This is a genomic window from Prosthecobacter sp., assembly GCF_044226605.1.
GTDB lineage: Bacteria > Verrucomicrobiota > Verrucomicrobiia > Verrucomicrobiales > Verrucomicrobiaceae > Prosthecobacter.
Genome location: NZ_JBGAGS010000008.1, coordinates 1 through 57,099 on the forward strand (window position 1 = coordinate 1; position 57,099 = coordinate 57,099).

The window sequence follows — 57,099 nt, forward strand, 5'->3', positions numbered from 1 at the left end:
GTGCCGCGAAGCAGAAGGCCCACGTTGTCGCCAGCACGACCTTCGTCGAGCAGCTTGCGGAACATTTCAATGTCGGTGACGGTGGTCTTGACGGTCGGACGGATGCCGACGATTTCCACTTCGGACATCTTCTTGATGATGCCACGCTCGACACGGCCGGTGCAGACGGTACCGCGACCTTCGATGGCGAACACGTCTTCCACGGGCATGAGGAAGTCCTTGTCGATCGGGCGCTCTGGCAGCGGGATGTAGCTGTCCACGGCGTCCATGAGCTTGTGGATGTTGGCTTCGTGGGTCGGGTCGCCTTCGGCGGCCTTCAGAGCGGAACCCTTCACGATCGGGATTTCGTCACCTGGGAAGTCATACTTGGAAAGGAGGTCGCGAACTTCCATCTCCACGAGGTCGAGGAGTTCTGGATCGTCCACCATGTCCACCTTGTTCATGAACACCACGAGGGCGGGCACGCCGACCTGACGGGCAAGCAGGATGTGCTCACGGGTCTGGGGCATCGGGCCGTCAGCGGCGGAGACCACGAGGATCGCTCCGTCCATCTGGGCGGCGCCGGTGATCATGTTCTTCACATAGTCAGCATGGCCGGGGCAGTCCACGTGTGCGTAGTGGCGCTTGTCGGTTTCATATTCCACGTGGGCGGTGTTGATCGTGATGCCGCGTTCCTTTTCTTCAGGAGCTGCGTCGATTTGATCGTAAGCCTTGGCCTGAGCGAAGCCTTTCTTGGAAAGGACAGTCGTGATGGCGGCGGTCAGGGTGGTCTTGCCGTGGTCAACGTGGCCAATCGTGCCGATGTTGACGTGCGGCTTGTTGCGTTGGAATGCTTCTTTAGCCATGTGGGTGGATTAGTTGAGGGGGTGCGCTTGGGACTAAGTTCGTTTGTCGTGTTTCGAAGATCCCCACGTACTGCCGCTGGAGCTGTTAGAGGGACTTGAACCCTCGACCTCGTCCTTACCAAGGACGTGCTCTACCACTGAGCTATAACAGCGTAACCGGCGGCGGCTTCGTGAGAAACCTCCTCCTCTTTCGACAAGAAAACCGGGATATGCAAATCTCCAAATGACTGGCGTCAGGAGACAGTACACCCCGGCTTTTTCCGAAAAAGTGGTCCGAGCTTAGGACAGTGCGCCTTTCTGTCAAAGACTATTTGGGTTGTTTTCGAAAGATTTGGAATTTTTACGCCGTCCGCACCTTCTTGCCACCGCATTTTAGGCTTGGCGGAGTGCCCGGTCGGCACATACTGCCTTGTCCGGATGTCTATCCCATCCTTATCCCTATGAAAACCTGGCTGCTCTCCGCATTCTCCCTCTTCATGGTCGCCACTTCCCTCTCCGCCAAAACCGGCTGGGATGACGATTATGAAAAATCTCTCGCCAAGGCCAAGGAATCCAAAAAAATGGTGCTGCTGGACTTCACCGGCTCCGACTGGTGCGGCTACTGCATGAAGCTGGACGCCGAAGTCTTTTCCAAGCCCGCCTTCAAGAAGTTCGCCAAGGCCAATCTCATCCTGGTGGAGCTGGATTTCCCCCACAACACGCCCCTTCCCAAGAAAACCGAGGCGCAAAACAAGGAACTGGGGAGAAAATACAACGTCAATGGCTATCCCACCATCGTCCTGCTGGACAGCGAGGGCAAGGAGGCCGCCCGCTTCGTGGGCTATGATCCTGAGCTGCTGAGCAAGCTGGAAGCGAAGGTGGGCAAGCCAAAAACGGACGCCAAGTAGATCGTCACCCACGCCTGGGACATGCGCACACTCGTTTCATGCTGCATAGCGGTCGCCCTGGCGGCCCCGTGCCTGCATGCAGCGGAAGACCCGGGCACAGCGCTGAAGGGCATCGTTAAAAACGCCCGCAATGGCGTTCAGGAGGCCCTGACGCCGTTGAAAGATCTGTACGCGCACAAACAGGCCGGAGAAGCCGTGCTTTCGCTGATCAGCGACAAGCGCACCGGCATCGGCATCAAGCTGCGCCTGGCAGAAATTGTGGCCGCCTGGCCCGCCGGAGACGGACGCAAGGCGCTGATGGACTGGCTGGTCAAACATCAGGCCTGCGATGACGACGAACTGATGTTCTTTTCAGGGATTCGCCTGAGGGAGGCCCGGACCTACTTCTGGAACATGCTGAGCCAGGCCAAGGCCCCGCTTTCGACTGTGAAAGATCCCGCCCGCATCGCCCTGGCCGCCCGCGCGCTGGGGGGCTTTCAGGACAATCCGGACATCGTCGTGGCCCGGGTGGCGGAACTGCTGGACCCAGCCCTCCCACACGTCATGCGCGCCTGCGCCGCCGAAGCCATGGGCGGCATGCGCAGCCCCGTGGCCCTGCAGTCTCTCGTGCCCTTTCTGAACGACGAAACCATCGGCGAAGCCGTGCATTGCTCGCTGTATCAGCTTACCGGCCAGGATTTCGGCGATGACCCGGACAAGTGGAAGGAATGGATCACCGCCCAGGGCGCCAACATTCCGTGGAAAATGCTGGCCCGCAGCGACTACGCCGAATTTCTCAAGACGCAGAAGCTGCTCAAGCCCCTGGACGACGCCGTCGTCATCAACAACATGGGCTCTTTCTACGGCCTGGAAATCCGCAGCAAAGGCGCGCTCTTCATCCTGGACGTGAGCGGCAGCATGAACCGGGACGACCGCATCGGCAAGCTCAAGGCGCAGATGGGCAACCTCCTCACCGCGCTGCAAAACAAATCCGCCCGGCTGCGCTACGGCATCGTCACCTTCGGCTCACAGGTGGACTCCTGCTTCCCCGCCAAGGGCATGGCGCTGAACGATGACAAAAACCACCGCCAGGCCGAGCAGTTTGTGGAACGCATCCAGGCCGGCGGCGGCACGCCCATGTGCGAAGTCTTCAATCTCGCCCTCACCCGCATGGTCCCGGATGGTGCCATCGACTCCATCTACTTTCTCAGCGACGGCCAGCCCAGCGATGGCACCCCGCTCCAGGTGCTCGACTACGCCCAGCGCATCCACGCGCAGTACAAGGTGCGCATCCACACCATCAGCATCGGGGAGGAAACCGTCCCCGGCAGCGACACCCCTTCCCTGCTCAACCAGATCGCCACCACCTGCGGCGGCTCGTTTACGGTGCCACCGTGAGGAAGCTCTGTTCGTCCTCGATTATGGCGCGCCGCATGCCCCAGAAGGTTTGCAATCGTTGGCGATCGTTTGCGAGGGTTTGATGCAGGCTGGTCCTTCCCGCGCTGCAGACCGCTCCCCCTCCCTCAATTCAGCGCCGCGGTGGAGCATCCCCCCTCCCCTCTGACCGAAGTTGCCGAGTTTCCACACCTAAGCACGGCAACTCGGCAACTTGCATCCCCTGACGCTCAGTATCCTGCGCAACGAAGGGCACCACGTGGCATTTCATGGCAATAAGCAGCAATAAATAACATCTTTTCACCCTCGATCAGCTCCTCTCCGCGGCAACTCTTCCTCGTCCGCAAGTTGCCGTGGTTTCCGACTCACACCCACTCTGTGAGCATTTCGAGGCGAAGCTCGAACGACCGCACCGGGGCGGCATCCGCGCGGTCTGCCCGTTCAGGAGAGACATCAGTAACATCAAGAATATCATATTCCTCACCTGCCACAGCCACCCAACTTTCCCCGCTTTTCCATTGGCATCCCCTTCCATCTCCGGCTTCCCTGCCCCATGCACACAGAGATCCAGTCCCTCGACGCCCTGCGGGATGAATGGCAGGCCCTCCAGCCGCTGACGGCGGAGAATGAGGCACGCCTTTGGAAGAAGCTGCGCCTGGAGTGGAACTACCACTCCAACCATATCGAAGGCAACACCCTGACCTATGGCGAGACCGAGTTGCTCCTGCTGCATGACCGCACCACCGGCAACCACAGTCACCGTGAGTATCTGGAGATGAAAGCCCATGATGTGGGCATTGAGCACGTGCGCACAATCGCCGCAGATCATGGCCGCGTGATCACCGAGGGCGACATCCGCGACCTGAACAAGATCATCCTCAAAGAGTCCTTCTGGAAGGCTGCCGAGACACCCGATGGCCAGAGCACGCGCAAAGAAATCATACCCGGTCAGTACAAAACGACACCCAACAACGTGCGACTGCCAGGTGGTGGCACCTTCCTGTTTGCCAGCGTGGAGGACACGCCGCCGCGCATGAGCGCCCTGGTGGCATGGCTTCAGCAGGAGCTGGCATCCCCCACCCTCCCCATCGCCGCCTGCGTTGCCAAACTGCACCACGACTTCGTTCTCATCCATCCCTTTGACGACGGCAACGGACGCGTGGCCCGCCTGCTGGTGAACTATGTGCTCATGCGCAGGGGTTATCTGCCGCTCATCGTTCCCACCGGAGAAAAAGAAGACTACCTCACCGCCCTTCGCCTGGCCGATGCTGGCGAACTCTCCTCCCTCATGTCCTACCTCCAGCGCCGCCTGGAGTGGTCCATGCAACTCGGCATCAAGGCCGCCAGAGGTGAGAGCATTGAGGAGCCAAGTGATCTGGAAAAGGAGATCGCGATCTTTGTGAGGAATCAGACCGGTTCTCTCGACAAGGTGAAAAAACGTTCGGAGCAGGTGCTACGCGAGCTGATTGACTTGGGACTCGGCAAGTTCGTTGACAACTTGGGGGAAAAATTCGGCAAGCTAGCGCCACTTTTCGCAGATTATTCGGTGCAGGTTCAACCAAGAGTTTCTGCCGCGGGGAGCAATCCCCTGAGCACTTTGAAATTCATGGTTCAAAATGCCGACAGAGATTTCATCTTTATCGCACAGCATTCTTTCCACTCATTTCGCGGCCAAGCACTAGATCATTTCGACTTTAACATAGAGGCAAGAATAACGTTTTCTGAATTTCGCTACACGATCAAAGTTGGCAATATGCTGTTGATCGACAGACTCTACACCGAACCCGTCCTCCCAGACGAAGCCGAAGCCCTTGCCAACAAAGCCCTGGCCCATGCATTCGCCGAGATCAAGAAACGCAGCGGCAGCGAGGGATAACTCCGGTATACTGACGCATACCGCGTGAGCGAGGAAGCTGAGTCCGTAGCGCATCCTATACCCGGCGAAAGCGGTAGCTCCGATGCAGGGCTGCGCCTTGCATCTTCGCGACCGCACTCCAAGAGGCTCACTCGTACCCGCCTGCCCCGTGCCCGCCGAGTTGCCAAGTTGCCGTGCTTAGGTGTGGAAACTCGGCAACTTTCACTGTATCGCCGCCAAACAGCCATGCTCACGGTGGAAACAGAAGGAAAGCAGAGGCAGCAGATGGCACGCAGGCGCAGTTTTCTGGGCGTGAGATGCACACCTCATGGCAACTTCTCGAGGTGCTCAAGTTGCCATGGTTTACAGCCCAGCAGGCCGCCGCGCGGCCCCTTAGGAGGGGGATCATCCTGATCCCCCAGCACTCCGCTTTCACGCACAACCCCGCATGGCCAAGTACGACGGGTGCCACACAGCTTGAGAAACTGAATCGACGAAAAATGTGCCGGGGATCAGGATGATCCCTCTCCTCTCCCAGCGCAGCAGACGTGAGTTTCCGCGCCAGCAGGGTGTGCGAGGAATTGGGGTGCCGTTGATAGGGTTGATGTTGCTGACGTTCCTCCACACCGCCAGACCAGCAGGCCTGCAGGCGGTTGTTTTGAAAAAAGGTGACCCAGGCCCTCGCTCTTACGGCATGGTGTCTTCAAGAAAACCTCCTTCTACATGAGCACTCCCTCCGAACTTACCGCCTACAAAGCTTTCATCGACGGCCTGATTTCCCGCCGCGGAACTCTGACCTACCGGCTCCAGGCTTTCAGCTCCGGAGAATGGCCGCGCGAGCATGCCGGAAAGCTCGACGCCTTGCCGGAGGACATTCGCGATGCCATCCGCGCCATCATGATCTCCACGGCCGAGGCCGCCACGCATGATGTGCTGGCCTACCTGGACGAGCAGGACGTTCGTCTGGAAGCAGGCGGCACCCGGCTCCCTCATGCGCCCTACGGCTCTCCTTTGCACGAAGACTGGGCGCTGCGCGTGCAGAACCTGCCGTGGTACGATGAGGAGTGAGCGAAATCTCTCCACCCAGCGCGCTGCGTCGCCATTCCGCTCTTCTCGTTCCACAGCACCCGCGTTTGCCGCTGTTGCGCGGCGCTATTGCGGACGGGAAAGTCGACCCCACCCCTTCTGCTTTTCCCATCCTCCCCACTTGAGCCGCGGCTCCCCCTGCACTACCCTCCGCCTGTCATGAAAATCATCGCTTCCATCCTCACCGTCGCCGTTGTTTTCTCCCTTTCTTCCTGCCGGGGCAGCGGCGGACCCATGACGCGCGCGGGACGTGGTGTGGACCACGCCATCTACAAAACGGGCCAGGGCATCGAGCACGTGGGCCGCAAGATCGAAAGCAAATTCTGACGCAGACTGCGCTGCGCCCACACATGCTTCCAGCCAGCACCTTCTTCATCACCGGACCCACGGCCTCGGGCAAATCCGCTTTGGCCATCGCCTTGGCGGAGCATGTGGGCGGGGAGATCGTGAATGCGGACGCCTTTCAGCTCTACGCGGGCATGGACATCCTCACAGCCAAGCCGCAACCGGCGGACATGGCGCGGGTGCCGCACCACCTCTACGGCGTGCTCCCTCTCTCCGAGGCCTGCGATGCCGCGCGCTACCACGCGCTGGCATTGCCTGTGATCGAGGAGATCGCCTCGCGCCGCCGCGTCCCCATCGTCGTCGGCGGCTCCGGCCTTTACGTCAAGGCCCTCACCCACGGCCTCTCCCCTTTGCCAGCCGCTTCGCCACAAATACGCGAGCGCTTCAAACATCTCAGTCCCGGCGAAAAAATCGTATGGCTGCTGCAGCGCGATCCCGAAGCGGCCACCACCGTGAACCTGCGCAATCCCCGCTACGTCGAGCGCGCGCTGGAGATCTGCCTGCTCACCGGGCGCCCCCAGTCCGGCCTGCGCCGCTCGTTTGAGCAGGCTGAGCCTCAGGTGAATGGCGTCATCCTCGAGTGGGACCGCGCGAAGCTGTACGATCGCATCAACCGGCGCACGCAGACCATGTTTGATGCCGGGTTGATCGAGGAGGTCGCCGCCCTGCAGCATCTCTCCCCCACCGCAGAAAAGGCCATCGGCGTGCGTGAGGTGCGTGCCTGTCTCGACGGACAGGTCTCCCTCCCGGACACGATCGCCGCCATCCAGCAGGCCACCCGGCATTACGCCAAGCGCCAGATCACGTGGTTTCGGCGCGAACGCTGCTTCCAAACGATTTGCCTCGATTCCGTTCCGGCGGCAGAGTACGCGCTACCCCATCTTTTCGAACTTTTTCCATGCCTCCGCCCGTCCAGCCCGCACGCCCCGTCTTCGTCAATCTAGGTCCACGCAGTTACCTCGTTCAGGTCGGTCGCGATTTGCTCAAAACGCTCGGTGAGGAGATCAACAAGAAGATGCCGGACCGCACCACCTGCGCCGTCGTCACCGACTCCAACGTCGGCCCGCTGTATGCCGAGACGGTGATGCAGAGCCTGCGTGCCGTGGGCAAAAAGCCGAACCTCATCACCGTCCCTGCCGGCGAGTCTTCCAAGTCCCTCTCCTGGAGCGAGTCCGTGCTCGGCGAGATGGTGCGCTTTGGCCTGGACCGCAAAAGCTTCGTCGTCGCCCTCGGCGGCGGCGTCATTGGCGATCTCGCGGGCTTCTGCGCGTCCGTGTACCAGCGCGGCGTGCCCTACGTGCAGGTGCCCACCACCGTGCTCTCCCAGGTGGACAGCTCCGTGGGTGGCAAGACCGGCGTGAACCTCCCGAATGCCAAAAACATGGTCGGCTGCTTCCACCAACCGACCCACGTCATCGCCGATCTCGACACCCTCAGCTCCCTGCCCACCCGCGAGTGGAATGAAGGCTTTGCCGAAATCATCAAGCACGCCTGCATTCGCGATGCCTCCATGTTCAAGGCCATCGAAGACATCGCCGCGGGCAAAGGCGACATCGTGGCCCTCATCCGCCGCAATATTTCCATCAAAGCCGTCATCGTCGAGGCGGATGAGTACGAGACCATCGGCACCCGCGCCCTGCTGAATTTCGGCCACACCCTTGGCCATGCCATCGAGGCTGCCGCAGGCTACGGCCGGCTGCTGCACGGAGAGGCCATCAGCCTCGGCCTGCGCGCCGCCGCCTGGCTTTCCATGCAGGTCAGCGATCTCACCAGCGACGACTACGAGCGCATCCTCGCCCTGCTCCGCCTCTGCGACCTCCCCATCCGCCTGCCCGACGACCTCGACACGGAGGAAATCATGCGCATCACCCGCACCGACAAAAAATACGAAAACGGCAAGATCCGCTTCGTCCTCCTCCGCAAGATCGGCGAAGCCTATGTGAGCAAGGACGTCCACGAAGGCCACCTGAAGCAGGCGCTGGACGAGCTGCGGAAGTGAGGGCCCCGGCGAGCCGTAGGATGGGCGTGGCGACAGCCCGCCCGTCCGTCAGCGCGTGATGACGCCCCATGACTCGGTGCCGCCAATAGTCGGGCGGTTTGGCGGAGAGAACAGCAGCCCCTGAGGAAACCCCGCACGCCAAACACACCCAGCCTACGATCCGGATCGGACACTCCACAGCAACTCTTCGACTTTTTTGCTTCTTTTTGCGTCTCTTTGCGGCCACTCTCCCGTCTGCTCCTCCTGAATGCGCTTTCTTTCCCCCAGCTACCTGCACCTCCTCTGGCTCGCGCTGATCCCGCTGGTGCTGTGGCTCTTCCGCCGGCAGGCGAAGCGGGTGCCGGTGTCCACGCTGCTGTTTTTCAAATCACTCGCGCGGGAGCATCAGGAGTCTGCCTGGCTGCGCCGCATTAAAAAATGGCTCTCCCTGCTGCTCACGCTGCTGGTGCTGTTCTTCGCCATCTTCGCACTCGCGCGGCCCAGTGGAAACCTCTCGGCAGACTCGGTCAGCGCCGTCGTCATGGTGGTGGACTGCTCCGCCTCCATGTCGGCCACAGACGTGCAAGGGCAGACGCGCCTCGCCCTGGCCAAACAGCGCGTGAAGGAGCGCATCCGCTCCCTGCCAGACCAGGCCGTGGTATCACTCATCGCCTTTGACTCACGCGCCCGCGTCCTCCTCTCCCGCAGCCGCAACCACCGCGAATGCCTGCGCCTGCTTGAAGAACTCATCCCTCTGCCCATCGAAGGCAAACCGGAGGCCGCATTGACAGTCGCCCAGCGCCTCGCCGATCTCGAATCCCACTCCCGCATCTGGCTCGCCACCGATGCCACACCGCCTGCTGACACCACCGTCGATTGGATCCCCGTGGCTTTGCAAGACCCCGTCAATGTCGGCATCACCGGCTTCCAGATCCGCCACAGTCCCCTCGCGCGTGATCGCTACGAGGCCTTCGTCAAAGTCAGCGCCGCCGCCAGCAACAAAGACAAGACCACCGCCACGCTCGAAATCTCCATCGCCGGACGCATCGCCCAGTTGCGAGACATGGACCTCGCGCCCGGGGAATCCACCGCGCTCATTCTCCCTCTGGAAGGCGTGCGCGGCCAGCAGCTGGAAGTGCGCGTGAAAGCCGCCGGCGACTGCTTCAGCTGGGACAATGCTCTTGCCGCCCCGCTGCCAAAAACCAAGCCCCTCAGTGTCGCCTATTTCGCCGACAAGCCCGACCCCTTCACCGCGCTCGCCCTTTCCTCCCTCATCGAGACCGGCCGCATCGAAATGCGCAAAGGAGATCGCTCCGCATGGCCGCCCAAGGAAAAGCCGGACGTCTATGTCTTCGAGCACTGGCTGCCCAAGGAGTGGCCCGCGGACCGCCCCGTCATCGCACTCACACCGCAGGGCAGCTCCGGCCCGCTGCGTACCCGCACCATCAGCAGCATCCCCCACGATGCCGTGCGCACCGTCCAGCCAGACCACCCCGTGCTCTTCCGCGCCAGCAGCAGCCGCATCGCCGTCACCCAGACCACCGTGCTCGATCTTCCCACCTCCATCGAGCCGCTGTGGATCACCGGCAGCGAGCCCGTTCTTGCCGCCGGGGAAACCTCCGGCCAGCGCCTCGTCGTCACCGCCTTCTCCCCTTCTCAGTCCGAGCAGCTCGCGCTCCTTCCCTCCTTTCCTCTCATCCTCGGCAATGCCCTCTACTGGTGCGCCGAAGACAGCGAAGCCCTCGCCGACATGCGCACCCTGCACACCGGCGAAATGCTCCACACCGACTCCCTCGTGCAGTGGCACGCCTGGAACGGCGACACGTTCACCGAAGTCTCCGACGATCCCGCCCACGGCCTGCTCGCCCTCACCCGCATCGGCAGCTGGGAAACCGGAGACCGCACCGGCACCTGCGCCCTCATTTCCGATTCGGAAACAAGTCTCCCAGCCCTCGCCCCCGGCGGCCCCCAATCCCTCCAGCCCCCCGCCCCCATCATCACCGCCAGCGCCTTCAGCACCTGGCCCAAGCGCCTCATCTGGCTCGCGCTGGCTTTGCTGCTGGCGGAGAGCTTTCTGTTTCACCGCAAGGCGGTGTATTAAAGGCGAGCGTGCCGAATCAGCCGTAGCGTGCCAATCCTACCGTAGGACGTGCGTGGCGACAGCCCGCCCGTCCATGAGCGCATGATGACGCCACCTAGCTCGCTGCCGCCCAAAGTCGGGCGATTTGGCGAAGATCCCAACAGCCCCAACGAAAACCCTGCGCGCCAAACACGCCCAACCTACGTCCCAAACCACCCCCTTGAAAACTTGTTCACACCCGCTACCATTATTCACAGGAAAAACGCCCTGAAAAATCCCACATCTTGTTTAAGATGTCTTAACGATCCCCAAGATAACGTGGAATTTTGGGTTCACTCTTGCGGGCATCCGGCGTGAAATGGTTCTGTCCCACCCGGCACCCGTAGTGCCTTTCGTTTTTCGGTTTTCGTCATTCGTCATTTCTCACCGCCATGTACCTCAAAAGCCTCACCCTCCACGGCTTCAAATCCTTTGCCGACAAGACTCACTTCGAGTTCCACAAAGGCGTCACCGGCATCGTGGGCCCAAACGGCTGCGGCAAATCGAATGTCGTCGATGCCATCCGCTGGGTGCTTGGGGAAACCTCCGCCAAAGCTCTGCGCGGCGATGAAATGGCCGACGTCATCTTCAATGGCACTGACAAACGCAAGCCCGTGGGCCTCGCCGAAGTCACTCTCACCATGGCGGACTGCGAGCAGTCGCTGAACGTCGATTTCAATGAAGTCGCCCTCACCCGCCGCGTCTTCCGCGATGGCCGCAGCGAATATCGCCTCAACAACACCATCTGCCGTCTCAAAGACATCCACGATCTCATCGCCGGCACCGGCATCGGCCGCGCCGCCTACTCCATCATGGCGCAGGGCCAGATCGACATGCTTCTCAGCTCCAAGCCCGAAGACCGTCGTACGGTTTTCGAAGAAGCTGCCGGCATCACCAAGTTCAAGTCGCAGAAGCGTGAAGCCCTGCGCAAGCTGGAATACACGGAAGCCAATCTCCTTCGCGTCGCCGACATCATCGCCGAAGTGAAGCGCCAGATGGGCACCCTCCAGCGCCAGGCCGCCAAGGCGCGCCGCTACCAGACGCTGCTGGAAGACACCCGCCTGCTGGACACTCACCTCGCACACAAGCAGTACACCGAATTTGCCGGAGAAAAATCCGAGGCCGAAAATCAGGTGCGCATGATGGCGCAGCAGATCGAGCAGCTTCAAAGCAAGCTGCAGGTCGCCGAAACGGAAGCCGCGCAGACCCGCGAGGCCTACCACGCGCTCGAGTCCCAGATCTCCCAGGCACGCCAGCAGGCGCAGGAGCTTCGTTCCCAGATGCAGAGCGCGCAGAGCCGCCTCGGCTTCAACCGCGAGCGCAGCGAGGAGCTGGAAGGCCGCATCCGCCAGAACGAAGAGCAGATCGCCAACAACGAAGAACTGCTCGATCAGGCCCGCCGCGATCTCGCCAATGCCGATGAGCAGCTTCTCGCCATCACGGACAACATCCAGATGCGCCAGCTCGCCATGAACGAGCACGCCAGCCAGCACCAGAGCATCCTGCCAGAGCGCAACCGCCTGGAAAGCGACCGCCGCGCCATCCGCGAATCCATCCGCCAGTTTGAAGGCCAGATCGCCTCCAGCGAAGCCCGCGCCCAGTCGCTCGGCAGCCAGATCTCCGGCGACCGCCAGCGCCACGAATCCCTCTCGCATGATCGCATGACCGCCTCGCAGGCACGCGAGGTGAGCCAGATCGAATTCGACGAACTGCAGCGCCAGATTCAGGAGCTGGAGGACACCCGCAATCAGCTTGAAGAAAAGGCCAAGGACTGCGCCCGCGAAATGATCGAACGCCGCCGCCAGCGCGACGCGATGAACAACGAGCTGAACGACCTCCAGCGCAACCTCACGCAGCGCAAGTCACGCCTGGAAATCATCGAGCAGCTTCTGCAAAAGGGCGAAGGCCTCTCCGCCGGCACGCAGAAGGTCATCAGCGGCCTCGACAATCCCGAAGTCTATTCCGTCGGCGTGCGCGGCCTCCTCGCCTCCAGCATCGAAGTGGAGCCTGAATTCATCACGCCAATCGAAGCCGCGCTCAAAGATCACCTGCAGGCCGTGCTTCTCACCGAAAGCGAACTTGCCGCGCAGATCATCGACCGCCTCACCGATCACAAGATGGGCCGCGCTGCTTTGGTGCCGCATGATTTCTGCAATCTTCGCAGCGCCTCCGATCGCGAACTTCTCCCCGCGGGCGCCATCGCCTGGGCCACGGACAAAGTGCGCGTGAAGACCGGCGTGCAGGGCCTTCTCGACCATCTTCTGCACAACGTCGTCGTCGTGGACGATCTCCACACCGCCCTGCGCATGAAGCGCGAGATGCCCCACCTCGCCATCGCCACCATGCGCGGCGAGTTCATCACGCATGACGGCATCATCACCGGCGGTGCCGCCAAGGAAGAAGGCTCGTCCACCCTGCGTCGCGAGGCCGAGGTCCGCCAGCTTCGCAGTGAAGTCGAAGCCCTCGAATACCAGTACATGGAGAAGGAAGACGTGGTGAACAGCATCTCCACGCAGCTCGAAGAAATGCAGCGCGAGGAAGTCTCCCTGCGCGAGCAGTCCCAGCGCGCTCGCGAAGGCTTCTCCCAGTTCCAGGGCAAGATCAGCGTCGTCCAGCGCGCCCTGCAGCAGGCCACCGCCAAGCTCGAAAGCGTCGAGTGGGACCAGAACCAGATCCAGGAGCGCATCAGCGGTTCCGAGAGCCAGATCACTCAGCTCCGCGAGGCCGTGGCCATCGCGCAGGAGCAGCTCGAAACCTCGCGCATTCGCGAAGCCGAGCTTGAACTCGAAATGGAGTCCTTCCTCCGCCGCGAACTTGAGTCCAGCGAGCGCCTCAATGAACTGCGCACCGCCCTTGCCCTTGAGCAGAGCGCCCTCCATTCCATCGAGCGCCAGAAGGCCCCGCTCGGCATGCGCCTGCAGGAGCTCCAGTCCGGCATCAACCGCTTCGCCGAGGAGATGAACACCTGGCGCATGCGCATCCAGCAGAGCGAGGCGGAAAACGCCCGCTTTGAAGAGCAGATTGCCTCCCAGCGCGACACCATCGGCGCCATCGAAGAACACCTTCAGTCCAAGACCGAAGAACGCGCCGGATTGTTTGAGCAGGTCAGCCAGCTCGAAGCCCAGCTCACTCAGCTGCGCCAGAGCTTCAATGGCCTCAATGAATCCCGCAACCGCGCCGAAGTCTCGCTCACCCGCGTGGACCTTCGCCTCGAAAATCTCATCAATCAGGTGCAGGAGCGTTACAGCTTCCACATCGAAGCCTTCGAGCCTGACTACCACGTGCTGATGGTCACCATCGAGGAGCAGAAGAAGAACCGCAACCGTGGCAAAAAAGGTGCCGCCAGCGCAGCCGAGAGCAGCGCGGCGAACGATGGCGCCGAAGCCTCCAACGAAGATCCCGCCGAAGAAGCCGAAGCTGAAGAAGTGCCGCAGGTCCGCGCCGTCTCCAATCGCGATGACGATGCCGTGGACATCGACGACGTCGTCATCCCCGGCCAGGAAGCCGAGCCGGACTGGGCCTTCGTCATGGAAGTCGTCTATGAACTCCGCCAGAAGCTCGAAGGCATCGGCCCCGTGAACCTCGACGCCATCCAGGAGTTCGAAGAACTCGAAGAGCGCCACAACTTCCTCGACACCCAGCACAACGACCTCGTCAAATCCAAGGACGAACTGCTGCAGGTCATCGCCAAGATCAATGAGACCACAAAGACCATGTTTGTGGAAACATTTGAGCAGGTGCGCGGCTTCTTTAACAACAACTTCCGCGAACTCTTCGGCCCCGCCGCCAAGGCCGACCTCATGCTCGTCGATGAAAACGATCCGCTCGAGTCCGGCATCGAAATCATCGCCAAGCCCCCGGGCAAAAAGCTGCAGACCATCAGCCTCCTTTCCGGTGGCGAGCGCAGCATGACCGCCGTCGCCCTGCTCTTCTCCATCTACCAGGTCAAGCCCAGCCCCTTCTGCGTTCTCGATGAGCTTGACGCTCCTCTCGATGAAACCAACATCGGCCGCTTCCTCAAGATGCTCGACAGCTTCATCGACAACTCCCAGTTCATCATCGTCACCCACAACAAGCGCACCATGAGCCGCGCCGATGTGATCTACGGCGTCACCATGCAGGAGTTCGGCGTCAGCAAGCCCGTCGGCGTCCGCATGACCACGGAAGACACCCGCACCCTGGAAAAATCCGCCCAGGAACTCGCCCTCGAAGCCCCCAACCAGCAGAAGCGCAAGAAAAAGTCCGAAGGCGATTCCGACGCCGAAGCCGATGCCTCCGACGACACACCTCCCGACACCATCCCCGTCAACGAAGACCTCGACGAAGAACAGGCCCGCCTGACCGCCATCGAAGAACTCGAAGAACAAACTCCCGCGGCGTTGGTGTAAATCGCAAAGTACTCCAGAGCTTTAGCTCGTTCTGGACAGCGCACCCTTGAGTCAAAAAGTCGTCAAGCAGTCAAGGCACCCCGCCGAAGCTGCATCGTCCTCGTCCTCCTACTCGAACTCGTCCTCGTTCCTGCCGCTCCGCGTCTCTCGCACAATGGGGACCGATTGGCAGCATATCACCCCTATTTCCCGCGATCCAAACGCCGCCCCAGATTCATCATGGGGCGCTCAATGCCCACATGCAGCGCCACTGCCACCAGCAGGATCAAAGGAAAGCCGACGAAGATGAGCAGCAGCAGAGTGTCTCGGGATGAGACATTCGGATTCCAACGCAGTATCATCGCGAGAAAGCCGATGATCATCGGCCAGTGCACCAGATACAGCGGATAGGATATATGCCCCAGCCACTGCAGCCAGCGATGACGCAGCGCGGAGCGAACCATGGCGAGAAACCGGGAAAACAGATCATCGCCTTGCACAAAAATGCAGCCAAACGCCAGCGCCCACAGCGTCAGCGCCACCGCATGCCAGCGTGTCAGAAAGCCCAGGGCCAGAACCGCAGCCACGGGAATGGCGAAGGCCCTGGATCGCTCGTGCCGTGAGGCCGCAAACATCTCATAGAGATGAAAGCTGCCGATCCCGACGAGAAACAGCGGAAGCTGATGCAGCAGAAAAGCATACTGAGGATTGCCGGGGCCAAACAATCGCGAACCCACCCAGCTCAGCGCCACGAGAAACAGCGTCCCGGTGCCCGAGCGAATTACGCGAGCCAGCAGCGGAGCCACCAGATAATACTGCCACTCCAGAGTGATGCTCCACGCAGGCCCCAGCAGTGTCCCGGTGCTGTTGCTGAGGACAGATTTCGGAAGAACGCCATTGAGCAACGTCAGGTGCCAGAACGCGTGCAGACCAGTCGCGGACGTTTCGCTGAGGGAAAGGTCGCGGTTCCACTCAAAATACACAGTCGCGTTGCGCCAGGCGGCCGTGCTTAGCACAAAGGGTGTCAACCAAAGAGCCGCCACCGTCCCCAAGACAAGGCAGACAAGATAGACCGGGTAAATGCGAAAGAACCGCCCTCGCATGAAGCGCCCGTAGGACTCCTGACGCCGGGATAGCAAAAACGAAATCGCAAAGCCGCTGAGGATGATGAATGCGTCCACCGCCGAGCCAGCCCCCACGAACTCTTCCCAGATGTCTTTCAACAGGCCCGGCCCGCTGACAGATTCCCAGAACCCGGACCAGCAAAACATATGCGCCAGGGCCACCCAGACAGAGAGCAGCCCTCTCAGTCCGTCCAGCTCGTCCACGCGGACAGCCTGATGCTCCGCTTTTGAAGTGCTCGTCATACCACGAGGCTTAGCAAAAAGCCACATCGCGGGCAATGCTGAACATGCTGCCCCAACATTCCACTTTGCCATCGCAACTCACACTCCCAGCGCATGGCGCTCTTTCTGCTCTCACGCCTGATCTTTGTTCATCTCGTCGTTCTGCCCGGACTCATTTTCAAACCTCTCCCTCCACACCTCCTCATACTTTTCCGTCAATTCCCCATCACCCACCCGTTTCCCCAGTTCAATCAGTTCCCGACACGCATCCCGCTCCTCCGGGTAAAAATACAGGATCTTTTCATACTCCTGCACCGCCGACTCCACCTTGCGCTCCTGGCTGTACTTCCGCGCCAGCACGTATGACAGCGGCGGCTTATCAAATTCATCATCCGGATAAAACAGCGCCGCAAACGGCCGCGCGATCCACTCCGAAACCTTCACCGCCGTATCCGGCGCGATCATGATGATGAAGGTCACAAACAGCAGCGCACTCCCAATCACCGGAAACGCAGCCCCGATGCCGCCAGCCTTCAATCCCGCGGACATAAGCCACACACTCACCAGGAGTACGATCCCTGCCAGGATCCAGCGCGCTTTCGTCCAGTTCATGCCGATGAGTAACTGAGGAGGTCGCGGAGTCAAGCCACCCAACGCCGTATTGTAGTCCCGCCTTTAGGCGGTCTGGAAAGCACCGCCACACCCACAACCCCGCATTCACAACCACTTTAAACTTGTAACCTGAAACTTGTAACAACGCGCTAGGATCAAGGGGGATTTCGAGTAAGAGCACGCGTACGATTTTCCGCCCGCCATGACCTTCACCCTCGACTCCTTCCACTTCCACGTGTTGCCCATGCACACGCGATTCCCGTTCAAGTACGGCATCGCGAGCATGAACGCCCTGCCGCACCTCTTCGTCACGGCAAACGTCGTCGTGGATGGCAAAGCTGTCGCTGGTCTCGCCAGCGAAGGCCTGCCTCCCAAGTGGTTCACCAAAAACCCCGACACGCTCTTCGAGATCGATCTCGCCGAGATGATCGCCGTCATTCAAAACGCCTCACGCATCGCCCGCCTCGCCGCCGAAAAACCCACTGGCTTCTTCACCTGGTGGCAGAACTTGTACACCGAGCAGTCGAGCTGGGCGCGCGTCAAAGAAACGCCCTCCCTCCTCGCCAATCTCGGCGTCAGCCTCATCGAACGCGCCGTGCTCGACGGTCTCTGCAAAGCCCTCGGCCAGCCTCTGCACGCCGTCCTTCGCTCAGACATCCTCGGCATCGATCTCGGTGCTGTTCGCGAAGAACTGCGCGGCATGCGCGTCTCCGATGTCATCGCGCCCTCCCCCCTCTCCCACGTCCACGCCCGCCACACCATCGGCCTCGGCGATGCCCTCAGCTCCGCCGAAGGCAGCCCGGACGACGGACTCCCGTATACCCTGGAAGAAACCATCCGCGCCTACGGCCTGCGCTATTTCAAAATCAAAGTCTGCGGCAAGCCCGAGATCGACATCCCGCGTCTGCGCGAGATTACCCACATCATCACCACGAACTGTTCCTCAGGCTTCCACGCCACGCTCGATGGCAACGAGCAATTCTACGACCTCGCCTCCTTCCGCGAATTCTACGCCACGCTTCGCGCCGATCCCGCCCTCGCTCCCCTCTTCCAAAATCTCCTCCTTATCGAGCAGCCCCTGCATCGCACCCAAGCCCTGCACGATGACGTCGGCACCACTCTCCGCTCCTGGAATGAAGGCCCCGGCATGATCATTGATGAAAGCGACGGCTCACTCGCCGATCTCCCCCGCGCCCTCGATCTCGGCTATCGCGGCACCAGTTACAAAAACTGCAAAGGCATCGTCAAAGGCCTCGCCAATGCCGCCCTGCTCAAAAAGCGCGCCGCCACCATTCCCAGCGGCCCCATCCTCAGCGGAGAAGATCTCGCCAACGTCGGCCCCGTCGCCCTCCTCCAGGACCTCAGCGTCATGGCCCTCCTCGGCATCACCCATGTCGAGCGCAACGGCCACCACTACTTCCGCGGCCTCAGCATGCACTCCCCGGCCACTCAGGACTCCGTCCTCACCACGCATGGTGGATTATACCATCGCCATCCCCAAGGCTTCCCCACCCTCCACATCCAAAACGGCTCCATCGACCTCCACACCGTCAACACCGCCCCCTTCGGCTGCGGCATTTCCCTCGATGCGTCTCAATTCGAACCGCTGAACGCGTGGATCAAGAGAGGTGGAATGGGAGAGCTGTAAGGCCAGGTGCACGGCTTTAATAGTGACCGCGAAGAGATCCAGCCATGTTATAGAAGGACGAATGAAGAAGCCCATTTTCAAAATCATCTCAGGCGCGCAAACAGGCGTGGACCGAGCCGCGCTGGATGCAGCCCTGGCCTTTGGCGTTCCCTGTGGAGGCTGGGTGCCGGCAGGACGTCACGATGAAGACGGCCCCATTCCAACGCACTATCCTGTGAAAGCATTGAAGGAGGGCGGTTATAAAGAGCGCACCATTCAGAATCTCTGCGATGCCGACGGCACACTGATCCTCTACTTTGAAGAACTAGAAGGCGGCACCGAGCTGACCGTGGCCCGCTGCATCAAGCTGCACCGTCCCTACCGCCTGATCGATGGCGCGGAGATCAGCGCAGAGCGCGCAGCCGATCTTGCCCTGAGCTTTGTCAACAGCCGCAATCTCCACAGCCTCAATGTGGCCGGCCCACGTGGAAGCAAAAGGCCGGAAGGTTATGCCTATGCGCTGGAGGTCGTCTCCATGCTGCTCACAAAGCTCGGGTATCACCGCAAATGAAAGGTGCTTGAGCCATTCACTCCGTGATCTCCACAACTTCGGCCTCAGCCACCTCCACCCTCACCGGCGCCACAGCAAACACAAACCGGTGTATCCCCGCCAGATCGGCAGCGGTACTCGCATTCAGATACCCCAGCTCGGTGCATCTCGTCGCAACAGGCGCTCCCTGATCATGCCCCACCTCCAGCGCAATCAGCGCTCCCGTGTTCAGATGCGGCAGCGCATCCTTCAGAAACCGCTCCACGATGCGCAGTCCATCCGGCCCGCCATCGAGTGCGAGAATGGGATCACGCTTCACCTCGGCACTCAGCGTCGGGATCTCCGCACTCGGGATATAGGGCAAATTGGCCACGATCACATCAAAGCTGCCGCTGATTTTCTCAAATAGATCACTGCGCAAAAACTTCACATTCGCTCCGAGCCGCGAGGCATTCAGCCGCGCCAGATCCAGCGCGTCTTCACTGATGTCCGCCAGCACCACCTCGCTCAGCGGCCACTCTTTCGCGAGGATTAGGCCAATGCAGCCCGAGCCCGTGGCCATGTCCAGCACACGCGCAGGCGCAGCGGCAAACTTCTTCAGCACCATCTCCACCAGCGTCTCCGTCTCCGGACGCGGCACAAGAGCGCGGTGATCACTCACCAGCTCATGCCCGCAGAACTCCACGCTGCCCAGCAGGTGCTGCAGCGGCTCCCCTTCCCCACGGCGCTTCAGCAGCTCGCGCAGTTTCACCAGTTCCGGCTCGGGCACGCCTTCACCAAAGCGCAGATACAGATCCAGCCGTCGGCAGCCCAGCACATGCGCCAGCAGGTGCTCCATGTTCAGCCGCGCCTCCTCGATCTTGCGCTTCTCCAGATAGGCGGTGCCGGACTGGACGATTTCGAGGATGAGCTTCATAGGTGAAAAAGGACGACTGCGCACTAATCAGACACTCATACCCGGATCAAGCCGGATTCGGTGATGATTTGATGGATGTGCTGGTCGTGAAACTCGGTGGTGATGTGATCCACCAGCTGCAGCTCAAAGGCCACTGCGACACGCTCCGCCCGGCAGCCTGGATCTGCCAGCAGGCGGTCATAGTAGCCGCCCCCACGCCCCAGCCGCTTCCCCTCGCGCGTAAAGGCAAGCCCAGGCACCAAAATGATGTCCAGCGCAGCCACATCGACCGCCTCACAGTGCGGTTGCGGCTCCCACACGTTCATCTGTCCGCGTTGCAGATCACCCGTGCCATTCACCAGCCGAGGCTGCAGCGCTTGATGTTCAATCTGGAAAAAACACGTGCGCATGCCCAGCGCATGCAGCGCCGGCAGCAGATGCGTCACGAGGTCAGGCTCATTCTTCAGCCCTCCAAAGAGTGCCACCACAGCGCCCGCACGCCACGCAGCCGCGAGCTGCGTGAGGTGTGCGGCGATGCGCACACTCGCCGTGCTCCGCGTGGCTTCGTCCATCGCACGCAGCCTTTCGCGCATGGCCTGGCGCAGGGTGGGTTTGTCATGCATAAGCGTTCGCGATTGGAATAAATAAGAACGCGCGGGAGATGGCGAATGCGCTGACCGAAAGGCAGGAATGCCCGTCGTACCTTTTAAAGCAGCTCCGGTTTTTGCAGCAGCTCGGCCACGCGTTTCAGCAGACGTCCGGCACCGCCGCCATCCAGCACACGATGGTCAAAGCTCAGCGTCAGCTCCGCTTCCGTCACGGGGATAAACTGCTTCACCTCTTCGCTCCAGCGCGGCACCTTGCTGCCGGCACCAAGGCCAAGCACAAGATTCTGCTCCGGCAGCGGAATGGGCGTGGCCCACACGATGCCAAAGGTTCCAAAATTCGTCACCGTGGCGATGCCAGGGCGCTTCACATCATTCGGCAGGCGGCGCGCGCGTGCCTGTTCCACCAGCTTGTTGTATGTGGGCACCAGCTTCACGAGAGGGGTTTTCTCCACCTCGCGCAGCGTGGGCACCATCACGCCGTCATCCACCTCCACCGCAAAGCCGATGTCGATGGCCAGCGGATGCACGATGCGATTTCCCACCAGTCGTCCGGCAAAGGCGGTGTTTTCAGACAGCGCCAGCGCCAGCGCACGAATGACGTACAGCGCGGGGCCGGGCTTCGGATCCGCCTTTTTACGGTGCGCCAGCATGGCATCCAGCATAATCGGGCTGCCCACTGTGGCCAGCGGTCGCGTCCAGCTGCGGCGCATGGAATCCGCCACGGCAATGCGCATGGGAGAGGCAGGTGTCATTCGGTGCTGCTCCAGTCCGCGCAGGAAGGACTCAAAGTCCTCCACCGTCACGCGGCCCCCCGCACCAGTACCAGGCACGCCTGCGAGGTCTGAAGCATTCAAACCCAGCTCCAGCATGCGAGCACGCATGCGCGGGGAAATGTAGCTGGCACCCGTGGCTCCCGCCGGCACCGGCAGGCCGCCGACGACTGGCTCCACCGTCGGCTGACGCGTGGAGATGACGTCATTATCACTGATTTTGAAATGCAGGTTATCCACCTCCTGTGAGCGGTCACGCGTCGCGCATGGCTCCGCAGCGGCAGGCTCGGCATCATCCGAAAGCCCCAGCAGCTGGGCGTTCTCTGGAGTGATCTCAAACGCCGCCAGCGTGGAGCCCACGGCATAGCTCGTCTGCGTCGTCGCCACGATATGCCCCACGACTCCGGCGCAGGGCGCGGTGACGGCCATGGTGGCTTTGTTCGTCTCGACTTCGAAGAGATCACAGCCCCCCTCCACCGCACGACCTGGCTCAACCAAGATTCGAATGATGGTGGCTTCGGCGATGGACTCGCCAAGCTGGGGCATCAAGATGGGGATCGTTCGCATGACTGAAGCTAGAAGCAGAAAAGAAAGGGGCTCAATTAATTACGCAGCAGGCGGCGTAGCGCGGCGGCGATCGTGGAGGTGGTGGGCCGGTGCGCCTTCCACAGATTCGGGTGGTACGGGATTGGCGTGTCGCGGGAGTTCAGCCGCATCGGCGGTGCATCCAGCAGGTGGAAGCCGTCCGTGGTGACGCGGGCAATGATCTCCGCCGTGACGCCTCCCCACGGAAAGGCCTCCCCCAGCGCCAGCAGGCGCCCCGTGCGCGCCACGGAGGCCAGGATCGTGTCCGTATCCATAGGTTTCACCGAACGCAGATCGACGACTTCGATTTGATAGCCATCCATCTGCAGCTCCTCGGCGGCACGCAGCGCCTCATGCACCATCGCGCTGTAAGTCACGATCGTCGCATGCCGTCCGGGCCGTGCGATGCGTGCCTTGCCGATGGGCAGTTCGCGGTCGCCGATGCTCTCCGCTTTCAGATGGTAGTAGAGGAATTTGTGCTCGCAGAAGACCACCGGATCATTCAGCGTCACGCTGTCCAGCAGCATCCAGTAGGCGTCTTCCACAGTTGCGGGCGTCACGATCACCAGCCCGGGATAATGCGCGTAGATGGCCTCCATCGACTGGCTGTGAAACGGACCGCTGCCCGCCGTGCCACCGGAGGGCATGCGAATGGTGATGGGGCACGGTACATTCGTGCGCCAGAAAAGCGTGGCAGCCTGATTGATGATCTGATTGAAACCGACGGAGGAGAAATCGGCAAACTGCATCTCCACGATCGGCCGCGCCCCTTCGACCGCCGCTCCCACGGCCATGCCCACCATGGCGTCTTCGCTGATGGGAGAATCAAACACACGGTTCGGGAACTCCTTGCTCAGGTTCTTGGTGGCCTTGAACGCACCGCCGAAAGTGGCGATGTCCTGCCCGTAAAGGAAAACGGAGGGATCGTGGCGCAGAGCCTCATACTGAGCCTCCCGGATGGCTTCGAGATAAGTGATGCTCATGCCTCGTGCTGTCCCTCCACGAGCTCGGCGCAGGAAAGGGCCTGCCAGTTTTCTTTGAAGGGATCTGGAGCGGGTTCTTTGGACACTTTGGAAACGGTTTGATCCACGTTGCGGCGCACCTCCTCATTGAGTTCGCGCAGGTCCGCGGAGGACATCCAGCCATGATCGCGGGCGAAGTCTTCGGCCACCTGCAGGCAGTCCCGCGCGGAGCCTCCCTGGCGCTTGGCATCGGGGATGTAGGAGGCATCATCATGCTCCCCGTGCCCCGCCAGTCGCAGCAGGGTGCCCACGATCATCTGCGGTCCGCCCCCGGCCCGTGCACTGGCCACGGCAGTCCGGAAGGCCTTCAGGCAGGACGCCAGGTCCGTGGCATCCACCGTCATGCCTTCGATGCCGTAGCCCGCCGCACGGTCTACCAGGTTTTCGCAGGCATACTGGCGGGTGTTTGGCGTGGAGTAGGCATACTGATTGTTCGCCACACTGATGATGATCGGCAGTTTTTCCACCGCCGCCATGTTCAGACCTTCATGAAAAGCCCCAGTGGAGGTGCCGCCATCGCCGATGCTGGTGGCGCCCACGCTGTCTCCCAGGTTCCCGGCCAGCCTCCGTGCAAACAAGCCGCCGGCCACCACGGAAAGCAGGCTCCCCAGATGGCTGATCATCGCCAGCAGACCCTCCTTCGGACGCCCGCGGTGGATGTTGCCATCGCGCCCCCGCATGGGGCCTGTGGAAGTCCCCAGATACGTGCGCACGCAGTCAATGATCGGCTCCCCGAAGGCCAGACGGCCGGCTTGGTCACGGATCAGCGGGCCGTAGATGTCCTGCCCTTTCCGCAGTTGCACCCCCAGCGCCGCACTGAATGCCTCCTGGCCTTTTCCTAGGTACACCCCGCCCACAATCCTCCCGCCTGCACGGTAAAGAGCTCCGAGCTTCTCCTCCAGCACCCGGGCCAGCAGCATGTGCTGGTAGGAGAGGAGAAATTGAGCCCGAAAATCGGCCGTGAGATCGGTTTCGACGCAGTTGATCGATGAAGCAGGTGCCACAGGCCCTACTTGGTATCAAGGCTGGCAGCGTCGTCAATAGCGTCCCAGTCAGGAATCCGCTACAAGGGCATAATATGAGCGATAATTCACAGTGCACGTGGCATCCCTTCCGCTTACTTCCTGGGCGAGTTTTAAAGATTTTCCGTGACAAGCTCCTCGTTATTTAATAATCTGTTTGAATTTTCAATAAAATAGAGTATTTTTAATAAACTTTCCCGAAATTTTTAGAACTCTATGGAATCCCTCATCGCTTCCGCTGCTGCTGATCCAGCATTCACAGGCTTCCACGTCCAAAGCTATGGAAGCCTTCTGCTGCCGGATCACCCCATCCGCTTTGGGTTTCAGGTGGACATCGTCCCAGAAAACTGCCCCACCAGCATCCTCTTTGGCCTTGTCAGCCGTGATCCCATCAATGGCGGCCATGCCAAAACCAGCGGTTTCGCCGTAAGGGTGGACTTGGAAATGCGGGAAGTCTGGGATGCCCTGAACAGCAGCGGCCTCGTCGGCTGGGTGGAGCACCCCAAAGGTCTGGCTGGCTTTACCGATGAAGAACCCCTCCTCCTTGGCTGGGAGATCGAATATCACGGTGAAGCATTGATTCCCAAGCTGGTAGTTGGAGACCAACAGTGGCTCTACCCCGCCATCCAGTGTCCCAATCCCATCGTGATGGAGACCGTCATTGGCTGGGAAGGCGAGTGGGATCGCGATCCCCGTGGCACTTTCCTCCATCCAGCCCTCTGGCGCGAGCAGCTCCCCACGCTCTCCACCTCACCAGAAGCAGAAGTCCTCGCGGCCTGATCTTTGCGTCTGCTCTCCGCCGTCAGCAGCGCTCCCATCCGGTGCGGAGAGAATCCACAATGTGCCAGGTACGCGGGCGCTCCAAGCTCCAGCTTGAATCCCGCCGCTTCCCCCGTTACCAGACGGGCTCATGAAAAACACGGAAAGTCGCATCCTCATCACCGGCGGAGCCGGATTCATCGGCAGCGCCCTCGTCTGGGAGCTTAACCGCCGCGGCTGCGAAAACATCGTCGTCTGCGACCGCCTCAGCACCGACGAAAAATGGAAGAATCTCGTCCCGCTCAAATTCGCCGACTACATCGACGGCAACGACCTCCTGCAGGCCGTCATCCACAGCCCCGGCAAGCTCGGCCGCTTTGACCACATCCTCCACCTCGGTGCCTGCTCCGCCACCACCGAGCGGGATGCCGACTACCTCATGCGGAACAACTACGAGTTCACCAAGCAGCTCTGCCAGTGGTCCCTCGCCACCCAGGCCCGCTTTGTCTACGCCTCCTCCGCCGCCACCTATGGAGATGGTGCCCACGGCATGGACGACCAGATGCCCGACATCCACGCCCTGCGCCCGCTGAACATGTACGGCTACTCGAAGCACCTCTTCGACCTCCACGCCCGGCGCGAAGGCTGGCTGCCGAACATCGTCGGCCTCAAATACTTCAATGTCTATGGCCCCAATGAAGACCACAAGGCGGACATGCGCAGCCTCGTGCACAAAGCCTGCGGCCAGATCCTCGCCACCGGCAAAGTCCAGCTCTTCAAATCCCACCGCCCCGACTACAAAGATGGCGAGCAGATGCGCGACTTCCTCTACGTAAAGGATGCCATCCGCATGACCCTCCACCTCGCCGAAACCCCTGCCGCCGGCGGCCTCTTCAATCTCGGCTCCGGCAAAGCCCACACCTGGGTCGAACTCGCCACCGCCATCTTCACTGCCCTCGGCAAAGCCCCCAACATCGAGTTCATCGACATGCCCGAGCACCTGCAGTCGAAATACCAATACTACACCTGCGCCGACATCGCCAAACTGCGCGGCTCCGGATTTGATACGGAGATCACATCACTTACCGAAGCCGTGCGCGACTACGTGCAGGGCTACCTGGTGCCGGACAAACGGCTGGGAGATGAGGTTGCTTAAACAGCCTCAATCGCTCTCTTGCTCTCGTCGCTCCGAGAAAACAAGCTTGTACAACACATTCATGGAGAACAGGCACGGGACCACCGCACATTCGCCAAAAAGTACAATGCCATGGCAATGTTCAAGACAGGCTCCGCAGCATGAATGTTCATAAGGGGAAGAAACATTCATCGTCGTTCCAAGATACTCGCTGGACTGCGGGTCTCGCATGCGCTCAGGGCTTGGGAGAAAACACATTCCCCAGCGGCAGCCAGCGCGTCGTCCACGTGCCTTGATCCAGAAAGCGAACCTCGATAAGTCCGCCCGTGTTGCGCGGATCGCTTTGGTCAAACAGCAGATTTCCCATCGAGTACCAGCGCAGCGAGGACTTGCCACGCTCCCAGCCCGCAGAGGGGCGGTGCGGGTGACTGCCTAGAATAAGCCGTGCCCCCGCCTGCTCCGCCCAGCTGGCGATCAAGCTTTCTCGTATCGCAGGTGTGGCGGAGTATTCCGTGCCCAGGTGCAAAAAAGCGAAGAGAGGTTTTGTCGTTGGCTTCCATGCCGCAAAAGCCCCCGCCTCCAGCAGCTTCCACGCAGGCTCAGGCGAGTTCTCCACATCCGTGGCCGCTCCGAGGCGAAAATCAGTCATCTCCACCAGCGCTTTGTCTTCCAGCACCACAATGCCTGCGGCCATGAGGTCGCTCTTCATGGCTTCATAAGCCTTCACGCCAAAATCATGGCTGTGATTGTTGGCCAGCGAGACCGCGCTGACTTTGAGCCGCTTCAGCCATGCGAGCGCAAGATCACGCGGCATTCCTATTTGATACGGATGCCTCAGCTTGGCCGGCACCTCAGGCAGCATCACGCCTTCGAGGTTGATGATCAGTGGCGCACCACCCGTCACATCCAGAATCGCTTTCTCTATCCGCGCCGCCTCTTCCGGTAGTGCCAGATTGGAGGCCACGGCACGGCCGAAATGAACATCGCCACCGAAATAAAAACGCGCCCCCGGCAGAGAGCGCCCCGGTATGGCCTGCGTGCTGTAAAGCTGTGTGATGTAGCTCGTTGTCTCCGGCTCATCGCGCCGCCCGCCGTAGTGAATGGCATTGCGATTGCGCAGCACCACGCCCGCTGCGCCGATCTCCCCTTGCAGCCGTAGCATGAGCCACTGCGCCGCTTTGGAGTCCAGGTTGCCAGGCTGATCCAGCTTCGGAATCGCCTCCACGTCTCCCGCCGCCAGCACCCGCAGCGTCTCCGCATCTTTTTCACGGGCCTGCACCTGGGGCAGGTAGTGGGAGAAGTCCGTGGACTGCACCACCAGCGTTTTCTTTGACTTCACACACTTCGCCAGCGCGGGCAGCAGCCTGGCCCAGTCTTCCGGCGTGGAGCGCACATCCAGCGCCACCGGCACCACCGGCGTGTCAGGAAAAAAATGCCGCACAGATGGCAGCAGTGCCTGTACGCCGTGCTCATGGCTGAAAAGCGCGGACTCGCTCATCAGGCCCTCCTGCAGCAGCTCGCGCACCGCCTCCGCATCCACCTTCACAAGTCCCAGCGGTGTCAGGAAATCCCGTCTCGTAGTCGAGGCTGGCGTTTTGCCCCGTTTGAAATGCTCCGGTGTCAGCAGGACGATGCGCTCATACTTCCCTGCCGAAGCCATCCACAGCGTCTCGGCGATCAAATCCAGCGCCAGCAGATGGTGCGGCACCGTGACACCCGAGAGCTCCTGCGCCAGCGGGCGGCCCTCCCGCTCCACCCGCGCATGCGCCTCACGAAACGGCCCCGCGTCGGTGTAGAAAAGCGGATAGGGCTGTGCATTGGCACCGCACGCCGTCAGCAGAAAAAGCAGCAGGCGCACTCTCATCTCATTCCGCCTTCGCAGGAAAAACCGGCACCGCCCATTTCGCGCGTTCTGGCAGCTGCGGCTGCGCAGTGTACACTTTGGCTCTCCACTCCTCATCCGTGGCACGCTTGTCCTGCGAGCCGACAAATTCAAAATGCTGGTAGGCCATTCCCGCCACGAGGCGCGGCGTATTCTCGTTGCCGACAAGCGCGATCATGATGCAAGGCCTGCCCAGCGCCTCCTGCAGCACCTGATGCAAGTACGCGTCCGTATGCACATCGGTGACGAGCGCCACCTTGCCACGGTCCGCGCTCGGAGCTTCCGAGGGGTCCACTGGCGTGTCCATGTCCATCAGCGAAAAGGACCAGATCTGCTCGTGCTCACGGTCCGTCAGCTTTTCGCCACGAATTTCCTTTTCCGCCATCTGCCGGCAGAAGCGCATGTTGTCCACAAAACGGGCCAGCGTGCCAAACTCCTCATCCTCCAGATCCGGCAGCAGCTGATGCTCCTTGATGCCCGCGCGTGTAAAAATCGCCAGACGCTCCATCTCGCGCCAGAAGGCCACGTCTGGCTGCACAAATCCCCGCGGCAGCTCTGGCAGCGGGCGCTTGTCTGCCACACCACCTTCGCCCAGTTCGGCATAGCTTTGCTTCGCATAGAGCACAGTGTCATGCTTGATCTCCGTCCAGTGCCCCAGCATCGACTCAATGTTTTTCGCAGCAAAAGCCGGCGAGTTCATAAACGCAGGATAGTTCGCATTGCGATGCCCCGCCAGCATTGACAGCGCATTGAGCTGCTTGCCCGCCATGCTGCCAAACCACGTTCTGTCCGGTGTCTTCACCAGTTCCAGGCGCAGTCTTGCCAGCGTGTGGTTGAACCCTTCCAGCCCCCCTTCTTGCGCGGAGAATCGATCACGAATAAATTCCTGAGAATGTTCCTCCGCCACATCATCCCCAAATGCCGCAGACACAAACAGGCCGCTCGGCATGGTTAGCTTGTCGGTGATGAAGTTGTTCAAAATCCACGCATCGTAGCTGAAGCGCTGGCCAAAGATGCGAAACTCAGGCCGAAGATCTTCCGCATTCTGCGGCCTTCCCCGGCCATCTGAGATGATCAGTGGCGCCCGCAGACTTCCCAGCGCCGCCTTGAGCCTGCCGAGCTTTTTCTCATCAAACACATCGCTTAGCGCCAGCGCGTCCTGGCCCAGCGTGTCCTTCACCCATTTTCGCAGCTCGATGAAGGTCAGGTCATCGCTCGGCCCGGCAAAAAAGCCCGTGATCTCCATGAGCGAGCGCCAGTCATCCACCGCACGTCGCCCATCTTTGTCCGGCGTGGAAAGCACCAGCAGCATCAGCAGGGAGTCAGACAGGCCCAGTGTCGGCGGCCCGCTCGCAGGATTGAGCGCGTAGCCGCTGCGGCCCAGGTACATCATCGAGCGGAAGTACCCGCTCAGCTCTTCGCTTTTCGTGTAGTGCGAGCGCACGCGGAACTGCGAGTAGTCAGGTCTCTTGGAGTTATCATACTCATTGAACAGGCCGCCCCCGCCCGCTGACGCCGCCTTCATGATCTGGTTCACATCGCTGCGCAGAAGCGCGGCGGTGTCGTCAGAGAATCGCTTCGTCATCGCGGCCAGTCGTTCAGTGACGGTGCGCGGATCCGTGGACGGATTGGCACGCTCCATCTGCTTTTTCACTTCGGGATCAATGTCCTCCTCGCCTTCCTTTTTCGGTGCCTTCGTCTCGAGCCCCAGCACGCACCATGCGGCGGCCAGCTGCGCCTCCAGCACCTCCAGCCGCGCCGCAGCTTTGGCAGGAGTACCCTTTTTCAAACTCGCAGCACTGCGCATGCCGCGCCCCAGGAATGTTTCCAGTCTTGCCCGCATCTGACGTTTTTCAATGAACTCCATCGCACTCGCGAAATACCGGTGAAAAGCGTGCATCGCCAGATCTGGCGTGATCAGCTTGGCCTGACCAGGATTGCGTGACCATGGATCTGAAGAGTCTTTGTCGATCTTGTCGAACGCGGCCAGCATTTCATCGGGCGTGGAGCGGTAATCACGCACCTCGTTGCCATCCTCGTCCTTCTGCCCCGGTTTCGGCGGCGCTTCAAATACGGTCTCCAGGTTCGTCCCTTCCAGCCCGATCAGCACAAAGCGGTTCTCCTCCAGATACGTCTTCTGCGCCTCTGTTAGTTTGATGCCGATCTGCTCCAGCAGCAGTTTGGAATTGGCCGCCTTGGAAAGTTTGGGCGCTTTGGCCTCCATCGGTTTGGCCGGTTCCGTGGGCCCGGTCAGCGCAGGCGGCGTGGGTGCAAACGCCTTCAGCGACACCTCAGCCATCGGCACCTCCGCTGCAAAAACCGCCCCTGCGCCCAGTAGGATTGAAAAAAAGGATACCCTTCTCATGAGGATCAATACTACGACCGAACCGCCATCGCTCAAGCCTCCAGCCATCATTTCTTCCTGCATTCCGGCATTCGACATCCGCCCTTTCGCATGCTAAACACCTCGCCCCATGTCTGCCCCAACCAACCGTCTCGACGCCCGTTTTGCCCAGCTTCGCACTCAGAAGAAGAAGGCATTCGTCGCTTATGTCTGCGCCGGAGATCCCACGCTTGATGCCACCATCGACATCGTCCTGGGCCTGGAACGTGCCGGGGTGGATGTCGTGGAGCTCGGCGTGCCCTTCTCCGACCCGCTGGCCGACGGCATTGTCAATCAAATGGCGGCAGACCGTGCTCTCAAGGCCGGAGCCTCCACGCCCAAGGTGCTCGAGATGATCAAAAAGCTGCGCACGCAGTCACAGGTACCGCTGGTGCTTTTCACCTACCTCAATCCCGTCTACGCCTACGGCTACGAGCAGTTCCACAAGGATGCCGCCGCCGCCGGAGCCGATGGCGTGCTTGTGCTGGACCTGCCGCCAGATGAAGCCGCGCAAAATGTGGAGCTGAAGGCCGCTCCGGAGCTGAAGCACATCCAGCTCATCGCCCCCACCTCTCCCTCGGATCGTATCGCCAGCATCGCCAAAAGCGCCGAAGGCTTTGTCTACTACGTCAGCCGCCTCGGCGTCACTGGCGCACAGGCGCAGATCGCCACCGGCATTGCCGAGCAGGTCGCCATCATTAAAGCCGCCACAGAAGTCCCCGTGTGCGTCGGCTTCGGCGTGTCCAATCCCTCCCAGGCCGCCGAGGTCGCCAGCAAAGCCGATGGCGTCGTCGTCGGCAGCGCCATCGTAAAGCTCATTGAGCAAAACGGCTCTTCGCCCGATTGCGCCGCCAAGGTCGAAGCCTTCGTCAAACCTCTTGTCGATGCCGTCCACGCTCTCTGACTCCTTGACCACCCCTTGACCCCACTTTCTCTCATGACTCTCAACTTCACCAAAATGAACGGCGCCGGCAATGACTTCGTCATGCTGGACAATCGCAACCTTTCCATCTCCCTCACCAAGGAGCAGATCGAAAAGCTCTGCGACCGCCATCGCGGCATCGGTGCGGACGGCCTGCTCTGCGTCGAGCCCGCCACCGGCACCGGCGACTTCAAAATGCGCTACTACAATGCCGACGGCGGCGAAGCCGAGATGTGCGGCAATGGCGCACGCTGCTTCGGCCGTTTCGTCAATCACCTGCATGGAGACAAGCTCACCAAGATCGCCTTTGAAACGCAGGCGGGCATCATCTCCGCCGAATTCGAAGGCGACCAGGTGCGCATCAACATGAGCACCCCGCACAGCCTCAAGCTCTCCCAGCACCTTGAAGTGGCCGGAGCCGGGCTGACCGTGCACAGCGTGAACACCGGCGTGCCGCATGCCGTGGTCATGGTCGATGACCTCGACGTGGTGCCCATCCGCGAATGGGGTGCCGCCCTGCGCTACCATGAGGCCTTCAAGCCCAAGGGCACCAATGCCAACTTTGCCAAGGTCGTCGCCCCCGGCAGCATCGCCATCCGCACCTACGAGCGCGGCGTGGAGGATGAAACCCTCGCCTGCGGCACCGGCATGGTCGGCTGCGCCCTCATCTACCACGAGCTTACCGGCGAACCCGGCCCCATCAGCGTCCTCGTCAAAGGTGGCGACACCCTCAAAGTCGGCTTCGAAGAACCCGACAAGAGCGAGTACACCAACGTGACCCTTTTCGGCCCCGCGGACTTCGTGTTCACGGGGACGGTCTCGATCTAGGCGGGGACTTTCCGGAGACTGAAAATTGGAAACTAGGAACTGAAAACTGAAAATTGCATGAATGCGCAGAAGTCGTCTTTGGCATTGGCAGAAGAGATGGAGGATCGGTTCTTGGATTTCGCGGCTCGGATTTGTGCCTTGGTGGAAGCTCTCCCGGACACCAAAACCGGCAGGCACATTTCTGGCCAGATGATTCGCTGCGGCACATCCCCCGCCCCCAATTACGCCGAAGCTTGCGCAGCTGAAAGCCACAATGATTTCACCCACAAACTTGGTGTAGTCCTCAAGGAACTGCGGGAAACCCGCATCTGGCTGAAACTTTCCGTCAAGACAGCAACCATGAAAAAAGGTCGGCTCACTCCCCTGATCGAGGAATGCTCCGAACTGATGAACATTGTCGGAAAGTCCATCGTAACCGCCAAAGCCAACTCCCTCACCAAAAAACGCCGCTAGCGCCTAGCCCGACAATTTCCAATTTTCAGTTTTCAATTCCCAGTTTTCAGTCCGAAAGATTACCTCTTTCCCCTATCGCTCCCATGTTCGCAGGAACCCACACCGCCATCGTCACCCCTTTCCGCAACGGCCAGATTGATGAAGCCGCCCTCAAATCGCTCATCGACTTCCAGTTCGACAACGGTGTCACGGGCGTCGTGCCCTGCGGTACCACCGGTGAATCCCCCACGCTGGACCATGAAGAGCATTCCCGCGTGGTGAAGCTGACCGTTGAGTTCGCCAAAGGCCGTGGCGTCGTCATGGCCGGCACCGGATCCAATTCCACCCGCGAGGCCATCGAGCTCACCCAGGAAGCCGAGGCCGCAGGAGCCACCGCCTCCCTCCAGGTCGCCCCGTATTACAACAAGCCCACGCCCGAAGGCCTCTACCAGCATTTCAAAGCCATCGCAGACAACACCAAGCTCCCGCTCATGCTTTACAGCATCCCCGGCCGCTGCGGCATTGAGATCGGTCTGGATGTCCTCGTGCGCCTTGCCGAGAGCTGCCCGAACATCCGCTCCATCAAGGAAGCCGGTGGCAATCCCGAACGCGTCAGCCAGATGAAGCAGATCCTGCCTGCCGACTTCGAGATCATGTCCGGAGACGACGGTCTCACCCTGCCCTTCATGTCCGTCGGCGGCGTCGGCATCGTCAGCGTTGCTTCCAATCTCATTCCAAAGCCCATCAGCGAGATGGTCCAGTTGGCTCTCAAAGGCGACTACGCCGCAGCCTTGAAGATCCACACGAAGTACTACCCGCTCTTCGCTGCCTTCCTCAAGCTGGCCACCAACCCCATCCCGATCAAAACCGCGATGTCGCTGGCCGGCCACTGCACCGATGAGCTGCGCCTGCCGCTCGTCGGCATGGAAAAGGAAAAAGTCGCCGAACTGACCGCCACGCTGAAGAAGCTGGCGATCATCGCGTAAGACATCACTCCTCGCCGCCTAGATAGGGCTCCGCCAGATGCACCCATGGATGGATCGTGCCGTAGTCGGCGATCTCCTTGCCAAAGGCCGTGCTCATAAACAGCGCGTTTGGGACCATCCCCACCCGTCCGAGGTCCAGCCTGTCCGCATCCCAGCATGAACCGATGGTGGGATCATCATGGTGCTCTCCCTCGGTATGCCAGACACAGGCGAAATGCAGTAGCGCAAAGTCCTCATCAGACAGATCAAAGAAACGCCCGCGGAAAGTCGCCGCAAACTCCGCGCCTCGTTTCCCATGTCCAGGATCCCAGCCCTCGTTTTCCCGGCGGCTGTCGTGAAACAGCGCGAACAATCTCACCACATCGACCTTGGCTCCCGTTCTCGCCGCCAGCACGCAGCCGTTGCGCTCCACCCGCCGCCAATGATCAGGACCATGCGCGGAAAACGCATCGCGATGATGCGGCGCTTGCGTCACCGCAAGCCAAAGACGTCGATAGTCAGTATTCATCATGGTTGCTGACGGTCTGCAGGCTTTCACTCCAGCCTGTTCTCTGAAGACACCGGATAATCATCGCAGTATCGAAACCGCGTCACAAACGGAATGGCCGTTGGCTGATCGGCAAACCCCTCGCCCATGCCCGACTTCCACACGCGAAAGCCTGAGTCCGTATCAGGAGAATGGTAGGTGACGAGCGTGATGCGGTCGTCATGAATCAGCGCATGCAGCAATCCTGGCACCCGCAGGGATTCAGGAAGGTCGGCTGGTTTTACGATCTTCCCTCGTAACTCTTTGCCGGACACAGGCAGCAGCCGGTCTCTGTCCCGGCTTAAAGTGCTGAGGTGATCGGTAAGGTGCTGCACCACCGGCTTGGAGCTGTCGGTTGTCCATTCATGGCACAGCCACCACAGTCCGGCTGAAGCGCCCACGACGGATAGCAGGCCGATGACGGCAAGGACCGCGATCGAGGTGCGAAACAAGAGTTTCATGCTCTCGACCCCCGTCGTTCCACCTGTTCACGGATGGCCCGCATCCCTTCAGCATGCGCCGCCCCATCCTTGGGACAAATCCACAGCCCATCATCCCAGCAATCCCCCTCGATCTCAAACGTATGCCCGTTAAAATCGAATTCCCCATAGACTCCCGCACCATGCCGCAAATAGCGGGACTTGAGCTGCCTGACCACGCAAGGCAGTTGGGAGAGGCACTCACACAGCACGCCATATTCGACACCATACACCTTGCAGTGGCTGTCCCCAAAAACCTGGAGTTCAAAAGGCGAGCTGAAAAGTGAAGTCAAAGATTTCAAAAAAGCGCTCATAAGGTCCATCCGCTATTCACAGCTCCACCGCCATGACCACAGTTTCACCGTACGCTCCGCTCGGAATAAACGCCGTCAAGCCATGCCGTTGAAGTCGGCGGAGAAACTGTGCCATTCCCTCACCGGTGGGAAAACGCCGGAGCAAGCAGCGCCACGAGAATCGAAAGGACAAACAGCACCAGAAGGACAATGAAAAGGATCGAGACGATTGAAAACCGCGTTTTCACCTCGGGCGTCAGCCCGACGATCCTTTCATACCCTGGAGACATCACAATGCGTCCTTTCTCTGAGAGCATCAGCCACAGCACGTAGCCGTTCATCGTCGGCCCGACGACGGTGGGTATGGAGACCAAAAGCAGAATGCCCGAGATGACCGCCACGGGCACTCGCGCCCACGGTTTCAGTCGCCGCAGTCCGGCTCCCAGGCACAAAGCGGCTGAGGCGCTCGCCAGGATCACCAGCCAGATCGCGAAGTCATTTCCTCTGAATCTCCCGGAGACCAGTTCCCCTCCCTGAATCAGCGCCGGCAGAAGCAGCACCGCGCCGATCAGGCCAAACATCGCACCCACGCCTCGGATCTCAGACTCATGCCTGAGCATCGCGCGGCGCATCGCCTCGGGCGATGATTCATCCACCAGCCGCGACTGCGGCGGCGCATAGGGATTGATGTCTGCGTCCTGCTCCATTCAGCGCCATCTTACCAGAGCTTGCGCATCGTCCGCCAGCTTCATTTGGATGCCCCTGTTACCTGCTTTACAGCCTGCCGCCGATGCGGCATCTGTAGGGCATGTCGTTTCAGCGCCATCTGTGCCTCGCCTTGCTGCTGGGGCTGTCCAGTTGCACCTACCTCGGACAAAAGTTCGGAGGCATGATGTCCGCATCTTCGAATAAATCGCCGAAGGACAAAAAGCTCGGCGAGGCCAAGGTCATCGGCGTCATCGAGATGGTGAACCCCGAGCAGAACTACGTGCTCATCAATTGCGAACAGCGCGTGAACATCCCCGCCGGCACCGAGATCATTTCCCAGGGCGTGAACGGTTCGGACGCCCGGCTCAAAGTCACCCCCGAGCGCAAGGGCAACTACATCACCGCAGACATCACCCAGGGCATGCCGCAGCTGCGCGATCTGGTGGTCTACCAGGTCAAATCCGCAGAGGGAGCAGCTCCCTCCGCAGCACCCATGGTAGCCCCCGATGCCGTCCAGGTGCCCCTGACTCCCATCATGCAGGCGGATGTGCCCCCGCCGCTCAACACCCCCTTTCAGCCAATGGCACCGTTCAAGTCCATGCAGGGTCAAACCCCGCCCCCTGGCTCGACACAGCTGCCGGTCAATCAGACACCGCCCTCCATGCTGCAGCCCATACCTCTGCCACCAAGCCCGTCCAAAACCACCCGGCCGGCAGATGAACCTGCGGCGGATCTCAGCAAACTGCCGCCTGTGATCCGATGATCTCTGAAAGCGAAGCTCTCGCCCGGGTCCTCGCCTCCGTGGCGCCAGCATCCGTGCAATCCGCCGCCTTGTTTGCTGCGCTGGATCACTACGCCGCACAGGATGTCACCGCCACCGTTCCCATCCCTGCCTTTGATCAGTCAGCCATGGATGGCTATGCCCTCCGCGCCGCTGATACCACCACCTCTCAGCCTCTGCGCGTCTCCGGCGAGCAGGCTGCCGGGCTGGACGCCTCTCTGCAGCTGCAAAGCGGCTGCGCTATTCGCATTTTTACCGGTGCGCCCATTCCCGCCGGCGCCGATGCCGTGATCATGCAGGAGGACGTTCGACGCGAGGAGGATCGCATCACCTGCACCGATCCCGTCGTCGCCGGGGAAAACATCCGGCGCGCAGGCACGGACCTCTGCCACGGCCAGTTTGTGCTGCGTGCCGGGGAAAAGATCACTCCTGGCCGCATGGCCGTGCTGGCCTCCCAGGGCCTGGAGCAAATCAAAGTTCACACTCCGCCACGTGTCGCCGTGCTCAGCACCGGAGACGAGCTCGTAGCCCCCGGTGCAGGCCCACTCCGTGCGGGGCAGATTTACAATACCAACGGCCTCATGCTGCGCGGCATGCTCGCGCAAATGGGCATTCGGGAAAGCACCCAGGCGCACTGCCGCGATGATCTCCCGCACACCATTGAGACCCTCCGGCACTTGCTGGGCACCCACGACGTCGTGCTGGTCAGCGGGGGTGTTTCCGTCGGCGATCATGACCAGATCAAGCCCGCGCTCAAAGAGCTTGGCGTGGAGCCCGGGCTCTGGCGCGTGAAGGTGAAGCCCGGCAAGCCCTTCCTCTTCGCCCGGAGTGGTGCATCCCACGTCTTTGGCCTGCCCGGAAATCCGGTGTCTTCGTTTGTTACGTTTCAGCTTTTTGTTCGTCCTGCCCTCTTGAAAATGCTGGGCGCTTCAGATGCCCACCTTGGACCTCGCATCATTCCCGCGACCGCTGGTTCTGCCCTGTCCAATCCCGGCGACCGCCCCCACTACCTGCGCGGAACCTTTTCCCAAGGCCAGTTCCTGCCGCTCGGCTCCCAGCAGAGCCACGCCCTGCTCTCGCTCAGCCGGGCAAATGCCCTGCTGCGGCTGGAGCCGGAACAAAACCTGCAAGCAGGAGACGCTGCAGATGTCTGGTTGCTGGATTGATCGGTTGCGCACCCCGCACTGCCATCCATTCTGCACTTCTTCACATGGAACACGTCCTCGTCATCACCCGTCAGCTTTTCGATCAACTGGGCAGTTTTCAAGGCTTCCAGGCCGATGCCCCCCGCTACTTGCACGCGATGCTGGCCCCGGGAGCCAATCACTTCATGGAGCGCCCTGCTGCTGAAAAAGATCCTTCTCACAAGCAGCTCATCCCCTACACCATCTTTCATCACGCCGGCCGCTACCTCAGCTACACCCGCGGTGGCAGTTCGGGGGAGAAGCGTCTCGTCGCCAAGCGCTCCATCGGCATCGGCGGCCATATCAATCCGGTCGATGCAGGCCAGGACGGTCTCGGCGAAACCATGTACTACAACGGCGTCGAACGCGAGATGGCCGAAGAACTTGTCATCTCCGGCACTCACACGCAGAAAGTGATCGGCCTCATCAACGACGACGCCACCGAAGTCGGCAGCGTACACCTCGGCGTGGTGCATTTCTTCGATCTCAGCAGCGACGACGTGAAGTCCAACGAAGACGCCATTCAGGACCTGCGCTTTCACACACTGGAAGAACTGCACGCCATGCACGACCAGCTCGAAACGTGGTCACAGATCTGCGTGGACCACCTTTGGAATGTTCAAAAATAATTGAAATTCGTACGACCGGAAGAAATGCTTGTCTCTTGGTGCATCGAATGTTTCTCTTACCTGCAATGGAAGAAACATCACTCAGCGCCGCAGCATCTTCGGAAGCTTCGCTGACACAGCCCGCGCCCAGCAGCAGCTCCGCCGAGGATCGCATCCTGGTGGAAAAAGCCCAGGCGGGAGACACGCGTGCCTTTGATGACCTCGTCCGCAAGTACACCCCGAAGCTTTACGGCCTCATTTACAACATGACCTCCAACCGCGAGGACACCGCGGATCTGCTGCAGGACGTGTTTGCCAAGGCCTACCGCTCCATCAAGCGCTTCATGGGCAAGTCATCGTTCTACACCTGGATCTACTCCATCGCGGTGAACATGACTTTGAACTTCCTCAAGAAGCGTGGCCGCCACCATAAAGTCAGTCTTGACGATGTAGATACGGGCATCGAAAACGATCCCGAATTCATTCGTGTTACCACGGCAAATTCAGGCACTCTTCGTGAGGTTAACATCCACGAATTGCAGAAAAGGTTGAACGCAGCCATGATGAGGCTGTCAGAAGACCACCGCACGGTGGTGACCTTGTATGACGTACAAGGTCTCCAGCATGCCGAAATCAGCAAGATATTGGGAGTCTCGGAAGGGACTGTCAGGTCCCGGTTGTTTTATGCACATCGCCTTCTCCAAACCTATCTTGAAGACTTCGTAAAATAGTTAACGTCTGCCCCTAACGCATAGAAACAACAATCCACAGCACGCCATGAATGAATTCGAAAACATCCAGCGGTTGATTCGATTGAAGCGGTTCGAACAGCCCGAAGAAGGGTTCACGGAGAACTTCCTTCAGCAGTTTCACCAGAGGCAGCGTGCCGAACTCCTCAAGCAGTCTTCTGTGGAGCTGCTCATGGAGCGCTTCTCCACCTGGTGGAGCAATCTTCTCGTGCCCAAATGGAGCCTCGCCACCGCCGCCCTTGCCGTCTGCGCCGTGAGCGCGTGGATGCTCTCCCGTCCTGGCGAAACTCCCGGTGCCGCCCTCACTTCTTCCCCGGCTGCCTCTGAAAAGCCCTTCGTTTCCAAGATGGATCTCAGCGAACTCCCTCTGGCTCGCACCGCTGGCCCGGACGAGGGCACTCGCTCAGTTCCTGCCGTCGAAGGCAAGGCGCCAGCCCAGGCCCTGCGCGCTTCCGCCACCGGCGGATTTGAGAAACCCCAGAGTAAAAACGCCATTCCTGCCGTCCAAAGCGGCACGGAAAGCGGTCTGCGCAAATAGTCAGGCCGCACCGGCGCTGAAAAACTTCTCTTTGCCAGCAGGGCCAGCCCGGCGTAATCCTTGCGCCGATCATGGGAAACTGCCCTGACAACCGCCTCATTTTCCGAATTAGCTTCGGACTCGTCCGCGCCTGACGTCGCCGGGTGAGTCCGTTGCCTTGCATGCCTGCGCTCCACGCGCCCTTGGCATCCGGCGTCCCGGCACCCCTGGCCACCCGCCAGCCCGGCCTGTTTTCTCATTGCGCACCCCTGTCCCCCTCTCCATTTCCCCTCTTTCATGTCCACAGTTACCATCTATGACACTACCTTGCGTGACGGCACGCAGGGCACCGGCATCTCCTTCAGCACCCTCGACAAAATCCGCGTGGCGGAAAAGCTCGACGATTTCGGCGTCCACTACATCGAGGGCGGCTGGCCCGGCTCCAATCCCAAAGACGCCGCTTTCTTCGAAGAAGCCTCCAAGCGTTCCTGGAAGAACGCCAAGATCACCGCCTTCGGCATGACCCGCCGCGGCAAGATGAAGGTCGAGGACGACCCTCAGGTCAAAATGCTGCTCGATGCCAAGACGCCCGCCGTCACCATCGTCGGCAAGACCTGGGCCCTCCACGTCACCGAAGTCTTCCAGGTTACCTTGGAGGAAAACCTCGCCATGATCGCCGACACCGTCGCCTATCTGAAACAGCACGGCCGCGAAGTGCTCTACGATGCCGAACACTTCTTCGACAGCTTCAAAGAAGACCCCGAATACTCGCTCAAAACCATCAAGGCCGCTCAGGACGCCGGCGCAGACCTCATCGTCCTCTGCGAGACCAATGGCGGCGCTCTTCCCGAGTTCGTTGAAGAAACCACCCGCAAAGTCATCGCCCACCTCGGCCGTCCCGTCGGCATTCATACGCACAATGACGGCGGCGTCGGCGTGGCCAATGCCCTTGCTGCCGTGCGCGCCGGCGCCTGCCAAGTGCAGGGCACCATCAATGGCTACGGAGAGCGCGTGGGAAACTGCAACCTCACCACCATCATGCCCAATCTTCAGATCAAGATGGGCATTCCGCTTGGCATCGACCTCACCCGCCTGCGCGAGCTCGCCAACTTCGTCGATGAACTCGCCAACGTACCGCACGACATCCGCGCCCCCTACGTCGGCGTCGCCGCCTTCACTCACAAAGGCGGCCTCCATGTGCACGCCGTGCAGAAACTTGCCCGCACCTACGAGCATGTGGACCCCACGCTCGTCGGCAATCAGCGCGTCATCACCATCTCAGACATGTCCGGCCAGTCCAACGTGCTCATCAAGGCCGAAGGCATGGGCTTCAAGTTCGCCAAAGGAGACGCCCGCGTGCAGACCATCCTCGGCGAGGTCAAACGCCTCGAAAGCGAAGGCTACGAATTCGAAGCCGCTGAAGCTTCCTTCGAGATGCTCATCCGCAAGCAGCTCGGCCAGCACCAGCCCGTGTTCAATCTCATCGAGTACCATTCCACCCACCGCTTCCACGGCGGCGAGCACGGTTTTGAAACCTGCGAAGCCACCATCAAACTCGAGGTCGACGGCACCCGCGTTTACACCGTGGATGAAGGAGACGGCCCCGTGAATGCGCTCGACAACGCCCTGCGCAAAGCCCTCCTGCCCTTCTTCCCTGCCCTCAAGGTGATGCGTCTGGCCGACTACAAGGTCCGCATCATCGACGGCGGCACCGGTACCGCCGCCAAGACCCGCGTCCTCATCACCAGCACGGATGGAAACGCCACCTGGGGCACCGTCGGCGTCAGCTGCAACATCATCGACGCCAGCTGGAAAGCCCTCGTCGACGGCATCGAGTACTTCCTCCTCAAACAGGAAGCCCTCTAAGCCATTCCGCCGCTAAGCAGTCATCTCGCTCCGCCGAGATGACTCAGCGCCTCTCGCAAAGCGAGAGATCTACGATATCCTCTTCATACCCGCTGCCTCCAGCACCGCGCACAAATCTGGCGGCAGCGGTGCCTTCACGCTGAGCTGCTGCCCGGACGCCGGGTGTTTCAGGCTCAGCTCATGCGCGTGCAGAAACAGCCGCTTCGCCAGGATCGTCTTCCGCAGCTTGCGGTTCAGGTCAAACGACCCATAAACATCATCCCCCACCAGCGGCAGCTGCCTTGAGGCCGCCTGCACCCGGATCTGATGCGTCTTTCCCGTGATCAGCTCCACTTCAATCAGCACCACGCGATTCAGAGCATTCGCCTCGATCACCCGATACTTCGCCTCGGCATTTGGCCGCACCCCATGGCGCACCGTCGTGCGCACCTGGTTCTTCGCATGCGCCGTGATCAGATGGTCCAGCCACACGCCCTCCGGCTTCGCGGCGTTGCCGCTGCACAGGGCGAGGTATTTTTTCCGCACCAGCTCCGCCTCAAACGCCGCGCGACATGCCGCCGCCGTCTTCTCGTCCTTGGCCCCCAGCAGGACACCCGATGTGTCCTGATCCAGCCGATGAAGTAGCCACACGCTTCCAGCTGCCGTCTTAAAACAGCGCCGGGCCGGGTCATAGCTGCCTTCAAAGGCCGCCATCTGCGCTTTCCCAGCCTTGGGGTTCGGGTGCGAGAGCACGCCATGCGGTTTGTTTACCACGATGAGGAACCGGTCCTCATGCAGGATCTCGCAGCGGGTCATGGCGGAAGCGGGGGCGGGAGTCATTTGGGCTGATACTTCTGCACCAGATATTCTTCCAATGCATCGTGCCAATTGCGGATCTCCTCCCGCAGCAGGCCTTGCAGTTTGGCGTTGCTCATCAGCGTCATGACCGGGCGCTGCGCCTTAAACTGCGTCAGGCTCGCCAGTTCCACTGGCTGCACGCGCGTCGTTCTTACCGGCACACCCAGCGTCTCGGCGATGTTCAGTGCCGCTTCCGCCCAGGTATGCCAGGAGGCGATGCCGCTGTTGCACAGGTGCAGCACTCCATGCGTGTCAGGATATTCCAGAATGAGACGCTCAAGCCACCTGCAAATGTCTGAGTTGCTCGTCGGCGCAGACACCTTGTCCGCCACCGCAGTCAGCTCCTCCGTCTGCATGGCACGCTGGATGACGTTGTCCGGATGACTCGGCTTGTCCGGGCCAAACAACCAGGAAACACGTGCCACCAAGGCGTGCGGGCAGGCCTTGAGCACGGCCGTTTCTCCTCCCAGCTTGGTCCGGCCATACACATTCACCGGCTTCGTCTCATCCTCTTCCCGCCACAGATCGTGCGGCTCCCCGCTGAACACGTAATCCGTGCTGAACTGAACCATTCGCGCGCCTTTGCGTTCGCAGCATTCGGCGATGATCTGGGGCGCCACCACATTCGCCAGCAGCGCACGCTCCGGCTGCACCTCGCACACATCCGGGCTGGTCATCCCTGCGGCATTGAGCACCACATCAAAGTCCTGCTTCGCCAGCTTCGCCGAAATCTCGTCCGGTTTCTCAAAGTCCATCTCAGCCCGCCCCCAGCAGGTGAGGTCATTCCTCGCTCCAAAATGGCGCTTCAAGGCACGCCCCAGACCGCCGGTGGCGCCGAGGATGAGGATGCGGGGGGATGGCATGCTGCATGCTTGCCATGCCTACGGCGCTTGCAAAGCCAAAAGGCATCTCCAAGTTAGGCGCACGAGTGATTAAGGATGAATGAGTGATGCACAGCCCAGGATTGTAATTGTCGGCGCCGGCCTTGCGGGGCTGGCCTGTGCCCGCGTCCTGGCTGCCGCAGGCCGTCCCTTTACCCTTTTGGAGGCCTCCAACGCCGTCGGCGGCCGCGTCCGCACAGACGTGGTCGATGGCTTTTTGCTCGACCGCGGCTTCCAGGTCTTCCTGCCTGCCTATCCTGAGGCACGCCGTGTCCTTGATTATGACGCGCTCGACCTCCAGCCGCTGTACCGTGGGGCGGATGTCTTCGTCAAAAACCGCTTTTACCGCATGGCGGACCCTCTGGCGCATCCGCTCACCGCGCTCAAAAACATCAATTCCGAGATCATCACCCTGCGGGACAAATGGACCACGCTCCTGCTGCGCAAGGAGGTTTTCGGCCTCCGCGAGCCTCCGGCAGAGCTCCCGGAAATGGAGACCGAGGACTACCTCCGCGACTTCGGCTTCTCGGAGGGCATGATCGACCGCTTCTTCCGCCCCTTCTTCGGCGGCGTCTTCCTGGAAAAAGACCTGCGCACCAGCGCGCGCATGCTGCTGTTTTTGTTCTCCATGTTTGACCGCGCCGGCAGCGCGCTGCCCGCACGCGGCATGCAGGCCATTCCAGAACAGCTTGCCCTGGCCCTGCCGCCAAAAAGCCTGCGCCTCAATGCCCCGGTTTCCGCCGTACGTGCCGGGGAGGTGACCCTGGAAACCGGTGAAGTTTTGCACGCAGACCACGTCATCGTCGCTGTCGGAGAAGAGGTGGCGCACCGTCTTCTGCCCGCCCCCGAAAACCCCACCCGCCTGCCCAGCCGTTCCACCACCTGCATGTACTTCGCCACGGACGATCTCCCGCCAGGAGATCCCATCCTGCATCTGGATGGCGATGGCCGCGGCCCGGTCAACAGCGTCGTCGTGCTCTCGCGTGTCTCACCACACTACGCGCCTCCCGGCCAGCATCTCATTTCCGCCTCCATCATCGGTGCGCCCTCCAGCACTGAACTCGAGCAGGTCGTGCGCGAGCAGATGTGCACCTGGTTTGGCCCCGCCGTCGTCTCGAAATGGCGCCACCTTCGCACCTATCAGATCCGCCACGCACAGCCGGAAAGCCGGCAGCTTCGTCTGGGCGAAGGTCCGCTTGCCAGCGTGATCGAGCCCGGCCTCTACCGCTGCGGAGACTGGTGTGAAAACGTCTCCATCAACGGCGCCCTGATCAGCGGCCGTCGATGCGGAATGGAGGTAATGAAAGCGTTGGGAGATCCGAGCCTGGATTAGTCGGCGCCTGGGGCGCGGCCTGCGTCGGCAGCACAAAGGGATTGATCGTGGCCGGGGCATTGGCCAGCTTCACCTCCACCTTCGTGGTTCCAAATTTTTCCGGCTTCTTCGCAGCGATCGCCCGCAGTTCCTGCGCCACACTTTCGGCGTCAGCACGGTTCGCCAGATCCGTGATCGTCACGGTGGTGTATCCCGGCCCTGCCTCCACATGGATCTTGCTGTCCGGCACCCCCATGTCCACGTGGATTAGTTTCTCCCAGTTGCTGGAATGCTGCAGATCTGGGATCAGCACCAGGCCCGCCTTGTGCATGCGTGCCTCCTCCTTCAGATCACGTGCCTCCTGCGGCGCCTCCTGCTTGCTCTGACAGGCTGCAAGGCAGGAGATGCTGGCTACAAGGAAGAATTTGGAGATCACAGTTTGATGAAGGCCTTCTGTTTATACAGCCACCAGCAGATCAGCCAGAGCACAAATAGTACTCCGCATCGCTCGATGACCGGTGTCCAATACGCCGGAAAGGCTGCGTCTGGCAGGTGTTTGTGCAAGTTATCTCTGATCCAGTCCTTGCACAGGCTGTGCAGCAGGTAGATCACGATGCTGTTCATGCCCACCACCACCAGCGGGAAGACCAGCTTTCGCATGCCCAGGATCTCCACCAGCCCGTAAAAGAAGGACAGAAGGATCAGCACCCAGCCCCCGCTCAGGATCACCCATGACGGCGTCCAGATGCGCTTCACCACCGGCAGCAGCGTGTACTGGTCAAACTTGGCTCCGATCACCGGCAGAATTTTCACGTCCAGCGCCGTGCCCGCCAACACCAGCACTATTCCCATGATCAGCAGCGCCGCCCATTTGCCCTTGTCCGTTTTGCTGCTGCGCATCAGGAAGCAGCCCGTCAGCGCCCCCAGCATCATCGTCGCCAGCGCCGGCACAAAGTTCAGCGTCTGATAACCGCCCAAAGTATACTGGTAGGACTGCGCCTGCGGCAGTTGGTTGAGGAACCAGCGGTCAAACGCGGCCGCGGCGTTCGTGTGAATGTTCCAGTGTCCGGCAACGCCAGGCAGAATCCCCTGCTCCGCATCCTTCATGCCCGCAATTGCCGCCAGATCTTCCGGCGATGGCAGCGGATGGTTGAAGAAGAACCACGTGTAGCCCGCCAGGATGAGAATAATCCACGCCAGCAGGTACTCCCACCCCAGCCGGGTCATCAGAAACAGAATAAAATAACCCAGCCCGATCTGCGCCAGCACATTGGTAAACAGGAAGACGGTATGTTTGTCTCCGGCTTTCGTCGCCAGCATCACCCCCAGCGCCACCAGCAGGATGGAACGCGTCAGCGCATGCCACGCCATGCCCAAAAACCCCTGTCCGTGCTCACGCCGCTTCGCATAGGAAAAGGGCACCGACATCCCAACCATGAACATGAAGCTCGGCTGGATCAGGTCCCACAGCGAGCAGCCCTGCCACGCCTGATGCGCAAACTGCGGCATCACAAACTCCCACGCAGACCCCGGGTTTGCTGCGGCCATCTGCACGATGCCAAAGCCTGATGAGGCCATCAGCAGCATGATGAAACCTCGAAAGGCATCGAGGGAAAGGAGTCGTTGGTTGGTGGTGGTTGGGTTCATGACGCGCCATCACCAACGCCGCTCAAACGCGCCTGCTATCGTCCGGCGCTGAGGTATTGTTAGCCTCTCTTAAGCAGCCTTGAGCAGCTCATGCGTATGGATCGCAGGATTCACAATGTCCCGCACAAATTGCGCAGGCTCGGCCCCTTCCCCAAACACATAGATCCTTGTGCGCAGCGTCAGCTTCTTCAGCTCAAAGCCAGGATTTTGCGTGCCGCGGTAATAGTTCAAAATCATTTCCTTTTCCAGGTCCAGCGCCGCGCCCTTCATCCCGTATTCCAGAACAAAGGCCGCCTTTTCAAACGCCGGCTGGCCGCCCACCCGGGCCTCCTGGCTGATGGGGTCGATCAAGACTTTGTCCACAAACGCCTTCAGCGCCGCCTCGTCGCCTTCAAACTCGATCTTGTACACGCGGCCTTCGCGATATTTCAGCGGCAGCGGATGCGGGGCATACAGCAGCTTGTGGCAGTCGCTTTCAGTGTCGAATTTACCAAGGATTTCAAAAATTTGGGTCACAGGGGGAGGGATGGCTGAGGTGGTTCCCCGCTTCCCTAGCGGAAAACCCCCGCCCGTGCAAGCCCGCACCCACCTGCCGTGAATCCCTCTTGCCTCCCCGCCCCCGGCCTGCTAGAACTGCTCCGTTATGCCTCGTATTCAATTCACCACTCCTGACGGTGCCTCCGGCGCCCTCGAACTCGACGCCGAACGCATGTCCGTGGGTCGTGCCGATGACAACCAGCTCATCATCGCTGATGACTCCGTGTCCAGCCATCATGGTGAAGTGGTCTTCGACGGCAGTTCCTGGACGCTCACCGACCTTGGTTCCACCAACGGCACCAAAATCGGCGGCACCCGTGTGGAGCAGGTCAGCCTCTCCCCCGGCGGCGCTTTTCAGCTCGGCAATGTGAACTGCGTGTTCCTGGGCGATGAAGCTGCAGCGGAGGAGGATGCCTATTCCGCCCCCACCATCTCTGTTTCCACCCCTTCCAGCGGCTACGGCAGCCAGCCTTACAACGGCCGCCTGCGCACAGGCTTCGGCCCCAAGGTGAAGCAAAAAAATCCAGGCTCCGGCCTCGTCATCACCCTCGGCGTGCTGGGCATCCTGGCCTGCGGTGCGGCGGTGTTTTTCGCTAACCAGATGGGAGCATAACCAGCATACCAAGCCAGACAGCACCACGCGTTTGCCATTTTGACTCCCTCACCGGGGAGCACTGCAGCGGCCCCTCCGGCTGCCACGCCACAGTCTGCGCGTCACAAAACCAACCCCTTGCGGCCCTGTCGTGCCGCCTTCAAAAGAAAAGAAATCATGTCCAATACAGTCATTGTCGGCGCCCAATGGGGCGATGAAGGAAAAGGTAAGATCGTTGATTACCTCACAGAAAACACAGACGTCGTCGTTCGCGCAGCCGGTGGCAACAATGCCGGCCACACCGTCATCAGCAACGGCACCAAGTACATCCTCCACCTCATTCCTTCCGGCATCCTTTGGAAAGACAAGACCTGCGTCATCGGCAACGGCGTCGTCATGGACCCCATCGGCCTGCTCGCAGAAATGGCCAAGCTCCGCGGCCAGGGAGTCACCATCACCCCTGAAAACCTTCTGATCAGCGAGACCGCCCACCTCGTCATGCCCTACCACCGCGGTCTGGACAAGGCCCGCGAAGCCAAGCGCGGCGACAAAAAGATCGGCACCACCGGTCGCGGCATCGGCCCCGCCTACGCGGACAAAGTCGAGCGTGACGGCCTGCGAACCATCCTGATGACCCAGCCCGAGATCTTCGAAGAAGAGCTTCGTGACCGCCTGGCCCGTCACAACGCCACCTTTGCGGAACTCGGCGTCGAACTCGTCCCTGTGGAAGAAACCGTCAAGGAGATGCTCGAAGCTGCCAAAACGCTGGCTCCGCACATCACCAATACCACCGTGTATCTGCACGAGGCCATCAAGTCTGGCAAAAGCATGCTGTTTGAAGGCGCTCAGGGCACCTACCTGGACATCGACCACGGCACCTACCCCTTCGTCACCTCGTCCAACACGACCTCCGGCGGCGCCTGCACCGGCTCCGGCGTGCCTCCGCGCATGATCGACAAGGTCGTCGCCGTGGGCAAGGCCTACACTACCCGTGTCGGCAGCGGTCCTTTTGTGACCGAAAACGACGCCATCGGTGACATGCTGCACAACATGGGCCGCGAATTCGGCGCCACCACCGGTCGCGCCCGCCGCTGCGGCTGGCTGGACTCCGTGCTCGTGCGCTACGCCGTCATGGTCAACGGTGCCGATGAACTCGCCATCACCAACCTCGACGGTCTGGACGGCCTCGACACCATTCAAATCTGCACCGCCTACACCCTGCGCGGCAAGACCATCCACTACCCGCCGAGCACCGCCGCCGATCTGGCCGCCTGCGTCCCTGTGTATGAAACCCACCAGGGCTGGAAGCAGGACCTCAGCGGCATCCGGAAGTTCGCCGACCTCCCTCCGCTGGCCAAAGCCTACCTCAAACGCCTCGAAGAACTGACCGGCGCCCGCATCAGCCTCGTCGGCATCGGTCCGGACCGCGAGCAGACTCTCGTCGCTTGAGGTCATATTCCATTTGACGCAGGCCCTCATTCCCCTATTTTCACGCCCCTTTTCCCAAACCACCCCGACTCCGTTTTATGACCGAAATTCAGATCCGCAAAGGCGAGCCCGTTGACCGCGCTCTTAAACGCCTCAAGACCCGCCTCGAAATGGACGGCATCCTTGAAGAAGTCCGCCGCCTGCGCGCCCACGAAACTCCCAAAGAGCGTACCAAGCGCAAAGCCCGTGCTGCAGCCAAGCGTGGCAAGATCCGCTATCGCTTCACCATGCCAAAGGCTCCCGGCACCCCGGAAACCGCACCTGTCTCCGCCGCTTAATCCGGCTCCAGGGAAAAGTAACTTTAAAGGGCGGGTTCATCCCCGCCCTTTTTTGTGCCCTCATCTCATCTTCCCAGCCCCGCGAGATACGCGATGAGATCCCGCAGTTCCTCCCGGGTCATGTTCGCGATCAGCCCCTCCGGCATCAGCGAGCCGGCCTCCTGTTTCTCCTGAATCTGTGCGGGAGTAAATCGGTTCACCTGACCGCTTAAAAGATCACGAAGCTGCAGTTCGCCACCTGCTTCGCTCACTTTGTAGCCTTGCAGCTGGCGACCGTCCTTCAGCTTCAGTGTCGTGGCCACATAGCCTTCCTTGATCTGCCGGTTCGGCCACACCACGGCTTCGATGAGCAGTTCCACCGGAACACCACGACCCACGGCATCCAGCTCCGGCCCTACGACACCACCCTTCCCGCCAATCTTGTGGCACGCGATGCAGCCTGACAGCGGCGCATTAAAAACAGCCCTTCCTTGCTCGGCATTGCCGCCGCTTTTGACCTCTGCAGCCAGTGCCGCCACCCATGCCGCGTCATAGGCAGGCACGGTGTTCTTCACGCCCAAAATTTTGCCGAAGGCCGTCGTCAGCACCGCATCGCCACGTCCTGCCGCAGTCAGCGTCGTCAGAGCCAGTTTTGCCGCTTCAGGTGAACATGGCTTCTCATTCAATGCCTGCGCCAGTGCCGCCACGGCGGCATCACGCGCCAGCAGCGGCGTCAGCCAGGCCCGCATCGTGTCCGCATCTGCAATGCTCCCCAAAGCCGCGGCCGCGAGCTGACCTGCCCGTGCAGGCTTCTTCTCCGCCACCGCCGCGAGCGCCACTACCCGCACCGGCCACGGCTGATTCGCATCACTCATCCATGGCACATATGTCTCCACCGGCTCGCCAAGTCGCGACAAAGCCGTCAAAGCAGCAGCGCGTGTTCCTTCATCTGCTTTCAGCAGCGCCCTAATGCCATCCCCTGCACTTTTGAAACGCCACGCTCCAGCCAGCGCACAGGCCGCCGCCTTTTGCGCCTCGGTGCCACCCTGCAACAATCCCACTACCTGCGCTTCCATTCCCTCCGGTGCCTTGCCGCTCCGCTGTGTCACCGCCAGCGCCAGATCATTCAGCAGCGTCTGATCCTTCATGCCGAGCTTCAGAGCGAGGAGCATGTCATCGGGTCCCCCTTTGCGCACCAAGGCCCCCACCAATCCACGCCGCGTCTCCACCGGCATCGAATCGCCCCTTTCCGCCAGCATCGCTCGAACGACGCCCAGCAGTTCCGCGCTTCCCTCTTTCTCCACCAAAAACGCCAGATGATGTGGCGGCAGCGAGTTCAAGATTTCAAACGGCGGCTTCTTCCACTGCGGCGCCGTCGCATGCACCGCCAGCCACAGCGCCCGCTCAATGAAGCTGTCCATCGGCCTGTCGAGCACCATCAGCGCCACCTTGATTGATTGCGGTGACGAAATCTTGGCCGCAGCGACCACTGCCTCGAGGCGCACAAGCGGCGATTTGTCCGCCGCGCGCCACTCCAGAAGTTGCAGGGCGACCGCTGTCTCTTCAGGTTTTTCGGCAGCCAGGGAATTCGTAAATGTGCCCGCCATGTGGGTGGCGTATGCCCGCACTTCCGGAGCACCGCTCTCAGCAATCGCCCAGGCAATGGCATGGAGTTCTGGCTTCTCCGTCTGCTCGTGTAGTCGCATCAGCAGCAGCATCAGCCGCTTCCTGGTTTCCGGCTCAAGCGCGGCGTCAAAGCAGGTTTTTTCCAACTCGAGCACAAACGCCGGAGACGGCTGCAGCACATTCTTTCCATCCCCCATGTCCGTCAGCAGTCTTGCGATTTGATACTGTGACCATCGGTCCGTTTGAGACGCCATGGCAGTCGTTGCGAGAGCCTCTGCGTTACCGACGGCCAGCTTGGGAGTTTCAAACGTGCGTCCCTTTGCCACCACGCGCCAGATCCTTCCATGTTTTGCATCGCGGTTCGGGTGGCGGAAGCTCGCCTGATAGTGGCCGATGATCGGGTCGTACCAATCGGCGATGTAGAGGGCACCTTCGGGGCCGAAGCGGATGTCGATGGGACGGAAGGCGACGTTGTCGCTGGTGATCAACGGGGGCTGCTCGACGGCCTGCATGCCGCTGGTGAATTCCTGATCAGGCACCACCTTGTACCGATACACGGCGTTTTCAAAGAAGCCGCCGCTGATGATCTCCTCCTGCATCGCCTCCGGCCAGTGGGAGTTGCCGACGATGTCGATGCCGCAGAACTTTCGCAGTCCATCCGTCTTGATGATCTGGCCGCTGTAAGGCAATTGGAAACGTTCCAGCACAAAATGTGGAATGCCGTGCACCTGGGTGTCTTTTCGCTCACGGCTCTCCCCGGCGTTTTCGATGAGGGAGGTGCTCACCTCCATGGGGCGTGCCCAGAACATGCCCGCAGCTCCTGCGACCATGATTGGCTGCCCCCACTTGGTGAATGCGGTGCCCCAGGCATTCAGCGGCATGCCGGTGGGATAGGGATCGAGCCGGCCGCTCTTCGGGTAGTAATGCCAGAAGCCTGCGCCGTAGAGCGTCTTGGTGCCATGTACGGTAGTCACACGCGAGTAGCAGTGCAGCCCCTGATGCATCACCAGCGCACCATCAGGAGCCCAGATGAAACTGTTCAGACACTGATGCGTGTCTCCAGTACCAAATCCTCGCAGCACGACCTCACGACGGTCCACGCGGTCATCGCCATCATCGTCGTGCATCAGCCAGAGTTTTTCCCCTTCCCCGACATACACCGAATGGCCTTGCGGGGATTTCACGCCCGGGTCCCGCGGCGCCAGTTCCAGGCCCATGGGCTGGCTCAGACCACCGGCAAAGACGGTGCTCTTGTCCGCACGGCCATCGTGGTCGGTGTCTTCAAGGATGATGACCTTGTCGTCCGAAACCATGCCCGGCTGCGCCTGGGGATAGTCGCTCGTCTGCAGCACCCACAAGCGGCCACGCTCGTCCCAGCGGATGGCGATTGGGTTTGGAATGCCGTTTGCTTCGCTGGCAAACAGGTTCACTTCGAACCCATCGAGGACCTTGAAGGACTTTAGTTCCGCTTCGGGTGAATGGTCGGCGGGAGGTTCGCCGACGGAGATGCCTTTCTTTTTGGGAGGCTGTTGAGCGAGGGAGAGGGTGAGCAGACAGAACCAGAACGAGCTAAAGCTCAGGACTATTTTATTCATGGCAGCTTTCCTCCCAGTTCGTTCACCCGTTGCGCTATTTCGCTCTCTTTTGCTTCAATCAGCGGCAGGTATTGCTCGAGTTCGTTCGGGAACCAGCGCTGGGTTGGATCCACGTGATCGCGGCTGCTGGGCTGGGCTGTGCGGTCGCCATGCAGGAAGGCCCAGTTGGCGGGACGCCAGTAGCGATGCCAGAGGGCGTTCTTCTGCTGAATGAGGGATCTCAATGTCGCATCGGGTACTTTTGAGTCGCTGCTCCAAAGCCGGGCGATGCTGAGGCCGAGCTGGGATGCGCCGGTGGAAGTGAGGTTTAGGCCGTCTCGTGTGGAACCGGGCTGCAAGGAGTTGTTCTGAGCTGCAACCAAGGCCCCGTGTGCTTTGGCCACCTCGGCGATGACGGCTGCGTACTGTTTCAAGGCTGCGTTGTGTTGTGCGAGTTTTCCTTCAAACGCAGGCGGCTGCACCAAGACGATGCGTGGAGTCACTTCGGTGCATGTGGATACCAGTTTCTCCAAAGCGGTCTTAAACTCCGCCAAGCCGCTTTCACCACGCTCCAGGCATTCCTGGCGGCCGAAGATCAACATGGCGGCAGTGGCACCTGAGCGTTCGAGTTGCTGCCTGAGGCTGCCAAAATTCATCGGGCGGTCCTGACGGAAAACGGTGTCGGCTTCCCATGAGAGATCACGTAGCTTGATGGGGTGATGTGCCACAAGCTGCGTCTCCATGCTGCCATCTTCCATCACGGCCACGGCTTCGGTGCCCCCGAGGATGGCGATGACTTCATTCGTCATGAGGTCCTTGTTGGTGGCAAAGGGCGTCAGCGTGCGCTTCAATGCCGCTCCAGTGGGCAGAGCTGCGAGTTCGAGGATCTCCGGGCGGGTGAGTGCGCGATCGTAGAGACGCAGGTTGGCGATCTGGCCGCCGAGGCCGCGGCTGTTGGGTTCAAACAAGGCATTGGCGAGTTGGAGCGGGCCTGGAGGTTCGCGCCAGGAATTTAGTTCTATGCCATTCAACCAGATGCCACAAAGTGCCTGTTTGGCATCTCGCTTCACATTGAGAACCACGTGCCACCAGCGGTCAGGGATGGGTGGGGAAAGAGGAATCTCATGCATGAGGCCGCGGCCTTCGAGGGTGATGCCGATGCCATGGGAGCCGAGATGCCAGTCGATCAAGGGCTTCTGGGATTCATTGCCCAAGGCCAGGATGTGGTTCCCATGTTCGGTATCCGGGGGTGATTCGACGCGGAAAGCAAGGGCGATGGCGAAGTCCTCCAACCCCGACTTGTGTGTCGGATTCGGCAACTTAAGCGATTTTTCGCCGTCCAAGGGCAGCACACCATCCCAGCGCTCAACGATGCCTTTTTCGAGATCCGACGTGCCACTGATCACCTGCCCCATGGCGGCGCTGAGGAGCATGAGGTGGATGGCGAAAAAAAGCCGGAGGTGCATGGAACCGAAAAAACAGGCGTAACGAACTGCTTCTTGCACTTCCTCCTGTTCATCAGGATTCATCGCTGTTTATTTCCGCCTCTCTTTCTCACATGAAACTCAAGCTCGATCTCGATGATTTCCGCGTGCCGGATGGCAAACCTTTTCGCATCAAGAAGGCGAAGACGAAGGTGAAGGACCTGTACAAGGATGATGCGCACTATGAGTCGCTCATTGCCGAATTTCGGACCGAGATCGACGACCTGCAGCAGAAGATGTATGCGCAGGACAGGCAGGCGCTGCTGCTGGTGTTTCAGGCAATGGACGCGGCGGGAAAGGACAGCACGATCAAGCATGTGATGAGCGGGGTGAACACGCAGGGCGTGGAGGTGCATGCCTTCAAGCGCCCTACGTCCGCGGAGCTGGACCATGACTTCATGTGGCGGCACACACGCGCGATGCCTCCGCGCGGAAGGATCGGCATCTTCAACCGCAGCTACTACGAAGAGGTGCTGATCTGCCGGGTGCACCCTGAGATCGTGACCAAGGTGCAGCGTCTGCCGGATCACACGACCAAGCACGTGAAAAAGCTTTTTGAAGACCGCCTGGAAGACATCGCGAATTACGAGGCCTACTGCCATCGCAACGGCATCCTCATCCTCAAGTTTTTTCTCCACGTGTCGAAGGACGAGCAGAAGAAGCGCTTCCTCGCCCGCATCAACACACCCAGCAAAAACTGGAAATTTGAAGAGGGCGACGTGGGCGAGCGCGGCCACTGGAAGGAATACATGCATGCCTATGAGGAAGCCATCCGCGCCACAGCCACGGAGAAATGCCCCTGGTATGTCGTGCCCGCCGATGACAAGAAGAACATGCGGCTCATCGTCAGCGCGGCGATCCTCAACGAAATGCAGAGCATGAAGCTGAAGTACCCTGAGCTGCCGCCGGAGCAGAAGAAGCACCTGCAAGCTGCGAAGCGAATGCTGGAGGCGGAGTAAAACAACAAAATCAGCATTCCTCCGTAAAAACCGCGCCGCTGGTGGAGATACAGACATGACCGCCCATGTCTCCCGCCGAAACCGAACGCCACCGCCGCTTCCTGCGCAGCTTTACCGCGCATGAGCCGGCCATACGCGCCCATGTGCGCCGCCTTGTGCCGGCGCGGGCGGATGCGGATGATGTGATGCAGGAGATCAGCGTGGTGCTGTGGGAGAAATTTGACTCCCTGCATGAGGGCGCTGACTTCAAAGCCTGGGCCTTCGGCGTGGCGCGCTATGAAGTGCTGGCGTGGCTGCGGGATCGCGGGCGGGACCGGCTGGTGCTGGATGAAGAGGTGATCACCAAGATCGCGGAGGAGACCACAGCACTGGAGCCGCTGCTGGAACGGCAGCGCGAGGCGCTGGAGCTGTGCATGAAGAAAGTGCCCGAGGACCAGCGCGGACTGCTGATGCAGGCCTACCAGCCGGAGTCGAGCATCCAGGAAGTCGCGCAAGGCAGCGGGCGCACGGTGCCAGGATTTTACCAGTGGCTGCACCGCATGCGGCAAAAGCTGCTGGAGTGCATCCGCAGGGCGCTGGCGCAGGAGGTGGCGCCATGAAAGCAGAACTCATGGCAGCCTATCTGAACGGCACCATCTCGGCGCCGCAGATGCAGGAGCTCAATGCCCTGCTGATGAAAGACGCGGCAGCACGCCGCGAGTTTGCCGAACTGCTCAATGTGGACTCCGCTCTCGCGGCCCTGGCGGCGGATGCTGTGGCCGTGCCAAAGCCGCAGCCGGCGCGCTGGCGGATGCAGTCGTCCGCCTGGATCGCGGCGGCAGCCTGCGTCAGTTTGTTTTTCGGCGGGTGGTGGTGGCAGGAGGCTCACCGCGCTTTCGCAGTCGTGGGCAAAGCTGCCGGCGTGATGGAACTGGCCGATGGCGCAGCGCTTCGCGATGAGGCCTGTATTATCACCGAGGGGAGCGTGTCCCTCGTGACGGCACGCGGGGCGCGCATCGTCATCGAAGCCCCGGCGGATTTTTGTTTTGAATCTGCGCAGCGTCTGCACATGAAGCGCGGCCGTCTTGCGGCTGATGTGCCGCCTGCGGCGAAGGGGTTTACCGTCATCACGCCCTCCGGAAATGCGGTGGACCTGGGCACACGCTTCGGCGTGGATGTGCCCGCCAGCGGTGCTGCGGAGGTGCATGTGTTTCAAGGCGAGGTTATCGCCAAGGCATCCGGCGCGCACGCCAATCAAAGCCTGCATGGCGGCGATGCGGTGTCGTTTGAACAAGGAGCCAGCACCACACGCGAGCTGCGCTCCGCAGCATTCATCCAGCCGGATGAAATGCCCGGACTGACGGCGGGGCTCGCTGCGGGCCAGCGTGCGCAGTCGGAGGCAGCGCTGGCAGGTTTGAAAAAAGACCCCGCACTCATTGCTCTGCTGGACTTCGAATCTTTCGAAGAGATGCCCGGCGTCTTTCGCATGGTGCAGGGGCGCTGGCCAGGCTCCCATGCGCCGGAGTTTGTGAATGTGGGCGATCATTTGAAACTGGATGTGGGGGGTGGCCGGGAGTGGCCGCAGCTCACACTGGCTGCCTGGGTGCGCATTGACCGCCTCGGCGCGCCGTATCAATCCTTGCTGCATACGGATGGATGGAGCGGGAACAATCCGGGGCAGGTGCACTGGATCATCAATCGCGACACCACCATGCGCCTGGCACTCATCGGCAACACGCTCGTGCCTGGATCCAGCGAGCGCCAGGGACATCCGGACTCGCGCACGCCCGTGCTGCCGGAGCAGGGCCGCTGGGTGCATCTCGCGGCTGTTTATGATTCCTCGCGGGGTGTCGTGCGCTTTTATCTCAACGGCCAGTTCGACAAAGAAACGCGGCTGGAGACCGCCCTGCCCGCACGTCTCGGGCCGGCGCAGATCGGCAACTGGAACCAGCAGGACCGCAAGCTCAGCGGCCGGGTGGATGAACTGCTCCTGCTGGGCCGCGCCATGACGGACGCTGAAATCCACACCCTGCATGCCGCAGGCAATCCTTACCGCTGATGAAGTTCGTGTTTCCGATCCTGCTCGCCTTTTCCACCGTCGCAAATGCGGTGGACTTTGTGCGTGATGTCCGCCCCATTTTCCAGCAGCACTGCTACAGCTGCCACGGGGACAAGAAGCAGAAGAGCGGTCTGCGGCTGGACATCAAATCTCAAGCTTTCCGAGGTGGCGACAAACACGCGCCGGACATCGTCTCCGGCAAGGCGACGGACAGTCCGCTGATCCACTTCATCACCACCGCCGACGAAGACGAACTCATGCCGCCCAAAGGCAGGCTCGCTGAGAAGGAAATTGAAACGCTGACCACCTGGATCAATGAAGGCGCTGTGTGGCCGGAAGGGGTGGATCTCGCCAAGCTCGAAGACCGGCTTGATCATTGGAGCTTTAAACCCCTTCAAGTTGCAGGTTTAAAGTCTCAGGTTTCAAGCTCTCCGCAAAGCATCGACGCCTTCATCGATGCCAGGCTGGCTGAGAAAAAGCTGCACCGCTCTCCGCCGGCTGATCCGATTTCCTGGCTGCGCCGCGTGACCTTTGACCTCACCGGCCTGCCGCCAACGCCTGAGGAAGCGGCTGCGTTTTTGCAGAGGCAGGATCGCGCCGCCGTGGTGGAGCGGCTGCTCGGCAGCGAGCGCTATGGTGAGCGCTGGGCGCAGCACTGGCTGGATGTGGTGCGCTACGCCGACACGCATGGTTTTGAAGTCAACACCGAACGCCCCAATGCCTGGCCGTACCGCGACTACGTCATCCGTGCGTTCAACAGCGACACGCCTTACGACCGCTTCATCAAAGAACAGATCGTGGGAGACACGCTGGGGCAGGATGCCGCCACGGGTTTTCTTGTCACCGCTTCCGTTCTGCTGCCGGGGCAGATCGGCAAAGACGATGCCTCCAAGCGCCTCGCACGACAGGACTCCATCGATGAGATGGTGGTGAACA

Annotated in this window: 52 protein-coding genes and 1 tRNA gene (1 of these 53 only partly in view); 32 read left to right on the forward strand and 21 right to left on the reverse strand. The window is 60.8% G+C overall.

All coding sequences use genetic code 11. The features are described from left to right. Positions 1-845: elongation factor Tu (gene tuf / locus ACILSO_RS12050; RefSeq protein ID WP_395737659.1), on the reverse strand; the 845-nt coding region annotated here is incomplete at its 3' end. 77 nt (positions 846-922) lie between these two features. Further along, positions 923-997 (reverse strand) — tRNA-Thr (locus ACILSO_RS12055). 288 nt (positions 998-1,285) lie between these two features. Here ACILSO_RS12055 and ACILSO_RS12060 point away from each other — a divergent pair. The 9 genes from ACILSO_RS12060 (at position 1,286) to smc (ending at position 14,877) form a co-directional block, all read left to right on the forward strand. Continuing rightward, complete coding sequence (locus tag ACILSO_RS12060; protein ID WP_395737660.1) at positions 1,286-1,732, forward strand: thioredoxin family protein; 447 nt, start codon at positions 1,286-1,288, stop codon at positions 1,730-1,732. A 21-nt stretch (positions 1,733-1,753) separates the two neighbouring features. Continuing rightward, positions 1,754-3,109 (forward strand): VWA domain-containing protein, encoded by a 1,356-nt coding sequence (locus tag ACILSO_RS12065; protein ID WP_395737661.1) that lies wholly within the window; start codon positions 1,754-1,756, stop codon positions 3,107-3,109. A 550-nt stretch (positions 3,110-3,659) separates the two neighbouring features. Continuing rightward, a complete protein-coding gene (locus ACILSO_RS12070) occupies positions 3,660-4,982 on the forward strand; it encodes a Fic family protein (RefSeq protein WP_395737662.1) in 1,323 nt (440 codons plus the stop codon). A gap of 702 nt (positions 4,983-5,684) precedes the next feature. Continuing rightward, complete coding sequence (locus tag ACILSO_RS12075; protein ID WP_395737663.1) at positions 5,685-6,029, forward strand: DUF6547 family protein; 345 nt, start codon at positions 5,685-5,687, stop codon at positions 6,027-6,029. A 177-nt stretch (positions 6,030-6,206) separates the two neighbouring features. Further along, positions 6,207-6,374: a hypothetical protein gene (locus ACILSO_RS12080; RefSeq protein WP_395737664.1), complete on the forward strand. Its 168-nt coding sequence runs from the start codon at positions 6,207-6,209 to the stop codon at positions 6,372-6,374. 23 nt (positions 6,375-6,397) lie between these two features. Then, positions 6,398-7,336: a tRNA (adenosine(37)-N6)-dimethylallyltransferase MiaA gene (gene miaA / locus ACILSO_RS12085; protein WP_395737665.1), complete on the forward strand. Its 939-nt coding sequence runs from the start codon at positions 6,398-6,400 to the stop codon at positions 7,334-7,336. Continuing rightward, on the forward strand, positions 7,291-8,391 hold the full coding sequence (gene aroB / locus ACILSO_RS12090) for a 3-dehydroquinate synthase (protein WP_395737666.1): 1,101 nt from the start codon (positions 7,291-7,293) through the stop codon (positions 8,389-8,391). Before miaA ends, aroB begins: the two co-directional genes overlap by 46 nt. A gap of 247 nt (positions 8,392-8,638) precedes the next feature. Further along, positions 8,639-10,471: a BatA and WFA domain-containing protein gene (locus ACILSO_RS12095; protein ID WP_395737667.1), complete on the forward strand. Its 1,833-nt coding sequence runs from the start codon at positions 8,639-8,641 to the stop codon at positions 10,469-10,471. A 410-nt stretch (positions 10,472-10,881) separates the two neighbouring features. Beyond that, positions 10,882-14,877, forward strand: a complete 3,996-nt coding sequence (gene smc, locus ACILSO_RS12100; RefSeq protein ID WP_395737668.1) for a chromosome segregation protein SMC — start codon at positions 10,882-10,884, stop codon at positions 14,875-14,877. Positions 14,878-15,059: 182 nt separating this feature from the next. Here smc and ACILSO_RS12105 read toward each other — a convergent pair whose 3' ends face one another. Next, positions 15,060-16,223, reverse strand: a complete 1,164-nt coding sequence (locus ACILSO_RS12105; RefSeq protein ID WP_395737669.1) for an acyltransferase family protein — start codon at positions 16,221-16,223, stop codon at positions 15,060-15,062. A 111-nt stretch (positions 16,224-16,334) separates the two neighbouring features. Further along, positions 16,335-16,814, reverse strand: coding sequence for a hypothetical protein (locus ACILSO_RS12110; protein WP_395737670.1), 480 nt, complete (start codon positions 16,812-16,814; stop codon positions 16,335-16,337). A 202-nt stretch (positions 16,815-17,016) separates the two neighbouring features. Between ACILSO_RS12110 and ACILSO_RS12115 the strand changes: the two genes are divergently transcribed. Both ACILSO_RS12115 and ACILSO_RS12120 read left to right on the forward strand, forming a co-directional pair. Further along, positions 17,017-18,462: a hypothetical protein gene (locus ACILSO_RS12115; RefSeq protein ID WP_395737671.1), complete on the forward strand. Its 1,446-nt coding sequence runs from the start codon at positions 17,017-17,019 to the stop codon at positions 18,460-18,462. A 61-nt stretch (positions 18,463-18,523) separates the two neighbouring features. Further along, positions 18,524-19,012 carry a YpsA SLOG family protein gene (locus ACILSO_RS12120; RefSeq protein WP_395737672.1) on the forward strand — a complete coding sequence of 163 codons (489 nt, stop codon included), beginning with the start codon at positions 18,524-18,526 and terminating at the stop codon, positions 19,010-19,012. Positions 19,013-19,028: 16 nt separating this feature from the next. Here the strand turns inward: ACILSO_RS12120 and prmC are convergent, their stop codons facing one another. The 5 genes from prmC to ACILSO_RS12145 all read right to left on the reverse strand — a co-directional run bounded on the left by prmC (position 19,029) and on the right by ACILSO_RS12145 (position 23,875). Next, complete coding sequence (gene prmC / locus ACILSO_RS12125) at positions 19,029-19,907, reverse strand: peptide chain release factor N(5)-glutamine methyltransferase (RefSeq protein ID WP_395737673.1); 879 nt, start codon at positions 19,905-19,907, stop codon at positions 19,029-19,031. 35 nt (positions 19,908-19,942) lie between these two features. Further along, the gene (locus ACILSO_RS12130) at positions 19,943-20,509 is read right to left on the reverse strand and encodes a 5-formyltetrahydrofolate cyclo-ligase (protein ID WP_395737674.1); all 567 of its coding nucleotides are present in this window, start codon (positions 20,507-20,509) and stop codon (positions 19,943-19,945) included. A gap of 83 nt (positions 20,510-20,592) precedes the next feature. Next, on the reverse strand, positions 20,593-21,831 hold the full coding sequence (locus ACILSO_RS12135) for a 2-oxo acid dehydrogenase subunit E2 (RefSeq protein ID WP_395737675.1): 1,239 nt from the start codon (positions 21,829-21,831) through the stop codon (positions 20,593-20,595). Between the two features lie 35 nt (positions 21,832-21,866). Then, entirely contained in the window at positions 21,867-22,832 is a 966-nt protein-coding gene (locus ACILSO_RS12140) for an alpha-ketoacid dehydrogenase subunit beta (RefSeq protein ID WP_395737676.1), read from the reverse strand. Then, positions 22,829-23,875, reverse strand: coding sequence for a thiamine pyrophosphate-dependent dehydrogenase E1 component subunit alpha (locus tag ACILSO_RS12145; RefSeq protein WP_395737677.1), 1,047 nt, complete (start codon positions 23,873-23,875; stop codon positions 22,829-22,831). Before ACILSO_RS12145 ends, ACILSO_RS12140 begins: the two co-directional genes overlap by 4 nt. Positions 23,876-24,109: 234 nt before the next feature. Between ACILSO_RS12145 and ACILSO_RS12150 the strand changes: the two genes are divergently transcribed. Next, complete coding sequence (locus ACILSO_RS12150; protein ID WP_395737678.1) at positions 24,110-24,673, forward strand: hypothetical protein; 564 nt, start codon at positions 24,110-24,112, stop codon at positions 24,671-24,673. 130 nt (positions 24,674-24,803) lie between these two features. After that, on the forward strand, positions 24,804-25,808 hold the full coding sequence (rfaD, locus tag ACILSO_RS12155; protein WP_395737679.1) for an ADP-glyceromanno-heptose 6-epimerase: 1,005 nt from the start codon (positions 24,804-24,806) through the stop codon (positions 25,806-25,808). 214 nt (positions 25,809-26,022) lie between these two features. Here the strand turns inward: rfaD and amrB are convergent, their stop codons facing one another. After that, entirely contained in the window at positions 26,023-27,651 is a 1,629-nt protein-coding gene (gene amrB, locus ACILSO_RS12160; RefSeq protein ID WP_395737680.1) for an AmmeMemoRadiSam system protein B, read from the reverse strand. A gap of 1 nt (position 27,652) precedes the next feature. Next, the gene (locus tag ACILSO_RS12165) at positions 27,653-30,034 is read right to left on the reverse strand and encodes a DUF3160 domain-containing protein (protein WP_395737681.1); all 2,382 of its coding nucleotides are present in this window, start codon (positions 30,032-30,034) and stop codon (positions 27,653-27,655) included. 109 nt (positions 30,035-30,143) lie between these two features. Here ACILSO_RS12165 and trpA point away from each other — a divergent pair, with 109 nt between their 5' ends. From trpA to dapA, 4 genes are all read left to right on the forward strand, one after another. Next, positions 30,144-30,956: a tryptophan synthase subunit alpha gene (trpA, locus tag ACILSO_RS12170; RefSeq protein ID WP_395737682.1), complete on the forward strand. Its 813-nt coding sequence runs from the start codon at positions 30,144-30,146 to the stop codon at positions 30,954-30,956. 33 nt (positions 30,957-30,989) lie between these two features. Further along, complete coding sequence (gene dapF, locus ACILSO_RS12175) at positions 30,990-31,802, forward strand: diaminopimelate epimerase (protein ID WP_395737683.1); 813 nt, start codon at positions 30,990-30,992, stop codon at positions 31,800-31,802. A 57-nt stretch (positions 31,803-31,859) separates the two neighbouring features. Continuing rightward, positions 31,860-32,255 carry a four helix bundle protein gene (locus tag ACILSO_RS12180; protein ID WP_395737684.1) on the forward strand — a complete coding sequence of 132 codons (396 nt, stop codon included), beginning with the start codon at positions 31,860-31,862 and terminating at the stop codon, positions 32,253-32,255. Between the two features lie 83 nt (positions 32,256-32,338). Continuing rightward, complete coding sequence (gene dapA, locus ACILSO_RS12185; RefSeq protein WP_395737685.1) at positions 32,339-33,220, forward strand: 4-hydroxy-tetrahydrodipicolinate synthase; 882 nt, start codon at positions 32,339-32,341, stop codon at positions 33,218-33,220. A gap of 4 nt (positions 33,221-33,224) precedes the next feature. Here the strand turns inward: dapA and ACILSO_RS12190 are convergent, their stop codons facing one another. Continuing rightward, the gene (locus tag ACILSO_RS12190) at positions 33,225-33,731 is read right to left on the reverse strand and encodes a hypothetical protein (RefSeq protein ID WP_395737686.1); all 507 of its coding nucleotides are present in this window, start codon (positions 33,729-33,731) and stop codon (positions 33,225-33,227) included. Between the two features lie 23 nt (positions 33,732-33,754). Further along, positions 33,755-34,207 (reverse strand): hypothetical protein, encoded by a 453-nt coding sequence (locus ACILSO_RS12195; RefSeq protein ID WP_395737687.1) that lies wholly within the window; start codon positions 34,205-34,207, stop codon positions 33,755-33,757. A gap of 53 nt (positions 34,208-34,260) precedes the next feature. Between ACILSO_RS12195 and ACILSO_RS12200 the strand changes: the two genes are divergently transcribed. After that, positions 34,261-34,512, forward strand: a complete 252-nt coding sequence (locus ACILSO_RS12200) for a hypothetical protein (RefSeq protein ID WP_395737688.1) — start codon at positions 34,261-34,263, stop codon at positions 34,510-34,512. A gap of 146 nt (positions 34,513-34,658) precedes the next feature. Here the strand turns inward: ACILSO_RS12200 and ACILSO_RS12205 are convergent, their stop codons facing one another. Further along, a complete protein-coding gene (locus ACILSO_RS12205) occupies positions 34,659-35,225 on the reverse strand; it encodes a hypothetical protein (protein WP_395737689.1) in 567 nt (188 codons plus the stop codon). Between the two features lie 101 nt (positions 35,226-35,326). On the opposite strand from ACILSO_RS12205, the gene ACILSO_RS12210 reads away from it, so the two are divergent. The 6 genes from ACILSO_RS12210 to cimA all read left to right on the forward strand — a co-directional run bounded on the left by ACILSO_RS12210 (position 35,327) and on the right by cimA (position 40,931). Beyond that, positions 35,327-35,989: a hypothetical protein gene (locus ACILSO_RS12210; RefSeq protein WP_395737690.1), complete on the forward strand. Its 663-nt coding sequence runs from the start codon at positions 35,327-35,329 to the stop codon at positions 35,987-35,989. Beyond that, positions 35,986-37,173, forward strand: a complete 1,188-nt coding sequence (gene glp / locus ACILSO_RS12215) for a gephyrin-like molybdotransferase Glp (protein WP_395737691.1) — start codon at positions 35,986-35,988, stop codon at positions 37,171-37,173. Before ACILSO_RS12210 ends, glp begins: the two co-directional genes overlap by 4 nt. A gap of 44 nt (positions 37,174-37,217) precedes the next feature. Beyond that, positions 37,218-37,820: a hypothetical protein gene (locus tag ACILSO_RS12220; protein WP_395737692.1), complete on the forward strand. Its 603-nt coding sequence runs from the start codon at positions 37,218-37,220 to the stop codon at positions 37,818-37,820. Between the two features lie 65 nt (positions 37,821-37,885). Beyond that, complete coding sequence (locus tag ACILSO_RS12225) at positions 37,886-38,530, forward strand: sigma-70 family RNA polymerase sigma factor (protein WP_395737693.1); 645 nt, start codon at positions 37,886-37,888, stop codon at positions 38,528-38,530. A gap of 46 nt (positions 38,531-38,576) precedes the next feature. Then, complete coding sequence (locus tag ACILSO_RS12230) at positions 38,577-39,086, forward strand: hypothetical protein (RefSeq protein ID WP_395737694.1); 510 nt, start codon at positions 38,577-38,579, stop codon at positions 39,084-39,086. A gap of 276 nt (positions 39,087-39,362) precedes the next feature. Then, positions 39,363-40,931 (forward strand): citramalate synthase, encoded by a 1,569-nt coding sequence (cimA, locus tag ACILSO_RS12235; protein ID WP_395737695.1) that lies wholly within the window; start codon positions 39,363-39,365, stop codon positions 40,929-40,931. A gap of 69 nt (positions 40,932-41,000) precedes the next feature. Here cimA and ACILSO_RS12240 read toward each other — a convergent pair whose 3' ends face one another. Both ACILSO_RS12240 and rfbD read right to left on the reverse strand, forming a co-directional pair. Continuing rightward, positions 41,001-41,750 (reverse strand): RluA family pseudouridine synthase, encoded by a 750-nt coding sequence (locus ACILSO_RS12240; RefSeq protein WP_395737696.1) that lies wholly within the window; start codon positions 41,748-41,750, stop codon positions 41,001-41,003. Next, complete coding sequence (gene rfbD, locus ACILSO_RS12245) at positions 41,747-42,631, reverse strand: dTDP-4-dehydrorhamnose reductase (RefSeq protein ID WP_395737697.1); 885 nt, start codon at positions 42,629-42,631, stop codon at positions 41,747-41,749. The genes ACILSO_RS12240 and rfbD overlap by 4 nt, the downstream gene beginning before the upstream one ends. A gap of 79 nt (positions 42,632-42,710) precedes the next feature. On the opposite strand from rfbD, the gene ACILSO_RS12250 reads away from it, so the two are divergent. Next, entirely contained in the window at positions 42,711-43,982 is a 1,272-nt protein-coding gene (locus ACILSO_RS12250; protein WP_395737698.1) for an NAD(P)/FAD-dependent oxidoreductase, read from the forward strand. Here the strand turns inward: ACILSO_RS12250 and ACILSO_RS12255 are convergent. The 3 genes from ACILSO_RS12255 to ACILSO_RS12265 all read right to left on the reverse strand — a co-directional run bounded on the left by ACILSO_RS12255 (position 43,921) and on the right by ACILSO_RS12265 (position 46,124). After that, the gene (locus tag ACILSO_RS12255; RefSeq protein WP_395737699.1) at positions 43,921-44,397 is read right to left on the reverse strand and encodes a hypothetical protein; all 477 of its coding nucleotides are present in this window, start codon (positions 44,395-44,397) and stop codon (positions 43,921-43,923) included. The genes ACILSO_RS12250 and ACILSO_RS12255 overlap by 62 nt on opposite strands. Beyond that, complete coding sequence (locus ACILSO_RS12260; protein WP_395737700.1) at positions 44,394-45,608, reverse strand: acyltransferase family protein; 1,215 nt, start codon at positions 45,606-45,608, stop codon at positions 44,394-44,396. Before ACILSO_RS12260 ends, ACILSO_RS12255 begins: the two co-directional genes overlap by 4 nt. Before the next feature lie 69 nt (positions 45,609-45,677). Further along, the gene (locus tag ACILSO_RS12265) at positions 45,678-46,124 is read right to left on the reverse strand and encodes a hypothetical protein (protein WP_395737701.1); all 447 of its coding nucleotides are present in this window, start codon (positions 46,122-46,124) and stop codon (positions 45,678-45,680) included. Between the two features lie 127 nt (positions 46,125-46,251). Between ACILSO_RS12265 and ACILSO_RS12270 the strand changes: the two genes are divergently transcribed. The 3 genes from ACILSO_RS12270 to rpsU all read left to right on the forward strand — a co-directional run bounded on the left by ACILSO_RS12270 (position 46,252) and on the right by rpsU (position 48,503). After that, positions 46,252-46,758, forward strand: a complete 507-nt coding sequence (locus tag ACILSO_RS12270) for an FHA domain-containing protein (RefSeq protein WP_395737702.1) — start codon at positions 46,252-46,254, stop codon at positions 46,756-46,758. 156 nt (positions 46,759-46,914) lie between these two features. Then, a complete protein-coding gene (locus ACILSO_RS12275; RefSeq protein WP_395737703.1) occupies positions 46,915-48,186 on the forward strand; it encodes an adenylosuccinate synthase in 1,272 nt (423 codons plus the stop codon). A gap of 77 nt (positions 48,187-48,263) precedes the next feature. Further along, complete coding sequence (gene rpsU / locus ACILSO_RS12280) at positions 48,264-48,503, forward strand: 30S ribosomal protein S21 (protein ID WP_395737704.1); 240 nt, start codon at positions 48,264-48,266, stop codon at positions 48,501-48,503. A 65-nt stretch (positions 48,504-48,568) separates the two neighbouring features. On the opposite strand, the gene ACILSO_RS12285 is transcribed toward rpsU, so the two are convergent. Together ACILSO_RS12285 and ACILSO_RS12290 are read right to left on the reverse strand one after the other, a co-directional pair. After that, on the reverse strand, positions 48,569-51,703 hold the full coding sequence (locus tag ACILSO_RS12285; protein ID WP_395737705.1) for a PVC-type heme-binding CxxCH protein: 3,135 nt from the start codon (positions 51,701-51,703) through the stop codon (positions 48,569-48,571). Further along, positions 51,700-53,148 carry a hypothetical protein gene (locus ACILSO_RS12290; protein WP_395737706.1) on the reverse strand — a complete coding sequence of 483 codons (1,449 nt, stop codon included), beginning with the start codon at positions 53,146-53,148 and terminating at the stop codon, positions 51,700-51,702. The genes ACILSO_RS12285 and ACILSO_RS12290 overlap by 4 nt, the downstream gene beginning before the upstream one ends. 92 nt (positions 53,149-53,240) lie before the next feature. Between ACILSO_RS12290 and ACILSO_RS12295 the strand changes: the two genes are divergently transcribed. From ACILSO_RS12295 to ACILSO_RS12310, 4 genes are all read left to right on the forward strand, one after another. After that, a complete protein-coding gene (locus ACILSO_RS12295; protein ID WP_395737707.1) occupies positions 53,241-54,125 on the forward strand; it encodes a polyphosphate kinase 2 family protein in 885 nt (294 codons plus the stop codon). A gap of 65 nt (positions 54,126-54,190) precedes the next feature. Beyond that, positions 54,191-54,724 carry a sigma-70 family RNA polymerase sigma factor gene (locus ACILSO_RS12300; RefSeq protein WP_395737708.1) on the forward strand — a complete coding sequence of 178 codons (534 nt, stop codon included), beginning with the start codon at positions 54,191-54,193 and terminating at the stop codon, positions 54,722-54,724. Then, positions 54,721-56,163 (forward strand): LamG-like jellyroll fold domain-containing protein, encoded by a 1,443-nt coding sequence (locus tag ACILSO_RS12305; protein ID WP_395737709.1) that lies wholly within the window; start codon positions 54,721-54,723, stop codon positions 56,161-56,163. The genes ACILSO_RS12300 and ACILSO_RS12305 overlap by 4 nt, the downstream gene beginning before the upstream one ends. Beyond that, positions 56,163-57,099, forward strand: partial view of a PSD1 and planctomycete cytochrome C domain-containing protein gene (locus ACILSO_RS12310; protein ID WP_395737710.1) — the 5' portion only. It continues 1,853 nt past the right edge of the window; the window shows 937 of its 2,790 coding nt (coding positions 1-937); its start codon is at positions 56,163-56,165; its stop codon lies beyond the right edge, outside the window. Before ACILSO_RS12305 ends, ACILSO_RS12310 begins: the two co-directional genes overlap by 1 nt.

Bases quoted from the DNA above. Each gene is read 5' to 3' on its own strand.
- ACILSO_RS12060 (WP_395737660.1), top strand. From the start codon at position 1,286: ATGAAAACCTGGCTGCTCTCCGCATTCTCCCTCTTCATGGTCGCCACT.
- ACILSO_RS12065 (WP_395737661.1), top strand. From the start codon at position 1,754: ATGCGCACACTCGTTTCATGCTGCATAGCGGTCGCCCTGGCGGCCCCG.
- ACILSO_RS12070 (WP_395737662.1), top strand. From the start codon at position 3,660: ATGCACACAGAGATCCAGTCCCTCGACGCCCTGCGGGATGAATGGCAG.
- ACILSO_RS12075 (WP_395737663.1), top strand. From the start codon at position 5,685: ATGAGCACTCCCTCCGAACTTACCGCCTACAAAGCTTTCATCGACGGC.
- ACILSO_RS12080 (WP_395737664.1), top strand. From the start codon at position 6,207: ATGAAAATCATCGCTTCCATCCTCACCGTCGCCGTTGTTTTCTCCCTT.
- miaA (WP_395737665.1), top strand. From the start codon at position 6,398: ATGCTTCCAGCCAGCACCTTCTTCATCACCGGACCCACGGCCTCGGGC.
- aroB (WP_395737666.1), top strand. From the start codon at position 7,291: ATGCCTCCGCCCGTCCAGCCCGCACGCCCCGTCTTCGTCAATCTAGGT.
- ACILSO_RS12095 (WP_395737667.1), top strand. From the start codon at position 8,639: ATGCGCTTTCTTTCCCCCAGCTACCTGCACCTCCTCTGGCTCGCGCTG.
- smc (WP_395737668.1), top strand. From the start codon at position 10,882: ATGTACCTCAAAAGCCTCACCCTCCACGGCTTCAAATCCTTTGCCGAC.
- ACILSO_RS12105 (WP_395737669.1), bottom strand. From the start codon at position 16,223: ATGACGAGCACTTCAAAAGCGGAGCATCAGGCTGTCCGCGTGGACGAG.
- ACILSO_RS12110 (WP_395737670.1), bottom strand. From the start codon at position 16,814: ATGAACTGGACGAAAGCGCGCTGGATCCTGGCAGGGATCGTACTCCTG.
- ACILSO_RS12115 (WP_395737671.1), top strand. From the start codon at position 17,017: ATGACCTTCACCCTCGACTCCTTCCACTTCCACGTGTTGCCCATGCAC.
- ACILSO_RS12120 (WP_395737672.1), top strand. From the start codon at position 18,524: ATGAAGAAGCCCATTTTCAAAATCATCTCAGGCGCGCAAACAGGCGTG.
- prmC (WP_395737673.1), bottom strand. From the start codon at position 19,907: ATGAAGCTCATCCTCGAAATCGTCCAGTCCGGCACCGCCTATCTGGAG.
- ACILSO_RS12130 (WP_395737674.1), bottom strand. From the start codon at position 20,509: ATGCATGACAAACCCACCCTGCGCCAGGCCATGCGCGAAAGGCTGCGT.
- ACILSO_RS12135 (WP_395737675.1), bottom strand. From the start codon at position 21,831: ATGCGAACGATCCCCATCTTGATGCCCCAGCTTGGCGAGTCCATCGCC.
- ACILSO_RS12140 (WP_395737676.1), bottom strand. From the start codon at position 22,832: ATGAGCATCACTTATCTCGAAGCCATCCGGGAGGCTCAGTATGAGGCT.
- ACILSO_RS12150 (WP_395737678.1), top strand. From the start codon at position 24,110: ATGGAATCCCTCATCGCTTCCGCTGCTGCTGATCCAGCATTCACAGGC.
- rfaD (WP_395737679.1), top strand. From the start codon at position 24,804: ATGAAAAACACGGAAAGTCGCATCCTCATCACCGGCGGAGCCGGATTC.
- amrB (WP_395737680.1), bottom strand. From the start codon at position 27,651: ATGAGAGTGCGCCTGCTGCTTTTTCTGCTGACGGCGTGCGGTGCCAAT.
- ACILSO_RS12165 (WP_395737681.1), bottom strand. From the start codon at position 30,034: ATGAGAAGGGTATCCTTTTTTTCAATCCTACTGGGCGCAGGGGCGGTT.
- trpA (WP_395737682.1), top strand. From the start codon at position 30,144: ATGTCTGCCCCAACCAACCGTCTCGACGCCCGTTTTGCCCAGCTTCGC.
- dapF (WP_395737683.1), top strand. From the start codon at position 30,990: ATGACTCTCAACTTCACCAAAATGAACGGCGCCGGCAATGACTTCGTC.
- ACILSO_RS12180 (WP_395737684.1), top strand. From the start codon at position 31,860: ATGAATGCGCAGAAGTCGTCTTTGGCATTGGCAGAAGAGATGGAGGAT.
- dapA (WP_395737685.1), top strand. From the start codon at position 32,339: ATGTTCGCAGGAACCCACACCGCCATCGTCACCCCTTTCCGCAACGGC.
- ACILSO_RS12190 (WP_395737686.1), bottom strand. From the start codon at position 33,731: ATGATGAATACTGACTATCGACGTCTTTGGCTTGCGGTGACGCAAGCG.
- ACILSO_RS12195 (WP_395737687.1), bottom strand. From the start codon at position 34,207: ATGAAACTCTTGTTTCGCACCTCGATCGCGGTCCTTGCCGTCATCGGC.
- ACILSO_RS12200 (WP_395737688.1), top strand. From the start codon at position 34,261: ATGCGCCGCCCCATCCTTGGGACAAATCCACAGCCCATCATCCCAGCA.
- ACILSO_RS12205 (WP_395737689.1), bottom strand. From the start codon at position 35,225: ATGGAGCAGGACGCAGACATCAATCCCTATGCGCCGCCGCAGTCGCGG.
- ACILSO_RS12210 (WP_395737690.1), top strand. From the start codon at position 35,327: ATGTCGTTTCAGCGCCATCTGTGCCTCGCCTTGCTGCTGGGGCTGTCC.
- glp (WP_395737691.1), top strand. From the start codon at position 35,986: ATGATCTCTGAAAGCGAAGCTCTCGCCCGGGTCCTCGCCTCCGTGGCG.
- ACILSO_RS12220 (WP_395737692.1), top strand. From the start codon at position 37,218: ATGGAACACGTCCTCGTCATCACCCGTCAGCTTTTCGATCAACTGGGC.
- ACILSO_RS12225 (WP_395737693.1), top strand. From the start codon at position 37,886: ATGGAAGAAACATCACTCAGCGCCGCAGCATCTTCGGAAGCTTCGCTG.
- ACILSO_RS12230 (WP_395737694.1), top strand. From the start codon at position 38,577: ATGAATGAATTCGAAAACATCCAGCGGTTGATTCGATTGAAGCGGTTC.
- cimA (WP_395737695.1), top strand. From the start codon at position 39,363: ATGTCCACAGTTACCATCTATGACACTACCTTGCGTGACGGCACGCAG.
- ACILSO_RS12240 (WP_395737696.1), bottom strand. From the start codon at position 41,750: ATGACTCCCGCCCCCGCTTCCGCCATGACCCGCTGCGAGATCCTGCAT.
- rfbD (WP_395737697.1), bottom strand. From the start codon at position 42,631: ATGCCATCCCCCCGCATCCTCATCCTCGGCGCCACCGGCGGTCTGGGG.
- ACILSO_RS12250 (WP_395737698.1), top strand. From the start codon at position 42,711: ATGAGTGATGCACAGCCCAGGATTGTAATTGTCGGCGCCGGCCTTGCG.
- ACILSO_RS12260 (WP_395737700.1), bottom strand. From the start codon at position 45,608: ATGAACCCAACCACCACCAACCAACGACTCCTTTCCCTCGATGCCTTT.
- ACILSO_RS12270 (WP_395737702.1), top strand. From the start codon at position 46,252: ATGCCTCGTATTCAATTCACCACTCCTGACGGTGCCTCCGGCGCCCTC.
- ACILSO_RS12275 (WP_395737703.1), top strand. From the start codon at position 46,915: ATGTCCAATACAGTCATTGTCGGCGCCCAATGGGGCGATGAAGGAAAA.
- rpsU (WP_395737704.1), top strand. From the start codon at position 48,264: ATGACCGAAATTCAGATCCGCAAAGGCGAGCCCGTTGACCGCGCTCTT.
- ACILSO_RS12285 (WP_395737705.1), bottom strand. From the start codon at position 51,703: ATGAATAAAATAGTCCTGAGCTTTAGCTCGTTCTGGTTCTGTCTGCTC.
- ACILSO_RS12290 (WP_395737706.1), bottom strand. From the start codon at position 53,148: ATGCACCTCCGGCTTTTTTTCGCCATCCACCTCATGCTCCTCAGCGCC.
- ACILSO_RS12295 (WP_395737707.1), top strand. From the start codon at position 53,241: ATGAAACTCAAGCTCGATCTCGATGATTTCCGCGTGCCGGATGGCAAA.
- ACILSO_RS12300 (WP_395737708.1), top strand. From the start codon at position 54,191: ATGTCTCCCGCCGAAACCGAACGCCACCGCCGCTTCCTGCGCAGCTTT.
- ACILSO_RS12305 (WP_395737709.1), top strand. From the start codon at position 54,721: ATGAAAGCAGAACTCATGGCAGCCTATCTGAACGGCACCATCTCGGCG.